Origin of the sequence: Pseudoxanthomonas suwonensis J47 (assembly GCF_000513955.1) — a bacterium.
Lineage (GTDB): Bacteria > Pseudomonadota > Gammaproteobacteria > Xanthomonadales > Xanthomonadaceae > Pseudoxanthomonas > Pseudoxanthomonas suwonensis_C.
The window spans coordinates 112,834-168,430 of sequence record NZ_KI911328.1 but is presented as its reverse complement, the minus strand read 5'-3'; the positions used below and the strand labels follow the sequence as shown (position 1 = coordinate 168,430).

The window sequence follows — 55,597 nt, the reverse complement described above, 5'->3', positions numbered from 1 at the left end:
CAGACGTCGCCAGCGCCGCGAGCGGAACCAACCGTGCCACCGCGCGAAACAGCGCCTTGCACCCGTAGCGGTATGCTCGCGGCGATTCCTCCACGCCGGAGACGGCCATGAGTCCATCCCCCGCACGATCCCGCGCCAAGGCGCCTTCCAGCCGGCCCCGCGCCGTTGCCGCGAACAGCCAGCGCACCCGTACCGAGCACGACAGCATGGGCGAGCTGCAGGTCCCCGCCGACGCCCTGTGGGGCGCGCAGACCCAGCGCGCCGTGCAGAACTTCCCGGTGTCCGGCCGGCCGATGCCGCGCGGCTTCATCCGCGCCCTGGGCCTGGTCAAGGCCGCCGCCGCCGAGGTCAACGCCGGGCTGGGCCTGCTGCCGAAGAACGTCGCCGGCGCCGTGCGCGCCGCCGCGCTGGAGGTGGCCGAGGGCCTGCACGATGCCCACTTCCCGGTGGACATCTACCAGACCGGTTCGGGCACCTCGTCGAACATGAATGCCAACGAGGTGATCGCCGCGCTGGCCAACGCCTCGGGCAAGGCCGGCAAGGGCCGCGTGCATCCGAACGACCACGTCAACCTCGGCCAGAGCTCCAACGACGTCGTCCCCACCGCGATCCGCGTGTCCGCGCAGCTGGCGGTAGTCGAGGACCTGCTGCCGGCGCTCAGGCACCTGCGCCGCACCATCAAACAGCGCGCCCGTGGCCTGCGCCGGGTGGTCAAGACCGGCCGCACCCACCTGATGGACGCGATGCCGCTGACCTTCGAACAGGAGTTCGGGGCGTGGGCCTCGCAACTGAAGTCGGCCGAAGGGCGCATCGAGGACAGCCTCAAGCGCCTGCGCCGGCTGCCGCTGGGCGGCACCGCGATCGGCAGCGGGATCAACGCCGACCCGCGCTTCGGCGCGCGCGCGGCGAAGGTGCTTTCCGCGCTGGCCGGGACGAGGTTCGAAAGCGCCGAGGACAAGTTCGAGGGCCTGGCCGCGCAGGACGACGCGGTGGAGCTGTCCGGCCAGCTCAACGCGCTGGCGGTGGCGCTGATCAAGATCGCCAACGACCTGCGCTGGATGAATTCCGGCCCGCTGGCCGGCCTGGGTGAGATCGAACTGCCGGCGCTGCAGCCGGGCAGCTCGATCATGCCGGGCAAGGTCAACCCCGTGATCCCGGAAGCGACGGTGATGGCCGCCGCGCAGGTGATCGGCCACCACACCGCGATCACCGTCGCCGGGCAGACCGGCAACTTCCAGCTCAACGTCACCCTGCCGCTGATCGCGGCCAACCTGCTCGACTCGATCCAGCTGCTTTCGAACGTGTCGCGGCTGCTGGCCGATTCGGCCATCGCCGGGCTGAAGGTGCGTCCGGAACGCGTGCGCCAGGCGCTGGACCGCAACCCGATCCTGGTCACCGCGCTCAACCCGGTGATCGGCTACGAGAAGGCCGCGGCGATCGCCAAGCAGGCCTACAAGGAAGGCCGGCCGGTGCTGGAGGTGGCGATGGAGGTCACCGGGCTGCCGGCGGCGACCCTGCGCCCGCTGCTTGATCCGGCGGTGCTGGCCCGCGGCGGCATCCACGGCAAGCCGGGCGGTGGCGGCGGCTGAGCGCCGCTGCAAACGCACGGCGCCGGCATGTGCCGGCGCCGCGTGGATCGGATCGGCGTCGACTCCCGTCGACGTGCCGGTTATTCCGCGGACAGCTTCGCCGCCGCCGCATCCGCCTCGGCCGCCGCGTCCATCTGCCCCGGTTCGTCCGTCGGCTTGCCCGGGTCGACCGCGTCGAAGTCGAGGTCCACGTCGTACTTGCCGTCCTTGCCGCAGTCCTCGATGTCGCCCTGTTCCAGCGTCGCGTACGGCTTGAAGGCGGGCAGGGCGGCGGCCAGTGCTTCCTGCGAGGCCAGCAGGTCCGGCAGGTGCTTGCAGATGCGGGTGGCGTCGGCCTTGATGCGCTCGCCGCGGGCCTTCATCTCGCGCTTGAACTCCTCGCTGCTGCCGTCCAGCAGGCTCTTGAGCGCGCCGGCGGCGGCCTCGATGCCGAGGTCGGCGCCACGCATGCCCACCTCGATGCCGGCCCGCGCCACCTTGATCATGTCCTCGCGGTAGGCCAGCAGCAGCCTGCGCTGCGCCTCGTCCACCGCGACCGCCCTGCCGCCGATCAGCAGGTCGCCCTGCGGGGTGATCTCGGCACGGGTCAGGCCGCTGTTCTTGCCGATCTGGATGTTCTCCCGGTCCAGCTTCTCGCTGGCTTCGGCCATGGCCTGCTGGATCTTGCGGCCCAGCGCGGTATTGGCCGGCGGAGTCGATCCCTTGCCGGCGGCGGGCTCGTCGCGTCCGCTGCACGCGGCCAGCGGCAGCAGTGCGAGCAGGGCGAGGGCGTGGAGGCTGCGCATGTGTTTTTTCCCCCTTAGTTCGAAGCGAATTCGCGGCGGACCTCTTCCTCGCATTCCTCGGCGTCGTCGGCCTCGAGGGGGGCGTAGGGTCGGAACTCCGGCAGGCTGGCGGCCAGCTTCTGCTGGGCCTCCATCAGCCCGGGCAGGCTGCGGCAGATCTGCCGTACCCCCGGCTCGATGCTGGCCTTGATGGTCTTCTCCAGGCGGCGTTCCAGGCTGCCGGTCATGGCCGCGAACATCAGGCTGAACAGCCCGCGGTCGACTTCGGCCAGGGCCAGGTGCGCGCTGCGCTCGCCGATGTCGATGCCGGCCAGGGCGATGTCGATGACCTGGGCGCGGTAGGCCAGCAGCTCGCGGCGCTGGCGCTCGTCGATCGCCACCGCCTTGCCGTCGATGAGGAAGTCGCCGGTCGGGGTGATCTCGGCCTTCGGCAGCGAAGCTTCGCCCTTGCCCTTGCCCTTGTGCTTCGGCCCCTTGCCGAAGTCCAGGCTGTCGCCCAGCGAAAGGTTGCCGGTCTTCAGTTCGGTGCGGGCGGCCGCCATCTCGGCGGCGACCTCGCGGCGGGCCCCGGCAAGCTCGCGGCTGATCTCGCCCTGGATGCCGTCGTCGAGGTTGGCGGCCTGCGCGCCCAGCGGGAGCAGGGCGGCCAGCAGCAGCGGCAGCAGCGTGGTGCGGATGCGCTTGGTGTCCATGGTGGTCTTGGTTGCCAGGAAGGAAGTAGTGGTCAGTCGCGACGGGGTACGTCGACGGTGCCGCGCACCTCGCGGTGGTTGACGCCGCCACTGCCGATCGAGCCGACCGACAGGCTGGCCGCGCCGCGCACCGAGGCGTCGCCGGAGCCGATGGAATCGATGCGCACGGCGCCGGCCACGTCCTGCAGCCCGGCGTCGCCGGAGCCGATCGAGCCGATCCGCACGTCGCCGCGCGCGCCTGCCAGGGTGAAGTCGCCGGAGCCGATGCTGCCGACCTCGACGTTCCCGCCGATGTTGCGGGCGTCCACGTCGCCGGAGCCGACCGAAAGCACCTTCAGCGAAGCGGCGCCGTCGACCTCGATCTCGCCGGCCCCGACCTTGGCGGTCACCGGGCCGCGGATGCGGACCAGCTTGGCCTCGCCGGAGCCGACGTCGGCGCTGGCCGTCGCGGCGCCCTCCAGCGAGGCTTCGCCGGAGCCGACCACCAGCTGCACCAGCACGTTGTCGGGCACGGTGCCGTCCAGGTCCAGCGAAGCGTGGTTGTTGCCGAACAGGCTGGACATCCCGGCCTTCGATTCGCGCCGCAGGCGCACCACCAGGGTGTCGCCCTTGCGTTCCTGGGTCAGGGTCAGGTCGGGCAGCCACTCCGGCTTGCCGGCGCAGGCCCGGCCGCGGAAGGCGTGGCTGCCGCCGGCAGTGGCGCGCAGGTCGACCTCGAACTGGTTGGTCTCGACGCGGATCGTCCTGATCCCGGCCAGGTCCAGCACCAGCTCCCGCGGCGAGGAGTGGGGGCAGTTGAGGGCGTCGGCCATGGCCACGACGGGAACCAGGAGGAGCAGGCCGAACAGGGGGATGCGCATGGGTCTTCTCCGGTGGAGGCCTGGAATCAGGCCTCGTCGCGCCAGCGGCGCAGGCGGATGGCGGCGGCGATCAGGGCTACGCCGGCCAGGGCACCGATCCAGATGTCGAAGGTGGCAAAGATGTGCCAGCTGCGGGTCAGGTCGATGGCGCTGGCCAGGTCGTCCGGGCTGTGGATCGCCGTCGAGTCGTCGACGATGCCGTGGACCAGCGGGTACCAGGTGCCCGGGACCGCGCTGAGCAGGCCGCGGTAGACCACCGTGTACCAGACCTGGTCGTGGGCGATGTCCACGCCGGGCAGGATGGTCATCATGCTGATCACCACGCAGACCAGCACCGGCACCAGCACCGCCCACAGGAACGGCTTGGAGCGGGCCCAGGCCGAGCAGAACATCAGCCAGCCGATGGTCGGCAGCGCCCAGACCATGTACACGGGCAGCGAAGCCAGTACCCCCCAGACGATCCGCACCGGGTGCGACTGGGTGAACACCCCGTGCGCGGCCGGCACGCCGTTGACGGTGATGGTCAGCGCCGAAATCACCCACAGCGCCAGGCCGATCAGCACGCCCACGCCGATGGCGAACAGCGGGGCCAGGACCAGCGCCCACACGGCCTTGGACAGCACCATCTGCGAGTCGGAGACCGGCAGCGACTTCCAGAACAGCACGCTGCGGTCGCGGCGGTCGTCGTACAGCGAGCCGAGGGCGTAGAAGAACACCACGAAGGCCAGCACCACGCAGGCCAGCAGGACGCCGCCGAGCAGCATGCCGTCGCCCATCGCGCCCAGGGCCTGGGCGACGCGGGTGGCATCGGTGTCGTCGTCGAAGACGAAACCACTGCTGCCCATGTTGCGGCGGGCGGCGATGCTGCCGATCACGGCCAGGATCAGGTTCAGGCCGACGATGATGCCGCCGGCGATCAGCGGCGCCCAGAAGAAGCCGCCGCGGTTCTCCCAGTATTCGCGCCGGAGCAGCCACTTGAACTTGGCGGTGCCGTGCGGGACGGCGGAAGCGGTGGGGGTATTCATGCGTAGGTCCCCTTCATGGTGGCGACGAACAGGTCGGCGAGGCCGGGGTTGCGGGTTTCGCCCAGGGCGGCCAGCTGCGCGCGCGGCGCGCCGTCGAACAGCAGCACGGTCTTGCCGAAGGGCAGGGCGCGCTCGTCGATCGGCTGGAGGGCGCGGGCGGCCTCGAGGCCGTCGGCGCCGACCAGCACCTCGGTGTAGCGCTCGGCGACCTCGTCCATCGGCGAGGACAGCACGATCCGGCCGTCGCGGATGAACAGCACGTCGGTGAGGATGTGCTCGATCTCCTCGACCTGGTGGGTGGTGACCAGGATGGTCTTGTCCTCGTCGAAGTAGTCCTCCAGCAGGCGCTGGTAGAACTGCTTGCGGTAGAGGATGTCCAGGCCCAGGGTCGGCTCGTCCAGGACCAGCAGGCGGGCGTCGATCGCCATCACCAGCGCCAGGTGCAGCTGCACGATCATGCCCTTGGACATCTCCCGCACCCGCAGCTTCGGGTTGAGCTGGGTATTGGCCAGGAAGCGCTCGCACTTGGCGCGGTCGAAGCGCGGGTGGACGCCGGCGACGAAGTCGATCGCCTCGCGCACCCGCATCCAGCGCGGCAGCACGGCCACGTCGGCGATGAAGCAGACCTCGTTCATCAGCTCGTCGCGCTGGGTGCGCGGGTCCTTGCCTAGCACCCGCAGCTCGCCCTCGAACGGGGTCAGGCCGAGGATCGCCTTCAGCGCGGTGGTCTTGCCGGCGCCGTTGGGGCCGATCAGGCCGACGATGCGGCCGGCGGCGATCTCGAAGTCGGCGCCGGCCACGGCGACCTTGTTCCTGTAGGCCTTGCGCAGGCCGCGTGCGGAGACGACGGCGCCGCCGGCGCTGTGGGTCGTGTTCATGAGTGGTTCCCCGTGGAAGCGAGCAGTTCTTCTACCGACAGGCCCAGGCGCTGGATGCGCTCGACCACCGCCGGCCATTCCTCCTTGAGGAAGCGGTCGCGCTCGCTGGTGCGCAGCTGGCGGGACGCTTCCTCGGTGACGAACATCCCCAGGCCGCGGCGCTTCTCGACCAGGCCTTCGTCGGCCAGTTCCTGGTAGGCGCGGGACACCGTGATGGGATTGAGCTGGTATTCGGCGGCGACCTGCCGCACGGAGGGCAGGGCTTCGCCCGGCTTCAGGATTCCGTCGAGCATCATGGCGATCACGCGGTCCTTCAGTTGGCGGTAGATCGGAGCGCCGTCGCTCCACTGGATGTCACTCATGGTCAACCCCGTGAGCGCAGCGACTGCGCAAAGGAGAAATAGGGCATGGCCGACGAGGCGCGGGCCTTGGCGCCGGATCGTTCCTCGACCGCTCCAAGGTCCGTGGCGCCGCATTCCGCGACGGCCCCGGCAAGTCCATAATCACCACGGCGTCCAGCGTGGTCGGGCAGCCACCGGGTCGCGCCCAGGACCGCCACGGCCAGGCCCAGGGCCATCAACCATGTGCGGTAGTTCGACAGGGTGCTTTTCATTGCGGTGTCCTGCGTTGGGTGACTGGTGTTGTATTCAACTATAACACCTAAACACAGGGTGTCAACACCGGCCGTACCCAACCGATGGCCTATGCCGTTCCCCCATCCCCCCAGGAGGCGCAGATGTCGGTCAAGCCCTTGATTGCAATGGTTCTCATGGCGGCCGCGGCACCGTCCCTGCTGGACGTGGAGTACCGCCCGCTGGCCGGGAAAACCCCGGTCAACCTGAACCAGCAGCAGGGCGGCAAGGTCCTGCTGATCGTGAACACGGCCAGCAAATGCGGCTTCACCCCGCAGTACGAGGGCCTGGAAGCGTTGCAGCAGCGCTATGCGGAGCGCGGTTTCGCGGTGCTCGGCTTCCCGTCCAACGACTTCCGCGGCCAGGAGCCGGGAAGCGAGGAGGAGATCCAGGAATTCTGCACGCTCACCTACGGGGTGAAGTTCCCGATGTACGAGAAGGTGCAGGTGGTGGGAAAGGATGCGACGCCGCTGTACCAGCGCCTGCGCGAGGCCACCGGCGTCGAGCCGGGCTGGAATTTCCACAAGTACCTTGTTTCGCGGGACGGACGCGTGGTTGGCAACTGGCCGAGCAAGGTCAAGCCGGACGATCCGGAACTGGTGGCGGCGATCGAGCGCGAACTGCAGGCGCCCGCGCCCTCGCGCTGAATCCGTCTTCCCGCATGCGGTACCGCGCAGGCCGGCGCATGCGACAATGCCGCCGCGCCGGCCCCTGCCGGCGAATGATCCAACCCTCCAGGGAACAACCTTAATGAACAACCGCATGCGCGGCGCTCTGGCGTCGCTGGTTATGGGAGCAGGCATGATGGCAGGTGCGGCCGTGGCACAGGACAAGGCCGCGCTGGCCACCGACAAGGACAAGGTCAGCTACGCGATCGGCCTCGATGTGGCCCGCTCGTTCGAGGCGATCGGCCAGGACATCGATTTCGCCTCGATGCAGAAGGCGATCGACCACGTCTTCGCCGGCGGCGAGCCGACCCAGTCCGAGCAGGACGCGCAGGCCACCGACGGTGCGCTGCGCATGGCCGTGGCCGCGCGCAACGGCCAGAACATCCCCGGCCTGGCGCCGGGCGCGCAGCCGCCGGCGCCGTCGAAGCAGCAGGTCGGCCTGCTGCTGGGCGAGCGCATCGTCGGCCCGTCGCTGGCGCCGATGAAGGACCAGATCGACACCGCGGTGCTGATGCAGGCCGTGCGCACCAGCCTGGGCAAGACCGGCACCCCGCTGATGAACGAGCAGGAGGCGATGGCCACCCTGCAGGCCTTCATGGCCAGCAAGCAGCAGGCCGTGGCGGAGAAGAACCGCAGCGAAGGCGCCGCCTTCCTGGCCCAGAACCGCACCCAGAAGGGCGTGCTGACCACCCCGTCGGGCCTGCAGTACATGGTCCTGCGCGAGGGCAGCGGCCCGCGTCCGCTGCCGACCGACACCGTGACCGTGAACTACGAGGGCAAGCTGCTCGACGGCACCGTGTTCGACAGCTCCTACGCGCGCGGCGAGCCGGCGCAGTTCCCGCTGAACCGCGTGATCGCCGGCTGGACCGAAGGCGTGGCGCTGATGCCGGTGGGCGCGAAGTACCGCTTCTGGATCCCGTCCGACCTGGCCTACGGTGCCAACGGCGCCCCGGGCGGCGTCATCGGCCCGGACGCGACCCTGACCTTCGACGTGGAGCTGCTGGGCATCGCCCAGTAAGCCGGTAACACGGCAGCGGCATGCGCGTCGCGATCTTCGGCACCGGATACGTCGGCCTGGTCACCGGCACCTGCCTGGCCGAGGTCGGCCACGAGGTGGTGTGCGTGGACGTCGACGCGGCGCGGGTGCAGGGCCTGCAGGACGGGAACGTCCCGATCTACGAGCCCGGCCTGGCACCGATGGTCAAGGTCAACCATGCCGCCGGCCGGCTGCGCTTCACCACCGACGCGGCCGCCGCGGTCGCCCACGGCGAGATCATCGTGATCGCCGTGGGCACGCCGCCGGACGAGGATGGCGCGGCCGACCTCAGCCACGTGCTGGAGGTGGCGCGCACGATCGGCCGCCATCTCGAGCTCCCGGCGGTGGTGGTGGACAAGTCGACCGTGCCGGTGGGCACGGCCGACCGCGTGCGCGGGACGATCGGCGCGGAGCTGCAGGCGCGTGGGGTGGACGTGCCTTTCGACGTGGTCTCCAACCCGGAGTTCCTGAAGGAGGGCGACGCGGTCGCCGACTGCATGCGTCCGGACCGGATCGTGGTCGGCGCCGACAGCGCTGCCGCGGTGGCGCGCATGCGCCGCCTGTATGCGCCGTTCAACCGCAACCACGACCGTTTCGTGGTGATGGACGTGCGTTCGGCCGAGCTGACCAAGTACGCGGCCAACGCGATGCTGGCGACCAAGATCAGTTTCATGAACGAGATCGCCAACATCGCCGAGCGGGTCGGCGCGGACGTGGAGGCGGTGCGCAAGGGCATCGGCTCCGATCCGCGCATCGGCTGGCACTTCATCTATCCCGGCGCCGGCTATGGCGGCTCGTGCTTCCCCAAGGACGTGCAGGCGCTGTCGCGCACCGCGCGCCAGCATGGCTACCAGGCGCAGCTGCTGGAAGCGGTGGAAGCGGTGAACCAGCGGCAGAAGGCGCATGTTTTCGAACTGGTCCAGCACCATTACGACCGTGGCGAGGACGAAGGCGTGCGCGGCAAGGTGTTCGCGGTGTGGGGACTGGCGTTCAAGCCCAACACCGACGACATGCGCGAGGCGCCGAGCCGGCGCCTGCTGGAACAGTTGTGGGAGGGCGGGGCGACGGTGCGCGCCTACGACCCGGAAGCGATGACGGCGGCGCGGCGCCTGTACGGCACACGCGACGGCCTGGTCCTGTGCGATTCGGCGCCGGCGGCAGTTGAAGGAGCGGATGCGCTGGTGGTGATGACCGAATGGAAGGAGTTCCGCAGCCCGGATTTCGCGCAGCTGCAAACCGCCCTGGGCGACGCGGTGGTGTTCGACGGGCGCAACCTCTACGACCCCGAAGAGGTCGAGGCCGCCGGCCTGGCCTACTACGGCATCGGTCGCGGCCGATCGGTGCGCGTGCCATGAGCCCGGCGCCGATCGAACCGGGCGCGGACGACGCCCTGGAGAAGCGCCTGGTCGAGCTGGAAACGCGACTGGCCTTCCAGGAGCACGCCATCGCCGAGCTGAGCGAGGAACTCGCCCAGGCGCGGCTGGAACGGGCGCGCAGCGAGGAGCTGCTGCAGGCCGTGCTCGCCGACCTGCGCGGCCTGCGCGGCGCGCTGTACGCCGACCCGGCCAGCGAACCGCCGCCGCCGCACTACTGATGCAATCCGCCCGGCTGCGCCGGGCGTCCCCCGGCACTACACGAACGACATGACCGATACCCTCCGCGACCAGCTGCTCAGTCTCGGCTTCAAGGCCGCTCCCGCCCCCGAACGCAAGCCGGGCAAGCCCGGGCAGGGCAAGGGTGGCCCGCGTGGCGGCGCCCACGGCAAGGGCAGGCCCCCGCACAAGGGTGGCCAGGCGCAGGGCAAACCCGCGCGCACCCAGGAGGAGATCGACCTGGGCAAGGCCTGGGCGCTGCGCGCGCAGAAGGAAAAGCAGGAACGCATCGAGGCCGAGCAGCGCAAGCAGGAAGAGGCGCGGCAGCGCCGCGAGGCGCGGGCGAAGCTCGAGGCGCTGCTGCAGGGCAAGGTGCTCAACGCCGAGGAGGCGGACATCGCCCGCCACTTCGAGTACGGCGGCAAGATCAAGCGCATCTACGTCACCGCCGACCAGCTCAAGGCGCTCAACGCCGGCGAGCTGGGCGTGGTCCAGCTCAACGGCCGCTACCTGCTGGTGGACGCGGCGGTGCTGGAAGAGGCGGGGACCATCTTCCCGCAGGCGGTGGCGCTGAAGGTCGACCCCAACGCCACGGCCGAGGAAGACCCGTACGCCGATCCGCGCTACCAGGTGCCCGACGACCTGGTCTGGTAAGGACAGCGCATCGCGGGCTTGCCCGCGGGTCCCGCTGGCGGCTAGCCTGCCGGTCCTATGAACACGCCCCTGCGGGTCCTCATCCACGGCGCCTCCGGGCGCATGGGCCAGGCGCTGCTGCGCCTGGCCGCCGACGCGCCGCAGAGCTGGCAGGTGGTCGCCGCGGTCACCGGCCGCGCACCCACGCAGCGCGTGGTCGACGGCGTGCCGTTCTTCGCCGCCGCCGAGCTGGGCGGGGTGCCGGCCTTCGACGTGGCGGTCGACTTCAGCCTGCCGGAGGGCGTGGAGCCGCTGCTGCAGCTGTGCGTGGCGCGGCGTGCGGCGCTGGTGTCCGGCACCACCGGCCTGGCCCCGGCGCAGCGCGAGTCGCTCGAGGCGGCCGCGGCTTCGATCCCGCTGCTGTGGGCGTCCAACTTCAGCGTCGGCGTGGCGGTACTGGACGAACTGGTCGAGCGCGCCGCCCGCGCGCTGCCGGGCTGGGACTGCGACATCGTCGAGTCCCACCACGTGCACAAGAAGGACGCGCCCTCCGGCACCGCCCTGACCCTGGGCGAGTCGGCCGCCCGCGGCGGCGCGACCCCGCGCTACGCCAGCCTGCGCGCCGGCGACATCGTCGGCGAGCACCTGGTCCAGCTGGCCGGGCAGGGCGAGCGCATCGAACTGGTGCACCGGGCCAGCAACCGCGACATCTTCGCCCGCGGCGCGCTGCAGGCCGCCAGCCGCCTCCATGGCCGCCCGGCGGGCCTGTACAGCATGCGCGGGCTGCTGTTCGGGGACAGCTGAACAGGGGCCGCAGGGCCCTCGTCGCCGTTCCCTTTTGCGGCCTTCGCCGGTACAATTCCCGCTCGCCTGTTACCCCACGCCCGGACCGGAAGAAACGCCAGTCCGCGGTTTTTTGCAGCCCGGCATCCAGAACTGCCGGCGGCGACAGGGCTCCCCCACACCTAGGGCGAACGACGTGACCCAACCCGCAATCCTCGTCCTCGAAGACGGCACCGTGTTCGAGGGCGAATCCGTAGGCGCCAGCGGCCTGTCGGTCGGCGAAGTGGTGTTCAACACCGCCATGACCGGCTACCAGGAGATCGTGACCGATCCCTCCTATGCCCGACAGCTGGTCACCCTGACCTATCCCCACATCGGCAACACCGGCTGCACCGACCAGGACGACGAGGCCCGCCAGGTCTGGTCGGCCGGCCTGATCGTGCGCGACGTGCCGCGCCGCCCGAGCAACTGGCGCAGCCAGGCCTCGCTGCAGGACTGGCTGGTCCGCCGCGGCGTGGTCGCCATCGCCGGCATCGACACCCGCAAGCTGACCCGCATCCTGCGCGAGCGCGGCGCCCAGAACGGCGCGCTGATGGCCGGCGAGGTCGACGTCGAGCAGGCGCTGGAAGCCGCGCGCAAGTTCCCCGGCCTGAAGGGCATGGACCTTGCCAAGGTGGTCAGCACCACCGCGGCCTACACGTGGAACGAGGGCCAGCTCGATCTCGACCGCAACGCCTTCGTCACCGCCGAGAAGAAGTTCAAGGTCGTCGCCTACGATTTCGGCGTGAAGACCAACATCCTGCGCATGCTCGCCGAACGCGGCTGCGACGTGACCGTGGTCCCGGCGCAGACCCCGGCGGCCGAGGTGCTGGCGAGGCAGCCGCACGGCGTGTTCATGTCCAACGGCCCGGGCGACCCGGAGCCGTGCGACTACGCAATCGCCGCGATCCGCGAGTTCGTGGCGAAGAAGGTGCCGCTGTTCGGCATCTGCCTGGGCCACCAGCTGCTGGCGCTGGCCGCCGGCGCGCGCACCACGAAGATGGCCAACGGCCACCATGGCGCCAACCACCCGGTGCAGGACCTGGACACCGGCCGCGTGCTGATCACCTCGCAGAACCACGGCTTCGCGGTCGACGAGACCACGCTGCCGGCCAACGTGCGCGTCACCCACCGCTCGCTGTTCGATGGCACCAACCAGGGCATCGAGCTGACCGACGCGCCGGCGTTCTCGTTCCAGGGCCACCCGGAGGCCTCGCCGGGTCCGCACGACGCGGCCCCGCTGTTCGACCGTTTCGTGGCTTCGATGGTGGCCTGAGCGCCGCCTGGCCGACAGGATGGATGCAACCACTAATGGGAGGTAAGGGAATGCGCTTTCTGAATGGATTTGTGCTGCTGGTCCTGCTGGCGTGCGCCTCGGCCGCATCCGCGCGCGAGGTGCCGATCCGCGATTTCTTCAAGGATCCGGAGTTCACCTCGGTCAGCATCTCCCCGGACGGCAAGCACATGGCCATCACCGTGCCGCAGGAAGACCGCACGGTGCTGGCGGTGCTGCGCGTGTCCGACAAGGGCGTGGTCGGCAAGTGGGACTACGGCCCGAACCGGCACTTCAGCCAGGTGCTGTGGGCCAACAACGAGCGCCTGCTGTTCTACGTGAACTTCAAGACCGGCCGCTTCGACTTCCAGACCTCGAAGGGCGACCTGTACGCGTCGAACATCGATGGCACCCAGCGCATCGACATCCCCAACGGCGCCTACTACAACATCGTCAGCCTGACCCCGGAGGATCCGCGCACGATCCTGGTCGAGCGCTCGATCGAGGCGTCCTACCTGTCCAAGCTGGACGTCTACAACGGCCGCCTGGTCACCGTCGCCACCGCGCCGGTGGAGATGGGCAGCTTCCTGGTCGACCATGACCGGAACGTGCGCTTCGTCTCCGGCGCGATGAACGACGGCCGCAACGTCACCTACCGCCGCGACGGCGACAAGTGGACCCTGGTCCACGAGAGCGAGCGCAACGGCGCCACCTACTTCCCGCTGGGCTTCGCCGCCGACAACCGCCGCGTGTACATGGCCAAGGGCGAGGAGGGCAAGCCGGAATCGATCGTGCTGCTCGACACCGAGACCCGCGAGGAGACCCCGCTGTCGAACAACGGCACGGTCAGCCCGTCGGGCTACCTGTGGAGCGCCGACCGCAAAACCCTGCTGGGCGTGTGGTACGAGGACGGCATCCCGTACTGGGACTGGATCGCGCCCGAGCATCCGGAGACCAAGGTCTACGCCGGCCTGGTCAAGGCCTTCCCGGGCAAGGCGGTGCGCTTCCTGCGTCCCTCCGACGACGGTCGCTACCTGGCGATGCGCGTGTACGCCGACACCATGCCGTCGGAGGCGTTCCTGTTCGACCGCGAGAGCGGCAAGGCCACCTTCCTGGCCGGCAGCATGGAATGGATCAAGCCGGCGGAGATGTCGCCGATGAAGCCGGTCGCCTTCAAGGCGCGCGACGGCCTGCAGCTGCACGGCTACATCACCATCCCCTCCGGCAGCGATGGCCGCAAGCTGCCGCTGATCGTCAACCCGCACGGCGGCCCGCACGGCCCGCGCGACGAGTGGGGCTTCAACCCCGAGGTGCAGCTGTTCGCCAACCGCGGCTACGCGGTGCTGCAGATCAACTACCGCGGCTCGGGTGGCTACGGCAACGCCTTCGAGGGCCTGGGCTACCGCAAGTGGGGCACGGCCATGCAGGACGACCTCACCGACGGCGTGCGCTGGGCCATCGCCCAGGGCATCGCCGACCCGGACCGCGTCTGCATCTACGGCGCCTCCTACGGCGGCTACGCGGCGCTGATGAGCGCGGTGCGCGAGCCGGACCTGTACCGCTGCACGGTCGGCTACGTCGGCGTGTACGACCTGGACGCGCAGCGCGACGCCGACTTCGCCGACCACGAGTACGGGCGCAACTACCTCAAGGACGTCTATCCGCCGACCAAGGCCGAGCGCACGGCGCAGTCCCCCGCGTACGGCGTGGACCGGCTCAAGGCCGCGGTGATGCTGGTCCACGGCGCCAAGGACGTGCGCGTGCCGATCAAGAACATGAACTTCCTGGTCTCGCAGATGGACAAGGTCGGCAAGAAGCCCGAGCTGGTGGTGGTCGAGCCCAAGGAAGGGCACGGCTTCCGCGACGTCGAGAACAACGTGAACCTCTACACGAAGATGCTTGCCTTCTTCGACAAGTACATCGGCCCGGGCGCGAAGGCGTCCACGGCCGGCACCCCCTGAGCCCCTGATCAGGGACCGAGCAAGAGAGCGAAATGCCCAAGCGCAGCGACATCCAGACCATCCTCATCATCGGCGCCGGCCCGATCGTCATCGGCCAGGCCTGCGAGTTCGACTACTCGGGCGCGCAGGCGTGCAAGGCGTTGCGCGAGGAGGGCTATCGCGTGGTGCTGGTCAACAGCAACCCCGCGACGATCATGACCGACCCGGACACCGCCGACGCGGTGTACATCGAGCCGATCAACTGGCAGACGGTCGAGAAGATCATCGCCAAGGAGCGCCCGGACGCGCTGCTGCCGACGATGGGCGGCCAGACCGCGCTGAACTGCGCGCTGGACCTGGCCGACCACGGCGTGCTGGAGAAGTACGGCGTCGAGCTGATCGGCGCCTCGCGCGAGGCCATCCGCATGGCCGAGGACCGCGAGCTGTTCCGCGTGGCGATGCAGGAGATCGGCCTGGAATGCCCGAAGGCCGAGGTGGCGCGCAGCTTCGAGCAGGCCGTGGAGATCCAGGTCAAGGTCGGCTATCCGACCATCATCCGCCCGTCCTTCACCCTGGGCGGCAGCGGCGGCGGCATCGCCTACAACCGGGAGGAGTTCGAGGACATCGTCAAGCGCGGCCTCGAGCTGTCGCCGGTGCACGAGGTCCTGATCGAGGAATCGGTGCTGGGCTGGAAGGAGTTCGAGATGGAGGTGGTCCGCGACAAGGCGGACAACTGCATCATCGTCTGCTCGATCGAGAACCTGGACCCGATGGGCGTGCACACCGGCGACTCGATCACCGTCGCCCCGGCGCAGACCCTGACCGACAAGGAGTACCAGCGCCTGCGCGATGCCTCGATCGCGGTGCTGCGCAAGATCGGCGTGGACACCGGCGGTTCGAACGTGCAGTTCGGCATCAACGCCCAGACCGGCCGCGTCGTGGTCATCGAGATGAACCCGCGCGTGTCGCGTTCCTCGGCGCTGGCCTCCAAGGCTACCGGCTTCCCGATCGCGAAGGTCGCGGCCAAGCTGGCCGTGGGCTACACCCTGGACGAGCTGAAGAACGAGATCACCGGCGGCAAGACCCCGGCCTCGTTCGAGCCGGCGATCGACTACGTGGTCACCAAGATCCCGCGCTTCGCCTTCGAGAAGTTCCCGCAGGCCGACGCGCGCCTGACCACCCAGATGAAGTCGGTGGGCGAGGTGATGGCCATGGGTCGCACCTTCCGCGAGTCGGTGCAGAAGGCCCTGCGCGGCCTGGAGACCGGCAAGGTCGGTTTCGATCCCACCGGCCTGGACCTGGCGGACGAGGACGACCTGGCCACCCTGCGCCGGGAGCTGAAGGCGCCGGGCCCGGAGCGGCTGTTCTACGTCGCCGACGCCTTCCGCGCCGGCATGAGCGTGGAGGACATCCACGCGCTGTCGTTCATCGACCCGTGGTTCCTGGACCAGATCGAGGAGATCATCCAGGAGGAGAAGCGCGTGGCCGCCGAAGGCCTGGACACGCTGGACGCGAAGCGCCTGCGCAAGCTCAAGCGCGACGGCTTCTCCGACGCGCGCCTGGCCCAGCTGACCGGCACCAACGAGGCCGCGATCCGCGCCCTGCGCCGCGCGCACAAGGTGCGTCCGGTGTACAAGCGCGTGGACTCCTGCGCCGCCGAGTTCGCCACCAGCACCGCCTACCTGTACTCGACCTACGAGGACGAGTGCGAGGCCGATCCGTCCGACCGCGAGAAGATCATGATCCTCGGCGGCGGTCCCAACCGCATCGGCCAGGGCATCGAGTTCGACTACTGCTGCGTCCACGCCGCACTCGCCCTGCGCGAGGACGGCTACGAGACCATCATGGTCAACTGCAACCCGGAGACGGTCTCCACCGACTACGACACCTCCGACCGCCTGTACTTCGAGCCGCTGACGCTCGAGGACGTGCTGGAGATCGTCGAGCTTGAGCAGCCGAAGGGCGTGATCGTGCAGTACGGCGGCCAGACCCCGCTGAAGCTGGCGCGCGCGCTGGAAGCCAACGGCGTGCCGGTGATCGGCACCAGCCCGGACTCCATCGACCTGGCCGAGGACCGCGAGCGCTTCCAGCAGCTGGTCGAGAAGCTGGGCCTGAAGCAGCCGCCGAACCGCACAGCGCGCACCGCCGACGAGGCGCTGGCCCTGGCCCGCGAGATCGGCTACCCGCTGGTCGTGCGCCCGAGCTACGTGCTCGGCGGCCGCGCCATGGAGATCGTCTACGGCGAGGCCGACCTGGCCCGCTACGTGCGCGACGCGGTGAAGGTCTCCAACGACTCGCCGGTGCTGCTGGACCGCTTCCTCGACAACGCCGTGGAAGTGGACGTCGACCTGATCGCCGACGCCACCGGCGCCACCCTGGTCGGCGGCGTGATGGAGCACATCGAGGAAGCCGGCGTGCATTCGGGCGACTCCTCGTGCTCGCTGCCGCCGTACTCGCTGTCGGCCGCCACCCAGGATGAGCTGCGCCGCCAGGTCGTCGAGCTGGCCAAGGCGCTCAACGTCGTCGGCCTGATGAACACCCAGTTCGCGATCCAGACCAACGAGGACGGCGACGACACCGTCTACCTGCTGGAAGTGAACCCGCGCGCCTCGCGCACCGTGCCGTTCGTGTCCAAGGCCACCGGCGTGGCCCTGGCCAAGATCGCGGCGCGCTGCATGGCCGGCCGCACCCTGGCCGAACAGGGCGCGACCAGGGAAGTCGTGCCGGACTACTACTCGGTCAAGGAAGCGATCTTCCCGTTCGCCAAGTTCCAGGGCGTGGACCCGATCCTCGGCCCGGAGATGCGCTCCACCGGCGAGGTGATGGGCGTGGGCCGCAGCTTCGGCGCGGCGATGGCGCGCGCGCAGGAAGCCGGCGGCATCAAGGCGCCGCAGCCGGGCAAGGCCTTCGTCTCGGTCCGCGACCCGGACAAGAAGCGCGTGCTGCCGGTCGCCCGCGCGCTGCTGGAGCGCGGCTTCAGCCTGGTCGCCACCCGCGGCACCGCCGCGTGGCTGCAGGAGCACGGCATCGAGTGCGCGGTGGTGAACAAGGTGGCCGAAGGCCGCCCGCACATCGTCGACTCGATCAAGAACGGCGAGATCGCCTACATCGTCAACACCACCGAAGGCCGCGCGGCGATCGCCGACTCGTTCTCGATCCGGCGCGAGGCGCTGCAGCAGCGCGTGACCTATTCGACCACCATCGCCGGCGCCAGGGCGCTGGTGCATTCGCTTGAGTTCCGCGGCACCGGCCCGGTCTGGTCGCTGCAGGAGCTGCACAAGGAGCTGCAATCGTGAGAGCCCCGATGACCCTCAAGGGCGCCCAGCGCCTGCGCGAGGAACTCGAGTACCTGAAGACGGTGAAGCGCCCCGAGGTGATCGCCGCGATCGCCGAGGCGCGCGGCCACGGCGACCTCAAGGAGAACGCCGAGTACCACGCCGCGCGCGAGCAGCAGGGCTTCATCGAAGGCCGGATCAAGCAGCTGGAAAGCGAGCTGTCGCACGCCGACCTGATCGACGTGACCAAGCTCAACGCCGGCAGCAAGGTCGTGTTCGGCGCCACCGTGACCCTCGCCGACGTCGAGACCGACGAGGAAGTGCGCTACCAGATCGTTGGCGACCTGGAAGCCGACATCAAGCAGGGCCTGATCGCGATCTCCTCGCCGGTGGCGCGCGCGCTGATCGGCAAGGAAGAGGGCGACGCGATCGTGATCGACGCGCCCGGCGGCAAGCGCGAGTACGAAATCGCCGGCGTGGCCTACCTCGGCTGATGGCGACCATCACCCTGCTGCTGCCGGAACGGACCCGCCTGCCGGGCCCGTTGCCGGCGCCCGTCGGCAGGGTGCTGGCGCGCGCCGACCATGAATCCGGCGAAGCGGGGACGCGCGCGCAGCTGGCGCGTCATTTCCGCCTGCTCCCGGACCACTGGCCAGTCGCCGCGCTGACCCGCCTGGTCGATGCCGGCGACGGCCCGGCCGCGGCCGCCGACGAGATCTGGCTGCGCGCCGATCCGGCCTACGTGGCCCCGGACCTCACCGGCGCGCGCCTGCTCGGCTGGGGCGAGAACCTGGCCCTGGACGGAGACGACCTGCAGGCCTTCCTGCCGGCGCTGCGCCCGCTGTTCGGCGACGCCGGCTTCGCCCTCGACGCGCCGCATCCGGCGCGCTGGTACCTGCGCCTGCCCGCGGGCACGCGGTTGCCGCCGCTGCCGGGCCCCGACGAGGCGCTGGGCGAGGACCTGTTCGCGGCGCTGCCGCAGGGCGATGAGGCCGCGGCGCGACGCTGGCGCGCGCTGATCACCGAAGTGCAGGTGGCGCTGCACCAGCATCCGCGCAACCGCGAACGCGCCGCGCTGGGCAAGCCGGCAGTGAATGCCCTGTGGTTCTGGGGAGCCGGGCAGCTGCCCGACGCGGTGCAGTCGCGCTACCTGCACGTGCGCAGCCAGGATCCGCTGCTGCAGGGCCTGGCGCAGATGGCCGGCGCCGCGATCGCCACGCCGGCCTCGCCGGGCGATGGTCCGGCCGGCGACAGCCTGGTCGACATGCGCCGCCTGCGCAGCCTCGAGCTGCTGGTCGGGCAGGTGCTGCCGCCGCTGCTGCAGTCGATGGAGCGCGGCGAGTACGACGTGCTGCAGCTGGATTTCGAGGACGGCGCCAGCCTGCGCCTGCGCCACGGCCAGCGCCGCTGGCAGTTCTGGCGGCGGCCGCTGGCGACCCTGGCCGCGGACGCCGGCTGAGATGGCCACGCCGCGGATCGTCAGGCGCCCCGGCGTGGAGCCGGGTGGCGCCTGGCCCGATGCGATTCCCCCCCTGCTGCGCCGGATCTACGCCGCGCGCGGCGCGCACAGTCCCGACCTCGCGCGCCCGCGCCTGTCCGGGCTGCTGCCGCCCGACGCGCTGCACGGGCTCGACGCGGCCACCGCGCTGCTGCACGAGGCGATCAGCGCCGACCGCCACATCCTGGTCGTCGGCGATTTCGACTGCGACGGCGCGACCGCCTGCGCCACCGGCGTGCGCGGCCTGCGCATGCTCGGCGCGCGCCGCGTCTCGCACGCGGTGCCCAACCGCATGGTCCACGGCTACGGCCTGTCGCCGGCGCTGGTCGCCGAACTCGCGGCGCTGCAGCCGGACCTGCTGCTGACCGTCGACCACGGCATCGCCTGCCACGCCGGCATCGAGGCGGCGCGCGCGCGCGGCTGGCAGGTCGTGGTCACCGACCACCACCTGCCCGGGCCGCGCCTGCCGGCGGCCGATGCCATCGTCAATCCGAACCTGCCCGGCGACGCGTTCCCGAGCAAGGCGCTGGCCGGCGTGGGCGTGGTCTTCTACCTGCTGCTGGCGCTGCGCCGGCGCATGCGCGAGGCCGGCGCGTTCGCCGCGGGCGAGCCGGACCTGACCACGCTGCTCGATCTGGTCGCGGTGGGCACGGTCGCCGACCTGGTGCCGCTGGACGCGAACAACCGGGCGCTGGTCGCCGCCGGCCTGCGCCGCCTGCGCTTGGGCCAGGGCTGCGCCGGCCTGCGCGCGCTGGTCCAGGCCTGCGGCCGCGACGCCAGCCGCCTGACCGCTTCCGACATCGGCTTCGCCATCGGCCCGCGGCTGAACGCCGCAGGTCGCCTCGAGGACATGGCGCTGGGCATCGAATGCCTGCTCACCGACGAACCGCAGCGGGCGATGGAACTGGCCGGCATCCTCGAGCAGATCAACGCCGAGCGTCGCGCCGTGCAGCAGGACATGACCGACGCCGCCGAAGCGGCGCTGTCGCGCGCGCGGCTGGAAGAGGGCGAGGCGCCGCTGGCGCCGTGCCTGTTCGATCCGGAGTGGCATCCGGGCGTGGTCGGCCTGGTGGCCTCGAAGATCAAGGAACGCCTGCACCGCCCGGTGCTCGCCTTCGCCCCGGCCGAGCCCGGCAGCGCGACGCTGCGCGGTTCGGCGCGCTCGATCCCGGGCTTCCACATCCGCGATGCGCTGGCCGCGGTCGACAGCGCGCATCCGGGCCTGGTCGAGCGCTTCGGCGGCCATGCGATGGCCGCCGGGCTGACGCTTGCCCTGGACCGGCTGCCCGCCTTCGAACAGGCGTGGCTGGCGCATGCGCGCGCCGTGCTCGACGACACGCTGCTGCAGGCCGAACTGCTCAGCGACGGCGAACTGCTGCCGCAGGAATTCGACCGCTTCCATGCCGAGGCGCTGCGCGACGGCGGGCCGTGGGGGCAGGGCTTCCCGGAACCGCTGTTCGACGGCCACTTCGAGGTGCTGGACTGGCGCCCGGTCGGCGAGCGCCACCTCAGGCTGGGCCTGCGCCATCCGTCGCGACGCGAACCGCTGGCGGCGATCCACTTCGGCGGCTGGCGCGGCAACCCGCCGGCGCCGTACCTGCACCTGGCCTACCGCCTGCAGCCGGACGACTACCGAGGCGGTGCCGCGGTGCAGCTGGTGGTGGAGCACGCCGCGCCGGCCTGAGCCGTGGCATCCGCAGCCGCGCGTTCGCGGTAGGGCAGTCCGAACAGCGGCCGCAGCGGCGGCACCCGGCGGATGAACTCGTAGGCGCCGAAGCAGGCGGCGAAGGTGAGCACCACCAGCAGCGGTCCCTCCAGCGCCGGCGCCAGGCCGAGCGGCTGCAGGTTGTGCGCGGCCACCACGATGACGGTCTGGTGGAGGATGTAGACCGGGAACACCGCCGGCACCAGGTAGCGCAGCGCCCAGCTGTCGCCCGGCGCCCAGTGGCGGGCGAAGCCGAGCACCGCCACGATCGCGGCCCACTGGTCCAGGCCCCACACCATGCGCATCGCCAGGCGCAAGGCCTGCGGCGGATCGCTGTCCGCGTACGCGGACATGTAAGCGGCCTGCGCGGCCCAGGTGGCCAGCCACAGCGCCAGCGCCGCCCAGCGCAGGCGCACCGCCGCATTCCAGATGCCGTCGCGGCGCGCGACCAGGAAACCGAGCAGGAACACCCCGAAGTACTGGGCGTGGTTGTACCAGTCGTCGACCAGCGCGTGGGTCGAACCGAAGCGGCCGATCAGCAGCAGCCGCGCCAGGCCCAGCGCGAGCGCCGGCCACAGCAGCAGGCCCCAGCCCGACAGCCGCCGCTCCAGCGCCGGCGCGGCGCGTTCCAGCAGCGGCCGGGCGAAGCGCCACAGCAGCCACAGTGCGACGGTGTAGACCCACAGGTAGGCGACGAACCACAGGTGGTTCCAGGTCGGCAGGATCAGGCAGCCCTCCGGGCCGCAGAAGCCCTGGTCGCCACGCAGGTAGCGGCCCCAGAACGCGAGGAAGCCGTCGTGGTAGCCGCCGGGCAGCTTCTCCACCACCTCGTAGTAGGACTGCGGCACCACGACCACGGCCATGCCGAACAGCAGCGGCACCAGCAGGCGCCAGGAACGCGCGCCGAGGAAGCGGACGCGACCGCCGCCGGCCTGGGCCTGGCGCTGCGCGCGGGCGAGCAGGAAGGCGGTGGCCGCGCCGGAAACCAGGAACAGCAGCGACAGCCGCCACGGCGCGGTGAGCATCATCGCCGGCTCCAGGGCGTGGCTGGCGAAGGGGCTGTTCACGTGCCAGTCCCAGGTCACGTAATACATGCCGACGTGGTACAGGACCAGCAGGCCGAAGGCGCACACGCGCACCCAGTCGAGGTCGTGGCGGCGGCTGATGGAAGGGGCAGGGCTGGAGGTTGGCTGGTCCATGGCGGTTCCCGTGTCGAGGCCGCGGAATCTCGCACCGCCGCGGCCCGCGCGGGGCGGCGTGGTGACGAGTGGAACCGGCGCAGGGACGGATCGCGGGCCCGCAGGGACGAAACGGGGCTGGTCGCAGGGCCGGCTGGCTAGAATGCGCCGATGCCGACCGAGCCCCTGTCCTACCAGCGTTACCTCCCGTGGAAACCCTGGGTCGAAGCAGGGCTGTGGACCGCGCTGATCCTGGCCAACTTCCTCGGCAACAGCCTGACCACCCTGATCGACCTGCGCCGCTTCGGCGCCGGGTCGGCGGCATGGGAGCCGGTGGTATGGGAGGGCACCAGCGCCCTGGTCTGGCTGCTCGTGCTGATCCCGGGGCTGGCCTGGTTCACCGGCCGCTTCCCGCTGTACTGGCACCTGTGGCGGCAGCGGCTGGCGCTGTACCTGGCGGCCAGCATGGTCATGTGCCTGGTCCACGTGCTGGCCATGGTCGGCCTGCGCGAGCTGGCCTACCGGGCCATGGGCGGCAACTACGACTTCGGCTCGTGGCCGCGCGGGCTGGGCTACGAGTACCTGAAGGACGCGCGCGACTTCGCCGGGGCCGTGGTGCTGATGGAGGGCTACCGCTTCCTGATGCGGCGCTGGCAGGGCGAGGCCAGCCTGCCGGGGAGCGGCGTGGAGGAGGACGGCCCGGCGGCCGGACCGGCACCGCGGCCGGAGCGCTTCCTGGTGCGCAAGCTGGGCCGCGAGTTCCTGGTGGCGATCGACGAGGTCGAATGGCTGCAGGCCTCGGGCAACTACGTGAACCTGCACGTGCGCGGCCGCGACTACCCGCTGCGCAGCACCCTGGCGCGGGTCGAGGAGCAGCTGGACCCGCGCCGGTTCGCGCGGATCCACCGCAGCCACGTGGTCGCCCTGGCCCAGGTCGTTTCGATCGAGCCGCTGGACAGCGGCGACGCCCGCGTGCACCTGAAGGACGGCAGCGTGCTGCCGTGCAGCCGGCGCTACCGCCAGGCCCTGCGCGAACGCTTCGACGCGCAGGGCTGAGCGGCGCCGCTTACGGCAGCTCGGGCTGCAGGCCCACGCCGAGCCGGTTCCAGGCATTGATCAGCGCCACGGCCATGGTCAGCGTGGCGATGCCGGCCTCGTCGAAGTGCGCCTCCAGCGCCTCGTAGGTGGCGTCGGCCGGCGCGCCCGAGGGCAGGGTGGCGAGCGCCTCGGCCCAGGCCAGGGCGGCGCGCTCGCGCGGATCGAAGAAGCGGCTGTCGCGCCAGCCGGCCAGGGTGTCGAGCTTGCGCGGATCGACGCCGGCCTTGCGCAGCGCGGTCGCGTGCATGTCCAGGCAGTAGGCGCAGCCGTTGAGCTGCGATACGCGCAGGAACACCAGCTCGACCAGGGCGGGTTCGAGGACGCCCTCGTGGACGGCAGTGCTGGCGGCATACAGCGCCTTGAAGGCGGCGGGGACGTGCCTGGGGTATTCGACGCGGTGGAAGTTCATGCAGGTGGGCTCCGGTGGCCACCATGGCCACCTTCACCACCAGGACGCGCCGGCCGATGCGTTTGTGACAGCGAGCTTGTCCGGGTTGGCGACGGTGTAGAGGGCGGTGATGCGGCCGCCTTCGCTGGCGGCCACGGTGAGGCCGACCAGCCTGCCTTCGCGGTAGCGCAGGATCGCCGGTTCGCCATTGGCGAGGCCGAGCTGCCAGCGCACCGCCGGGTCGCGCCGGCGTGCCACCGCCCAGAACAGCCGGGCGATGCGCTCGGCGCCGTGCAGCGGCCGGATCGCCGCCAGTACCTTGCCGCCGCCGTCGGAGAGCAGCTGCGCGTCGGCGTGGAGCAGGGCCTGCACCGCCTCGCGGTCGCCATCGCGCGCGGCGTGCATGAACTTCTCGAGCAGGACGCGATGGTGGCGCGGATCGACGCCGAAGCGCGGTCGCGCCTCCGCCACCCGTGCGCGGGCCCGGTGCACCATCTGCCGGCACGCGGCCTCGCTGCGTTCGAGCAGGGCGGCGATCGCGGCGTAGTCGTGCTCGAACACCTCGCGCAGCAGGAACGCCGCGCGCTCCTCCGGGCCCAGCCGTTCCAGCACGGCCAGGAAGGCGAGCGAGACCTCCTCGGCCCGTTCCAGCGCCCGCGCCGGGCCAGGCGCCTCGTCGGCGGCCTCGTTCGCGGCCGGGGCCTCGGCGGCGATCGAGGCCGGTTCCGGCAGCCAGGGGCCCGGATAGGCCTCGCGCCGGCGGCGGGCGGCGCGCAGGCGGTCGATCCCCAGCCGGGTGGCGGTGGTCACCAGCCAGGCTTCCGGGTCGGCGATCGCGGCGCGGTCGGCCTGGTGCCAGCGCAGCCACACGTCCTGCACCACGTCCTCGGCGTCGGCCCGGGTCCCGAGCAGGCGGTAGGCCAGCGCCAGCAGGCGTGGCTGATGTCGATGGAAAGGATCAACAGGTTCCATGGATACCAGGACGGAACAGCGTGTGCCGGTGTGACAGGCCCCGGCCGGGGACCCACTTTGGCCTAAAATGGGCGGGTTTTCCGCCCGCCAAGAGCCAGCCGTGACCGCTTCCCCCGTTTCCGTGTCCTCCACCCCGGTTTCGATCAGGCAGGAAGACCTGATCCAGTCCGTCGCCGACGCGCTGCAGTACATCAGCTACTACCACCCGGTCGACTACATCCGGAACCTCGCTGCCGCGTACGAGCGCGAGGAATCGCCGGCGGCCAAGGACGCGATGGCGCAGATCCTGATCAACTCGCGCATGTGCGCCGAGGGCCACCGCCCGATCTGCCAGGACACCGGCATCGTCACCGTGTTCCTCGAGATCGGCATGAACGTGCGCTGGGATGACGCGACCATGGGCGTGGAGGACATGGTCAACGAGGGCGTGCGCCGCGCCTACAACCACCCGGACAACAAGCTGCGCGCCTCGGTGCTGGCCGATCCGGCCGGCAAGCGCCAGAACACCCGCGACAACACCCCGGCCGTGGTCAACGTGAAGGTCGTCCCCGGCAACAGGGTCGACGTGATCGTCGCGGCCAAGGGCGGCGGCTCGGAGGCCAAGAGCAAGTTCGCCATGCTCAACCCGTCCGACTCGATCGTCGACTGGGTGATGAAGACCGTGCCGACCATGGGCGCCGGCTGGTGCCCGCCGGGCATGCTCGGCATCGGCATCGGCGGCACCGCCGAGAAGGCGATGCTGCTGGCCAAGGAAGCGCTGATGGAGCCGATCGACATCCAGGACCTCATCGCCCGCGGTCCGTCCAACCGGGTCGAGGAGCTGCGCCTGGAGCTGTACGAGAAGGTCAACGCGCTGGGCATCGGCGCCCAGGGCCTGGGCGGCCTGACCACGGTGCTGGACATCAAGATCAAGGATTACCCGACCCACGCGGCCAACCTGCCGGTGGCGATGATCCCGAACTGCGCGGCCACCCGCCACGCCCACTTCACCCTCGACGGCAGCGGCCCGGTCGCGCTGGATCCGCCGTCGCTGGAGGACTGGCCGAAGCTGACCTACAACCCGACCAACGCCCGCCGCGTGGACCTGGACAGCATCACCCGCGAGGAAGTGGCCAGCTTCAAGCCGGGCGAGGTCCTGCTGCTCAACGGCAAGCTGCTGACCGGCCGCGACGCCGCGCACAAGCGCATGGTCGACATGCTCAACCGGGGCGAGAAGCTGCCGGTGGACTTCACCAACCGCTTCATCTACTACGTCGGCCCGGTCGATCCGGTGCGCGACGAGGTCGTCGGCCCGGCCGGCCCGACCACCGCCACCCGCATGGACAAGTTCACCCGGCAGATGCTGGAGCAGACCGGCCTGCTGGGCATGGTCGGCAAGGCCGAGCGTGGCGAGGCGGCGATCGACGCCATCCGCGACAACAAGGCCGTGTACCTGATGGCGGTCGGCGGCTCGGCCTACCTGGTGTCCAAGGCGATCAAGGCCAGCCGCGTGGTCGCGTTCGAGGACCTGGGCATGGAGGCGATCTACGAGTTCGAGGTCAAGGACATGCCGGTGACCGTCGCCGTGGATTCGACCGGCGAATCGGTCCACAGGACCGGCCCGAAGCAGTGGCAGGCCCGGATCGGCAAGATCCCGGTGGTCGTGGCCTGAGCCAGGCTCCATCGCTTCGCACGGACGGGCCGGCAGCAATGCCGGCCCGTTCTCGTTGGGGCGTGGCAGGTGATAATCGGCCGGTCCCTGCCAGGAGCTGCGCGATGTCCGTCGTCCTCTACGGTTCCCAAAGCACCGCCTCGCTGGTGGTGCACTGGCTGCTGGTCGAACTGGGCATCGGACACGAGCTGCGCCAGCTGGACTTCGACAGGCGCGAGCAGAAGTCGCCGGAATACCTGGCGCTCAATCCCGCCGGCCGCGTACCCACCCTGGTGATCGACGGCCAGGTGCTCACCGAGTCGGCGGCCATCGCCATGCACCTGGCCGACCTGTATCCGCAGGCCGGGCTGGCGCCGGCGCCGGGCACGCCGGCGCGCGGCGACTACTACCGCTGGATGTGCTTCTGCGTGTACACGCTGATGCCGCATTACCGCGCCTGGTTCTATCCCACCGAGCCGGCCGGCGCGGCGCACCAGGAGGCGGCGAAGGCGCAGGCGCGCGCGGCGCTGGAGGCGGCGTGGCAGCAGGTGGCCGACCACCTCGAACGCGAGGGCGGCCCGTACATGCTCGGCGGGCAGCGCACGGCGGTGGACTTCGTCCTGACCATGCTGATGCGCTGGTCGCGCAACATGCCGAAGCCGACCGACACTTGGCCGGTGCTGCGCGACTACGCGAGGCGGATGAAGTCGCTGCCCAGCTTCGCCGAGGTCTACCGCCGCGAGGGCCTCAGCGACTGGACCTGAGCCGGCGCTGCGTCAGCGCACGTGGTCCTCGTAGCGGCGCCGGCGCTGGAACGGCATCAGGTGCTGGCGCAGGATCCCGCGTGGCACGCTCTCCAGTTCCATGACCCCGTACTCCGGCGGCCAGCTGCCGTCGCGCGGCAGGCGGAAGGTGCCCATCAGCATGTCCACCAGCGGCAGGTGGATGGCGTAGTTGGCGTCCACCCATTCGCCGTGGCGGGCGTGGTGCCAGTGGTGGTAGCGCGGCAGCACCAGCACGTATTCCAGCCAGCCGAAGCGGATGCCGAGGTTGGCGTGGGCCAGCACCGCCTGCAGTCCGACCAGGATCACGTAGGCGTTCACCACCGGCTGCGCGAAGCCGAGCATCAGGAGCGGCAGCAGGACCAGGCTGCGGGTCAGGACGATCTCGACCAGGTGCATGCGCGAGCCGGCCAGCCAGTCCAGCTCGCGGCAGGAGTGGTGCACGGCATGGAAGCGCCACAGCCAGGGGACGTTGTGGTAGGCGCGGTGCAGCAGCGCCTGGCTGAGGTCGGCGACGAACACCGCGACCAGGAACTGCAGCCAGCCCGGCAGCGACTGGATCGCCGCCTTCAGTGCCGGGAACGCGGCCAGCGCGGCCACCGTCGAGGTCGAGGCGGTGACCAGGATCAGCACGAACTGGACCAGCACGTGGCCCATGAAGAAATACGCCAGGTCGGTACGCCAGCCGTTGCGCAGCGGCGACAGCCGGCGCTGGCCGAGGTAGCGCTCCAGCGGCACGAACACCAGCGCCGAGAAGAACAGCGACAGCACGAACCAGTCCATGCCCAGCGAGTACGGCGTCTGCCCGATCGCGTCGAACTGCACGTTGGTCCCGCCCAGCAGCACGGCCAGGGTGGCGCTGCCCACGCCGATCAGCGCGATGCGGCGGCCACGGCCGCGCAGCACCGACACGGTGCCGAGCACGAAGGCGGCGACCAGGCCGACCAGCAGCAGCTGGCGCGCGAACTGCTCGCTGTAGGCCGCGCGGAACTCGCGGCTGGTCAGCAGCTCGGGGAAGTGGAAGCACAGCACCGCCAGCAGGCTCAGCACGCCGAGCAGGGCCGACGCGCCGGCGGCGAACGGAGGATGGCGATGCGCTTGCATGGCGGCGCTCCCCAGGGGCCGGTGGCGCCACGATCATAGCGGGACCGGCACGCTCCGAAGGAATCGCCCCGGCTGCGGCGTCCAGGTGGACGCCGCGTCCCGAAGGCGCTGCCGCGCCGTCAGTCCAGCAGTTCCAGCACCTTCTCCGGCGGCCGGCACAGGCGGGTGCCGCGGGCGGTGATGACCACCGGCCGGTTGATCAGGATCGGGTGGGCGAGCATGGCGTCCAGCAGGGTGTCGTCGTCGGCATCGGCCAGTCCCAGCCCGGCGAACACCGCTTCCTTCTCGCGGACCAGGCCGCGCAGGCCGACGCTGCTGTCGGTGGCGACCTCCAGCAAGGTCGCGCGGTCCGGCGGGTTGGCCAGGTAGTCGACGACCACCGGCTCGATGCCGCGTTCGCGCAGCAGCTGCAGCGCGCCGCGCGAATTGCCGCAGCGCGGGTTGTGCCAGATCGTCACCGTGTCCTTGTTGCCGCCCATCCTCAGAACCACTCCAGCAGTGCGAAACCGACGCCAATGTACGTGGCGCGGTGGTTGTAGTCGATCAGGCTCTCGCCATAGCCGTCGAACACCTGGACGTGGCCGCGCAGCAGGTTGGTGATCGGGAAACCCCAGTCCAGCTGCAGCGAGCCGTTCGAACGGTCGCCGCCGCGCAGCGAATGGCGGCCGGTCAGGCTCAGCTCGTGGCCGTTGCGGTTGTACACCAGCATCGCGTCGCCGCGGCCGATGTAGTCCTCGATGTCCGGGTTGTTGTCCTCGCGCGCGCCCTCGCTGATCCGGTACCAGGGGCGGACCACGAAGGCCCAGTTCTCGCGGTCCAGTCCGGCGGTGAAGATGACACGGTTCCAGCTGCGCGACAGCGGGTCGCTGCGGCCGTTGGACTGGTGGTTGATGCCGACGCCCATCATCCGCCCCTTCCAGCCGAACAGGCTGTAGTTGTTGCGGAACACCAGCATCACTTCCGGTTCGTAGTTGGTCTCGCGGAACGGACGCGAGATCCCGGAGTTGTAGGCCTGCCAGCGCGAGCTCTGGGTGTAACCGGCCCAGACGTCGCCGTTGTCGCCGAACACGTCCTCGGCCAGCTTGGTCTTGAAGCTGATCTGGAACTTGGCCTCCACGGCATCCAGCGCTTCCGGCGTGGTGGCGGTGTTGTTCGGGTTGGGCGAGTGCGGCAGCGTGTTCGGCTTGCTGGTCCAGAACGCCGGCAGCGCGTACACCGGCTTGTAGGCGCGCAGCTGGAAGATGCCGAGCTTGGAGTCCTTGGCCAGCTCCCAGCGGCTGTCCAGCAGCGAGCCGCGGCCGGCGTTGGCCACGGCGCGGACATTGGCCGGATCGCCTTCGAGGTCCTCGTTGCGGAACAGCTCCAGCGGACGCCGCCTGATCCCCGCGGCTTCCGCCGCGGCCTCGGCCTGCTCCTGCGCGCGCTGGATGCTGGCCGCCGCGTCCTCCGCGGCGCGGTCGGCTTCGGCCGGGCCGGGCGACTGGTAGCCCAGGGCGGCGTCGTAGCAGGCCAGGCGCTGGGCGCCGGAGGCGATGGCCAGGCAGGCTTCGGCCGTGGCCGGGCGGGCGGTGATTTCCTGCGCCGTGGCGGCCGTTGCCACACCGCCGGCCAGGACACAGGCCAGCGGGGCGAGGGGCGATATCCGTTTCAAAAGCATCTCCTGTACAGATGAATAGGGGAATCAGAGAAACCAGGCCAGCACAAACAGGCCGAGCATGGCGAAGGCCAGCGCCAGCTTGAGCACCGTGCCCAGCAGCAGGCCGACCCAGGTGGCCAGGCCGACGCGGGTGGCGCGGCGCAGGGCCCGGGTATGCCACAGCTCGCCGAGCAGGGCGCCGATGAACGGGCCGGCGATCAGGCCGAGCGGGCCGAAGAACAGGCCGGCCAGGGTGCCCAGCGCCGCGCCCCAGACCGCCATCGGCCCGGCCCCGACGCGCTTTGCACCGGCGGCGGTGGCGAGGAAGTCGGCCACGATCGACAGCACGGTCAGCAGGCCGAGCAGGACCAGGGCCAGCGGCCCGATCCGCTCGAAATCCCCGGCCCAGGCCGCCAGCAGCATGCCGAGGAAGACCAGCGGCAGGCCGGGCAGGGCGGGGAGTACGACGCCGGCCAGCCCGACCAGGACGAGGATCGCGGCGATGACGTACCAGAAGACGGTGGGATCCATGGGAGAGGGGTCTCGATTCCGGCCGGCCCGGCCTCCCCGGGCCGGGTCCCGGGGCATGATTGCATTTCCCCTGAACGAGGGGTAAGTTTGGGCCCGCTGCGCTTGGCAAGGTCACGTGAACCGTGGCCTGATGCGGTAGGTCCAGATGTGATGGTGATGGTCCGCTACATCGTTACACCTCGCGTACTCCTTGCAACCAGCCGCCGCGGCAACGGCGTAACCACCACCCAGCAAAGTTCGAGGAGTCACCCGTAATGGCAGAGCGCGAGACCGGCACCGTCAAGTGGTTCAACGATGCCAAGGGATTCGGATTCATCAGTCGTGAGAACGGCGAGGACGTGTTCGTGCACTTCCGCGCCATCCAGATGCAGGGCTTCAAGAGCCTGAAGGAAGGCCAGAAGGTCACCTTCACCGTCGTCCAGGGCCAGAAGGGCCTGCAGGCCGACGCGGTCCAGGCCGCCTGAGGCACTGCGAAAACCCGGAACCGGAACGGCCCGCCATTGGCGGGCCGTTCTTTTTCGCGGGCGCCGTTCCGCCCGGGACCGGCGCGTGCCTTGCCAGGCGGATGCCTCAGCGCAGGATCACCTTGCCGTTGACCACGCGCACGTAGGTGTTCTCGCGGATGCCGCCGAGGTCGCGCTGGTTGATCACCACGGTGCGGCCGTCGTCCATGCGCACGTGGATGTCGTAGCTGTCGCCGGTGACGCGCTTCTGGATGGCGTTGCCGGCCATGGCGCCCGCGGCGGCGCCGGCGACGGCAGCCACGTTCTGGTTGCCCTTGCTGCCGCCGGTCTTGTCCGAGATCTCGTGGCCGGCAACCGCGCCGACGATGCCGCCCAGCACCGCCCCGGTGGCCGAAGGCGCGCTGCGGCCCGAGCCGATCGCGTCGATGCGCGTCACCAGGCCGCAGTCGGCGCAACGGGTCTGCGAGGGATAGGCCGGGGCGGAGCTGCCGTAGTAGCCGCCGGAACCGTAGTTCGGCGAAGTGGTGCAGCCGGCGAGTACCAGCACGCCGGTGGCGGCGAGTCCGATCAGGTGGCTCTGCTTCATCGCATGTCTCTCCTTGGTGACGAATCGCGGACGAGGGTGGGCGGCACTGTGCGTTTCATCGCGCCGGGGCCATCGTGTTTCGGCCCGCGTGAACGGGGCGCCAACCGGAGCCATGCGACGCCGGCGGCGCCCGCGTCGTATCAGCCGCGGTTCAGCGGAAATCGCGATGGCAGTCCTTGCAACCCTGGCCGACGCGCTCATTGACCGCGGCCAGCTGCGCGCAGTCCGCAGGCGGCGCGGCCAGCGCCTCGTCCAGCGCCGCGCGCAGGTTGCTGGCCGCTTCGTTGAAGCGCGCGTCGTCACGCAGGCCGGGGAAGGCGGCTTCGACGTCGTTGGACAGCGCGCGCAGCGACTGCAGGCGCGGCAGCGCGTCGCTGGCGGTGCAGCGGTTGGCCTTGGCTGCGTCGCGCAGCTGCCCGGACTGGTGCGCCATGACGTTCATCAGCGCCTCCGGGAAGGGATCGGTGCGCGCCTGCAGCGCGCGCAGCAGCATCACCGCGGCGACGGCGCCGACCACCAGGCCGAGCAGGAACAGGAACAGGTAGCGTCCGGCGTTGCCCTTGGCCCGGGTTTCCTGGGGGGTCATGCAGCATCTCCTTGCGGGTTGTAATGGCGGGGCATGATAGGGCCGGCCCCCGCGCGCCCGCTAGAATGCGCGGATGGATGCATCCCTCCTCGAACGCTTCGCCGGCGTGGACCGGCTGTACGGCCGTGGCGCCGTGGAACACCTTTCGCGCATGCGCGTGGCCGTGGTCGGCCTCGGCGGCGTCGGCTCGTGGCTGGTGGAGGCGCTGGCGCGTTCGGCGGTCGGCACGATCGAGCTGATCGATGCCGACGACCTGTGCGTGTCCAACACCAACCGCCAGCTGCCGGCGCTGGCCGGCCAGTACGGACGCAGCAAGGCCGAGGCCATGGCCGAGCGCTGCCGCGCGATCAACCCGGCGATCGACGCCCGGCCGGTGCAATCGTTCCTCACCGGTTCCAACCTGGAGGAACTGCTGGGCAGCCGCCCGGACCTGGTGGTCGACGCCTGCGACAGCTTCCGCACCAAGGTCGAGGCCATCGCCTGGTGCCGCCGGCGCAAGCAGCCGGTGATCACCGTCGGTTCGGCCGGCGGCCGCACCGACCCGACCCTGGTGCGCGTGCGCGACCTCTCGCGCACCGAGCACGACGCGATGCTGGCGCTGGTGCGCAAGAAGCTGCGCGGCGAGTTCGCCTTCCCGAAGAACCCGCAGCGCTACTTCGGCGTGCCGGCGGTGTATTCGCTGGAAAACGTGAAGTACCCGCAGCCCGACGGCACGGTCTGCGGCGTGCGCCCGCAGCTGGGCGCGGACGCGGCGTTGAAGCTGGACTGCGGCGCCGGCCTCGGCGCGGCCACCCACATCACCGGCACCTTCGCCTTCGCCGCGGCGGGCAAGGCGCTGGAGATGCTGCTGAAGACGCGCGCGGCCTGACCGCGCTCAGGCGGCGGCCGGAAGGCCGAACAGGCGTTCGGCATTGGCGCTGGTCGCCGCGGCGATGTCCTCGGGCGCCTGCCCGCGCAGCCCGGCCACGGTTTCGAGCACGCGCAGCAGGCGCGCCGGTTCGTTGCGCTGGCCGCGGATGCCGGCATCGGGCTGGTCGGGCGCGTCGGTTTCCAGCAGCAGGAATTCCAGCGGCATCGACGCCACCAGCCGGCGCAGGCGCTGCGCGCGCTCGTAGGTGAGCGGACCACCGAGGCCGAGCATGAAGCCGAGCTTCCACAGCTGCCGCGCCTGTTCGGGACTGCCGGAGAAGCTGTGCACCACGCCGCGCAGTCCGCGTTCGCCGCCGATGCGACGGATCGATGCGGTCACCGCGTCGACCGCGCGCCGTGCATGCACGATCACCGGCAGGCCGGTATCGCGCGCCAGCTTCAGCTGGCCGTCGAAATAGCGCGCCTGCTCCTGCGGATCGAGGCCTTCGACGAAGTAGTCCAGGCCGCATTCGCCGATCGCCAGCGGCCGCTCGCGCTCGATCCATTCGCCCAGCGCATCGAGGTCGGCCGGACGGTGTTCGGCGAGGAAAGTCGGGTGCAGGCCGTACGCGGGGAACAGCCCGGGGCTGGCGCGGCACACCTCGCGCAGCTTCGGCCAGCTGGCCGCGGTCACCGCCGGCACCAACTGCCGGCGCACGCCGGCCGCGCGCGCGCGCTCGATCACGGAAGTGCGATCGCCGTCAAATTCCGCCGCATCGAGGTGGCAGTGGCTGTCGACCAGGTCCATGCGGTTGTCTTGCCGGCGCGGTGCTCAGCGCCGGCGCGCGGTGTCGTGGACGACCTGCGGATCCTTGCGCCGCTTCCAGTTGGCCAGCAGCAGCGTGGCCAGGCCGAAGGCCAGCTCGTCGACGAAGGGCAGGGGATCGGGCAGCACGAGGTTTACCAGGAACGCCGCCGCGGTGAACGCGAACAGCGTCGGGAAACGCAGGCCGCGGGCCCATTGCAGGAGGGGCAGCAGCAGGGGACTGGGCATGGCGTCTGGCTCGCGCGGGAGTACGCGCGGAAAGCTAGCACGAGCGCGGTGTACGATCGGAAAGCGGCGGCGCGCCGGGTTCGGTCCGCCATTCAGGTTCGCCGTGCTGCAATCTGCCCCATCGTTGCCGCGGGGAGTGCCCGCGAGGAGAGCCCGGACCATGAAGCAAGCCACTACCGTACTGATCGCTGCCGGTGCCCTGCTGGTCGGAGGCATCGCCACGGCGGCATTCATGAACAGTCGCGATCGCCAGCCCGAAGCAGCGATCGAAGCACCCGTGCAGGATCCGTCGCTGGTCCAGGACGACGTCGCGCCTGGCGCCGGCGACGAGCTGGAAACCGCGCCCGCCCTGCAGTACGCCGACATCATCAAGGTCGAGCCGGTGAAGCAGAAGGAACAGCGCTACGCCACCGTGATCGGCACCGAGCCGGTGCGAGAGACCCAGCAGACCACCGTGCCGCGCGAGGTGTGCGAGGACGTGGTGGTCGAGGAGCGCCTGCCGGAGAAGGACGGCAACGTCGGCGGCACCGTCGCCGGTGCGGTCATCGGCGGCCTGCTCGGCAACCAGGTCGGCGGCGGCAAGGGCAAGAAGGTCGCCACCGCGGCCGGCGCGGTCGCCGGCGGCGTGATCGGCAACCAGGTCGACAAGCGCCATGTCGGCGGCAAGGTCGTCACCCGCACCGAGCGCCAGTGCCGCACCGAACAGGCCGTGTCCGAGACCAGCAAGGTCACCGGCTACAACGTCACCTACCGCAATGCCGACGGCACCACCGGTACCATGCGCATGGCCAGCAAGCCGGGTAACCGCGTGGCGATGGGCAGCACCGACAAGGTGGTCGGCTACGACGTGACCTACCGCTACAACGACAAGGAGGGCACCCTGCGCCTGGACGAGAAGCCGGACAGCGACCGCCTGCCGGTGGTCGACGGCAAGATCGTGACCTCCACCGCGGTGGTCGAACTGGACGACGCCGGCGCCACGCGCCAGTAAGCCCCGGCGTTCCGACGCCCGTTGCAGGAAAGGCCGGCCAGGTGCCGGCCTTTTCTTTGCGTTTCGCCGGCGCATCGCCGAAGCGCCGGCGGGGGGCTCCCGGAGGCGCCGTTCGCGTCGATACAATCGAGGCAATTCCACCACCGATGAAGACGACCATGGCCCTGCCTGCCTATGACCTGTTCGACGTGCGTTCCCTGCTCAGCGAAGAGGAGCGCGCCGTCCAGGAGGCGGTGGCCCGGTTCACCGACGAGCGCGTCCTCCCGGTCATCGGCGAGTGCTTCGACCAGGCGCGGTTCCCGAAGGAGCTGGTGCCGGAAATCGCCTCGCTCGGCCTGCTCGGTTCCTCGCTGCCGGAGGAGTACGGCTGCGCCGGCCTCAACGCGGTCAGCTACGGCCTGATCTGCCAGGAGCTGGAGCGCGGCGACAGCGGCCTGCGCAGCTTCGTCAGCGTGCAGTCCTCGCTGTGCATGTACCCGATCTATGCCTACGGCTCGGAGGAGCAGCGCCGGCAGTGGCTGCCGCGCATGGCGGCCGGCGAGGTGATCGGCTGCTTCGGCCTGACCGAGCCGCACGGCGGTTCCGACCCGGCCAACATGAAGACCCACGCGAAGAAGGACGGCGGCGACTGGGTCATCAACGGCTCCAAGATGTGGATCACCAACGGCAACCTGGCCGACATCGCCATCGTCTGGGCGCAGACCGACGAGGGCATCCAGGGCTTCATCGTGGAGAAGGGCACGCCCGGCTTCACCGCCCAGGAGATCAAGCACAAGATGTCGCTGCGCGCCTCGGTGACCTCCTCGCTGTTCTTCGACAACGTGCGCGTGCCCGATTCCTCGCGCCTGCCCAATGTCAAGGGCCTCAAGGGCCCGCTGGGCTGCCTGACCCAGGCCCGCTACGGCATCACCTGGGGCCCGGTCGGCGCGGCCATCGCCTGCCTGGACGAGGCGCTGAACTACTCGAAGGAGCGCATCCTGTTCGGCCGCCCGGTGGCGGCGACGCAGAGCGCGCAGATCAAGCTGGCCGACATGGCCCGCCGCATCACCCTGGCGCAGCTGCTGGTGCTGCAGCTGGGCCGGCTCAAGGACGCGGGCACCATGCAGCCGCAGCAGGTCTCGCTGGCCAAGTGGAACAACTGCCGCATGGCCATCGACATCGCGCGCGAATGCCGCGACCTGCTCGGCGGCGCCGGCATCACCACCGAACACGCCGCGATCCGCCACGCGCTGAACCTGGAATCGGTGATCACCTACGAGGGCACCGAGACCGTGCACCAGCTGGTGATCGGGCGCGAGCTGACCGGCATCAACGCCTTCTGACGAAGATACCGGTCCGGACGGATCGCTGGGGGAAAAATGGGGCGCTATCGGGGATGGGCGGTAGCCTGCGTTCTGGCGCTCCTTGCTCCGGAAGGACGGGCCGCGGACTACCGGTTCGCCGATGACGTCGCGCCGGCGCCGCTGGAAGCAGTGGTGGAAGGGCCCGCCGAGACCGCGTCCGACGGGCTGCGCTACCTGGTGGTCGCCGACGGCCTGGACCTGACCGCGGAGCGCCCGGCCGCCTGGCGCCGCGTCGCCTACGACGTGGTCCGCGAAAGCGCCCTGGCCGAGGCGGGGCGTTTCAACATCCACTACCAGCCGGCGTACCAGGACGTGGTCCTGCACGCGGTCGACGTGTGGCGGGACGGCCGCCGCATCGACCGCCGCGCCGATTCGCGGATCGAGGTGCTGCGCCGCGAATCCGGGCTGGAGTCGGGCCTGCTCGACGGCCGGCGCACGCTGACCGTCACCATCCCCGACATCCGCGTCGGCGACCGCGTCGAGTACCGCTTCACCGTCCACGGCTACAACCCGGTCTTCGGCGAGGGCCGCCACGACTACTGGATCGCGCGCTACGGCGTGCCGGTGGCCCTGCGCGAGGTGCGCATCGTCCATCCGCGCGCGATGCCGTTGCGGGTCTACGCCGATGTACCCGGCTTCGAACGCAGCGAGCGCGACGAAGGCGCGGTGCGCAGCGTGGTGCTGCGCGGCCGCGGCCTGCCGGCGGCCGAGGACGAGGATTCCACCCCGGCCGGGTACGAGCCGGGTGGTTACATCGAAGCCAGCACCGCGGCCGGCTGGGGCGACGTGGTGCGCTGGGCGCTGCCGCTGTACCCGGGACGCTTCCAGGATCGCGCCGTGGCCGCCGCGCTGGCGACGCAGCTGCAGCTGGACCCCGCCGACCCGGAAGGTTCACTGCTGCGGGCGGTGGCCTTCGTCCAGGGCGAGGTCCGCTACACCGGGCTGGACATGGGCCTGAATTCGCATGCGCCCAATCCGCCGGAACTGGTGGCGCAGCGGCGCTTTGGCGACTGCAAGGACAAGACCCAGCTGCTGGTCGCGCTGCTGCGCGAGGCCGGCATCCGCGCCGAACCGGTGCTGGTCCATACCGGGCAGCGCGCGCGCCTGGCCGAGGCCGCGCCGACGCCGATCGCTTTCGACCACGTCATCGCGCGTGCGTACCTGCCGCAGGGCGAGGTCTGGATCGACGCGACCCGCGACCGCGAGCAGGGCCCGCTGGCCGCACGCGCGCCGCTGGGCCTGCGCCTGGGCCTGCCGGTCACGGCAGGGTCCGCGGGGCTGGTGGAGATCCCGTATCCGTTCCCGCAACGGCCGGAGGTCGAGGTCGAGCAGAGCCTGCGTTTCTCCGGCTCCCACCAGCAAGGCGCGGCGGATTTCGAGGTGGTCACGCGGTACGCGCCGGGGCAGGCCGAGGACATCCGCGAGCGCTTCGAATCCAGGGGCGCCGGCAAGGTCGGCGAGGACTACCTGACCTACATGCGCGGCTTCTACGAAGGCCTGGACGGGCAGGGCGAACCGCGGATCGAGGCCGAGGGCAACGGCGCCCGGGTCAGCGAGCGCTACCGCCTGGAGTGGACCGGCGAGGACGGATTCGACGGCTTCGGTATCATCCCGTTCCAGCTTTTCGACTGGGTGCCGCGCCTGCCCGACAGGACCCGGCGCACGCCGCTGGCGCTCGCCGGCCCGCGGTTCGCGCGGCACACGGTGCGCAGCGAGCACCCGCATGGCTGGGAGATCGAGGCCGACCACCAGCGCGTGGAGAACCCCTGGTTCCGCTTCGATCGCGACATCTCGGTGGACGGCCGCGAGCTGGTGGTCGTCGCCGAATGGCGGCGGCTTGCCGACGAGGTGCCGGCCGAAGGTTACGCGCAGGCGCGCACCGACCTGCTCAAGGTGCGCGAACTGCTGCGCTACGGCGTGGTGCTGGAATCGGAGGATGAACCTTCCGCCATCCGCGCGGCGGACTTCGCCTGGCCGGCCGCGTCGCTGGGCCTGGCCGTGGTGCTGCTGCCGCTGCTGTGGTGGCGGCGCCGCGAATGGGCCTGGGCGGGGATGATGTACCGCCCGCACCGCACCGCGGCCCTGCGCGTGGCCAGCGGCGGCCTCGGCGTCGGCATCGGGATCGGCGTCGCGGTGCTGGGGCTGGAACTGGTGTTCGACACGGTGGACATGTTCTCGAGCAAGCCGCCTGTGCTGGCGCTCGGCGGCGTGCTGGGCCGGGCGGTCATCCTCGCCGTGCGGTGGCTGTTCCTGGCCTGGCTGCTGCGCGTGGTGCTGGCTGCGCTCGGCCACGACGGCGAGCCGGCGGCGATGCGCCGCGCCTTCGGCCTGTCGCTGGCGCCGATGGGCGTGTGCCTGCTGCTGGCGATGGTTGCCCTGGGCTTCCGGTTCGACCTGCTCGATGGCAGGGACTTCGCGCCGGGCCAGATGCCCTCGTTGCTCGTCTTCCTGCTGATGATGCTGGCCGGCCTGGTCTGGTGGCTGCTGTCGCTGGCCGGTGCCGGCGCCGCCGTCGCCCGCGCACCGTACCGGCGCGGCCTGCTGGCCGTGACTCTTGGCGTGTTGCCGCTGGTCGTCGTGGCGTTAGTGTTGGTCTACGCCCTGTTGCCTGGATGACGCCGATGGACACCGCATCGCCCCGCATCGAAACCCCGCGCCTGCTGCTGCGCGTGCCGCGCCAGGAGGATTTCGAGGCGTGGGCCGCGTTCACCGCCGACGAGGAGGCCACCCGCCACATCGGCGGACTGCAGCCGCGGCCGGTCGCGTGGCGCGGACTGGCGGCGATGGTGGGCTCCTGGCAGCTGAAGGGCTATGCCATGTTCTCGGTGATCGAGAAGGCCAGCGGCGAATGGGTCGGCCGCGTCGGCCCCTGGCAACCGGAAGGCTGGCCAGGTCCGGAAGTGGGCTGGAGCATCGTGCGCAGCCGCTGGGGCCTGGGCTATGCGCCCGAAGCCGCGGCGGCGTGCATGGACTGGGCGTTCGACGTGCTCGGCTGGGACGAGGTGATCCACACCATCGCCCCGGAGAACACGAAGTCGAAGGCGGTGGCGGCCAAGCTGGGTTCGGGTTACCTGCACATGGGCCGCCTGCCCGAGCCGATGCACGAACTGCCGGTCGAGATCTGGGGGCAATCCCGCGCGCAGTGGCGCGCCCGCAAGGAGCAGTCGTGATGATCACCGTGCATGGCATGTCGATGTCGGGCAACTGCTACAAGGTGCGCCTGGCCCTGGAGCAGCTGGGCCGTCCGTACCGCTGGAACGAGGTCGACGCCCCGCGCGGCGCGACCCGCACGCAGGAATTCCTCGCGCTCAATCCCAACGGCCGGGTACCGCTGCTGGAACTGGACGACGGCCGCGTCCTGCCCGAATCCGACGCGATCCTGTGCTGGCTGGCCGAAGGCACGCCGCTGCTGCCCGATGATGCCTGGCACCGGGCGCGGGCGCTGTCGTGGCTGTTCTTCGAGCAGTACAGCCACGAGCCGTACATCGCCGTGGCCCGCTTCATCCGCGGCTGGACCCCGGCCGATTCGCCGCGCCGCGCCGACCTGCCGCGCCTGCACGAACGCGGCCACGAGGCGCTGGCGGTGATGGAACGCCACCTGCAGGACGCCGGGTGGTTCACCGGCCCGCAATACGGCGTGGCCGACATCGCCCTGTTCGCCTACACCCATTGCGCCGCCGACGGCGGCTTCGACCTTTCCCCGTATCCGGCGATCGACGCCTGGCTGGCGCGCGTGCGTGCCACGCCGGGCTTCGTGCCGATGCACATCAACGACGCCGAGGCGGTCGCCCGCTTCGCGCTTGCCGACCAACCCAGAAAGAGCGAATGAACGCACCCGTGATCCCCGCCTGGAAGAAGGGCATCAACCGCGCCGAAATCTGCGACCGCAACTTCAGCGAGGCGGTCCGCGCCTGGCCCGGCACGCCCGCGCCGCGCCCGCGCGACGACGCGCCGATCCTGCCCGGCAGCGCGCTGGACGCACGCGGCTTCCGCGAGCTGTTCGAGTCGCAGCTGATCAGCCGCCACCTGGACCTGATGGCGCGCGTGCTGCGCGTCCAGAACAAGGTCTTCTACACCATCGGCAGCAGCGGCCACGAAGGCAACGCGATGGTGGCGCGGCTGACCCGCCATACCGATCCGGCCTTCCTGCACTACCGCAGCGGCGGCTTCATGGCCGAGCGTTTCCGCAAGCTGCCGGGCATGGACCCGGTGATGGATTCGGCGCTGAGCTTCGCCGCCAGCGCCGAGGACCCGGCCTCCGGCGGCCGCCACAAGGTGTGGGGCAGCAAGCCGTTGTGGGTGCTGCCGCAGACCTCGACGATCGCCTCCCACCTGCCCAAGGCGCTGGGCACCGCGGTGGCGATCGAGCAGGCGCGGCGCATCGGCCACGAACTGCCGGTGCCGGCCGACAGCATCGCCATCTGCTCCTTCGGCGACGCTTCGGCCAACCACGCCACCGCGCAGACCGCGTTCAACGCCGCGGCCTGGACCGCCTACCAGAAGCTGCCGGCGCCGGTGCTGTTCGTCTGCGAGGACAACGGCATCGGCATCTCGGTGAAGACGCCGGACGGCTGGATCGGCAACCGCTTCCGCAACATGCCGGGCCTGGACTATTTCCACGCCGACGGCCTCGACCTGGCCAACGGCTACGGCCAGGTGCAGGCGGCGGTGGAGCACTGCCGCCGCACCCGGCGTCCGACCTTCCTGCACCTGCGCACCACCCGGATCATGGGTCACGCCGGCACCGACTTCGAGATCGAGTGGCGCAGCATCGAGGAGCTGTGCGCGGTCGAAGCCACCGATCCGCTGCTGCGCAGTGCGGCGATCGCGCTGGAGTCGGGCCTGTACTCGAAGGACGAACTGCTGGAGCTGTACGAGGCCACCCGTCGCCGCTGCTTCGCCGCCGCGGAGGAAGCCGACCGCCGGCCGAAGCTGTCCAGCCTGGCCGAGGTCATCGCGCCGCTGGCGCCGTACACGCCCGACGCGGTCGCCGCCGAGGCCGCGCGCCCGGCGCCGGAGGCGGCGCGCATCGTCGCCTACGGCGGCGAGGACAAGCTGCCGGAGAAGCTGGCGCCGCGCCACCTGGCGATCCAGATCAACCAGGCCCTGCACGAGCTGATGGCCAAGTACCCGGAGACCCTGCTGTTCGGCGAGGACGTGGCGCAGAAGGGCGGCGTCTACACCGTGACCAAGGGCCTGCAGAAGGCGTTCAAGGGCGCGCGCGTGTTCAACACGCTGCTGGACGAGACCATGATCCTCGGCCTGGCCCAGGGCTACGCCAACATGGGCATGCTGCCGCTGCCGGAGATCCAGTACCTGGCGTACTTCCACAACGCCTGCGACCAGATCCGCGGCGAGGCCTGCTCGCTGCAGTTCTTCAGCAACAACCAGTATTCCAACCCGATGCTGGTGCGCATCGCCGGCCTCGGCTACCAGCGCGGCTTCGGCGGCCACTTCCACAACGACAACTCGATCACCGCGCTGCGCGACATCCCCGGCCTGGTGGTCGGCTGCCCGTCGCGCGGCGACGATGCGGCGACCATGCTGCGCACGCTGGCGGCGCTGGCCAGGGTCGACGGTCGCGTGGCGGTGTTCCTGGAGCCGATCGCGCTGTACATGACCAAGGACCTGTACGAGGCCGGCGACGGCCAGTGGCTGTTCCCGTATCCGGAACAGGGCGAGGCGATGCCGCTGGGCGAGGGCCGCGTCTACGGCGAGGGCAACGACGACCTGGTGATCATCACCTACGGCAACGGCGTGCCGATGAGCCTGCGCGCCGCGCGCCGGATCGAGGCCGAGCATGGCTGGAAGGTGCGCGTGGTAGACCTGCGCTGGCTGGTGCCGCTCAACGAGGCCTTCATCGCCGACCAGGCGCGCAGCGCGAAGCGCCTGCTGATCGTCGACGAGGGCCGGCGCAGCGCCGGCGTGGGCGAGGGCGTGATCACCGCGATCATCGAGGGCGGCTTCGGCGGCCGTCCGTTCCGCCGCGTGGTCGGCGCCGACACCTACACGCCGCTGGCCGGTGCCGCGTTCATGGTGATCCCGGGCGAGGACGACATCGTCGCTGCGGCGAACGACCTGGCCGGCTGAGCCGGAAGCGCGGCGGCGGCCGGGGCTGTCGCCGCGCGCCCGCCAGGACAGGGGCGCGCAGGCGACTCCGCGCGGCCAGGCGCCACATCGGCGCCTTCACCTGGCGCCATCGCCCGCGCGCCTAGCATCCCGGGACACCCCCCGGGAGCATGGCCATGGACAAGCCAAGAGTCGCGGTATTCGTCGGCAGCCTGCGCAGCGGATCGTTCAACCGCCTGCTGGCGAAGGCCGTGGAACGGCTGGGCGAGGACCGCCTGGACTTCGACCACGTCGATATCGGCCGGCTGCCGCTCTACAACCAGGATTTCGATGGCGACTACCCGGAAGAGGGGCGTGCGCTGAAGGAGCAGGTGCGCAGCGCCGACGCGGTGCTGTTCGTCACCCCCGAGTACAACCGCTCGATCCCCGGCGTGCTCAAGAACGCCATCGACCTGGCGTCGCGCCCCTATGGCGACAGCGCCTTCGCCGGCCTGCCGGCGGCGGTGCTGGGCGCCTCGCCCGGCGCGATCGGCACGGCGATGGCGCAGCAGCACCTGCGCAACGTGCTTGCCTACCTGGACATGGCGGTGCTGCCGCAGCCGGAGATGTTCATCCAGTTCAAGGACGGGCTGGTCGACGCCGACGGCAAGGTCACCGTGCAGGACACCCGCGAATTCCTCGAGGATTTCGTCGACCGCTTCGTGGAGTGGATCGTCCGCCAGCGCGGCTGAGCGCCGCGCCGGTCAACCCGGACGCAGCGCGGCCAGGCCCGCGCGCAGGCGTTGCAGCGGGGTGGGGTCGACCGGGCCGGCATCGGTCAGCCCGGCTGCGAGCAGGCGCCGGAACGGCGGCACCGCCGCGCTGGCGCGCAGCGCAGCCGTGCGCAGCCAGCGCGCCGGCGGCCGCGCGTCGGTGTACAGCCCGACGATCGCACGGGTCGCCTGGAACAGCGGCCAGCTGCCGCGGCGGTGGCGGCGCTCGTAGCGGGCCAGCAGAAACGGATCGCCGAGGTCGCGGCCCTGGCGCAGCGCGGTCGCGGCCAGGTCGGACAGGCGCTCGACGCTGGCCAGGCCGAGGTTGAAGCCGTGCGCGGTGACCGGGTGCATGCCCACCGCCGCGTCGCCGGCCAGGGCCAGGCGCGGGCCGACGAAACGCCGCGCCCAGGTCGCCACCAGCGGGTAGAGGTGGCGGCTGCCGGCCAGTTCCATCCGCCCCAGGCGGCCGCCGTAGCGGCGTTCCATTTCGCGGGCGAAGGCCTCCGGCCCGGCCTGCGAAAGCGCGCGGGCCTGTTCGCCGGGCAGGGTCAGCACCGCGCCGGCCAGGTGTTCCTCCAGCGGCAGCAGGGCCAGGGTCTGGTCCAGGCCGAACCATTCCCAGGCCGCGTGGTGGTGCGGCTGCTCGTGGCGCATCCGGCACACCAGCATGCTCTTGCCGAAGTCGTGCAGGTCGGCATCGATGCCCAGCGCCCGGCGGGTCTCGGAGAAACGGCTGTCGGCGGCGACCAGCAGGCGCGCCTGCACGGTGCTGCCGTCCTCCAGGCCGAGGCGGGCCTCGTCGGCGCCGGCGTACACAGTCTGGATGCGGGCGCCGGTGTAGAGGTCCACGCCCGCGGTCTCGCGCATCGCCAGCCAGGCCGCGCGGCGGATCAGGTGGTTGGCGACCAGGTTGCCCAGCCGGTCCTCGCCGCCCTGCGGGGTAACGGTCAGTTCCTGGGCCAGGTCGCGGTCCATCACCCGCGCGCTGCGCAGCGGGAACACCTCGCTGGCGGGGATGTGCTGCCAGGCGCCAAGCTCGCGCAGCAGGCGCATCGAGGCGTGGGTCAGGGCGATCTCGCGGCCGTCGAAGGCCGGCTCCTCGAGCGCGGCCTGCGGCTGCCGTTCGACCAGGGCCACGCGCAGTCCCTGCAGGCCGAAGGCACGGGCCAGGCACAGCCCGACCGGGCCGGCGCCGACGATGGCGACGTCGTATTGCATGTCATCCTCCTGTGGTCGGCGCAGCTTAGGCCGGGGGCGGTGGAGGCTCCCTGATCCCGATCAAGCGGCCGGCAGGCCGGGGGGCCCGGCCGGCCGGCTATACTGCACGGTCCGAACCCGAAATCCGGGTGGCGCTGCCTTTGTGAATCAATCACTTGCGGCGCATTCCCGATAAAACACCTTATTCCGGTGGCGCTCCTGCGCCGCGACACCCCGGGGAATCGACCGCCGCATGCGCCTGTCCACGATCAAGCTGTCCGGTTTCAAGTCCTTCGTCGACCCCACCACGCTGCACCTGCCGACCAACATGACCGGCGTGGTCGGCCCGAACGGCTGCGGCAAGTCCAACATCATCGACGCGGTGCGCTGGGTGATGGGCGAAAGCTCCGCCAGCCGCCTGCGCGGCGACTCTCTGACCGACGTGATCTTCTCCGGCTCGGCCGCACGCAAGCCGGTCAGCCAGGCCACGGTCGAGCTGATCTTCGACAACTCCGACCACACCATCTCCGGCGAGTACGCGGCCTACAACGAGATCTCGGTCAAGCGCACGGTCAGCCGCGACGGCCAGAGCCAGTACTACCTAAACGGCACCAAGTGCCGGCGCAAGGACATCACCGACCTGTTCCTCGGCACCGGCCTGGGCCCGCGCAGCTACTCGATCATCGAGCAGGGCATGATCAGCCAGATCATCGAGGCCCGGCCCGAGGACCTGCGCGTCTACCTGGAAGAGGCCGCCGGCATCTCCAAGTACAAGGAGCGGCGCAAGGAGACCGAGACCCGCATCCGCCACACCCGCGAGAACCTGGACCGCCTCAACGACCTGCGCGAGGAGGTCGACAAGCAGCTGGACCACCTGCGCCGCCAGGCCCGCCAGGCCGAGCAGTACCAGGCGCTGGCCGCCGAGCGCAAGGTCAAGGACGCCGAGTGGAAGGCGCTGCAGTTCCGTGCGCTGGACCAGCAGCTGCAGGCCCTGCGCGAGAAGCTGATGCAGGAAGAGACGAAGCTGGAGCAGATCATCGCCGGCCAGCGCGAGGCCGAGCGCGAGATCGAGACCGGCCGCGTCCGTCGCGAGGAGGCCGCCGAGGCGCTCAATGCCGCCCAGGCCGAGGTCTACAAGGTCGGCGGCGTGCTCGCCCGCATCGAGCAGCAGATCCAGCACCAGCGCGAACTGACCAGCCGCCTGCACCAGGCGCGCGACGAGGCCGCCAGCGCCCTGGAGGAACTGGACCGGCACATCGGCGACGACCGCCAGAAGCTGGAGGCGCTGCAGGCCTCGGTCGAGGAATCCGAACCGCGCCTGGAGCAGCTGCGCGAGGACGACGTTTTCAAGCAGGAGGCGCTGCGCGAGGCCGAGGCCGCGCTTTCGGACTGGCAGCAGCGCTGGGAAGCCTATGGCCGCGAGGCCGCCGAGGCGTCGCGCGCCGGCGAGGTCGAACGCACCCGCGTCGACTACCTGGACCGCCAGGCGCTGGAAGCCGACCGCCGCCGTGAGGCGCTGACCGCCGAGCGCGCCGGCCTGGACCTGGACGCGCTGGCCGAGGCCTTCGAACAGGCGCAGATCCAGCACGAAACGCAGAAGGCGGCGCTGGACACGCTCAACGAACAGCTGGACGCGCGCAAGCAGGCGGTGTCCGCGCTGCAGGAACAGCAGCGCACCGCCCAGGCCGAGCTGGCCGAGGTGCGCAAGCAGGCCCAGGCCGCGCGTGGCCGGCTGTCTTCGCTGGAAACCCTGCAGCAGGCCGCGCTCGGCCAGGAGCAGGGCGCCGCGGTGGCCTGGCTCAAGGCCCGCGGGCTGGATTCGGGCGCGCGCGTCGGCGAGCGCCTGAGCGTCGAGGACGGCTGGGAAAACGCGGTCGAAAGCGCGCTGGGCCAGCTGATCGAGGGCGTGCTGGTCGAGGCGCCGGAAACGCTGGTCGAGGCGCTGGCCGACCTGGGCGAAGGCCGCATCGCGCTGGTCTCCGCCGAGGAAGGCGCGGCCGACTTCGCGCCGACCTCGCTGGCCGCCAGGGTCCGCGGTCCGCTGGCGATCCGCCGCCTGCTCGCGCGCCTGCACGCGGCCGAGGACCTGGCCGAGGCCCGCCGCCTGCTGCCGCAGCTGGGCGAGGGCGATTCGATCATCACCCGCGCCGGCGAGCGCCTGGGCGAGGGCTGGGTGCGCGTGTCGCGCCAGGGCGCCGCCAGGCAGGGTGCGCTGCTGCGCGAGCGCGAGATCCAGGCGCTGCGCGCCAGCATCGAGGAACTGCAGCAGCGCGAGGCTGTGCTGGAAGAGCGCCTGGCCCAGCAGCGCGACCAGCTGCTGGCCGCCGAGCAGCAGCGCGAGGACGCGCAGCGCCAGCTCTACCTGGCCCACCGCAGCGTCTCGGAACTGGCCGGCCAGCTGCAGAGCCAGCAGGGCCGCATGGACACCGCGCGCCAGCGCATCGAGCGCATCGAGAACGAACTGGCGCAGCTGGCCGAGACCCTCGACAACAGCCGCGAGCAGGCGCGCGAAGCGCGTTCGCGCCTGGAGGACGCGGTCGTCCGCATGGGCGACCTCGAAGCCACCCGACAGTCGCTGGAAGCCGAGCGCCGCCGCCTGACCGAAGCCCGCGACCTGGCCCGCGACGCGGCCCGTGCCAGCCGCGAGGCCACCCATGCCCTGGCCCTGGCGCTTGAATCGCAGCGCACCCAGGTCGCCTCGCTGGTCCAGTCGCTGCAGCGCATGGACGCCCAGCGCGGGCAGCTGGACAGCCGCCTGGGCGAGCTGGCCGCGCAGCTGGCCACCGGCGATTCGCCGGTGCAGGCGCTGGAAGCCGAGCACCAGGCCGCGCTGGCCGAGCGCGTGCGCGCCGACCGCGCGCTGGGCGAGGCGCGTTCGGTGCTGGAAGGCATCGACAACGAGCTGCGCGCCTTCGAGCAGACCCGCCACCAGCGCGACGAGCAGTCGCTGGCGCAGCGCGAGCGCATCTCGCAGCGCCGCCTGGAGCAGCAGGCGCTGCAGATGAAGGCCGAACAGATCGTCCAGGCCATCACCGAGGAGGGGCTGGTGCTGGAGGACGTGGTCAACACGCTGCCGGACGTCGCCGACCCGCGCGAGTGGGAACAGGCGGTGGGCCAGATCGAGGCGCGCATGCGCCGCCTGGAGCCGGTCAACCTGGCCGCGATCCACGAATGCGGCGAGGCCGAGCAGCGCAAGCAGTACCTGGATTCGCAGAACGCCGACCTTACCGCGGCGCTGGAAACGCTGGAAGAGGCGATCCGCAAGATCGACCGCGAGACCCGCGGCCGCTTCAAGGACACCTTCGACCGGGTCAACTCCGGCCTGCAGGCGCTGTACCCGCGCCTGTTCGGCGGTGGCCACGCCTACCTGGAGCTGACCGGCGAGGACCTGCTCGACACCGGCGTGGCGATCATGGCGCGCCCGCCGGGCAAGCGCGTGTCCAACATCTCGCTGCTGTCCGGCGGCGAGAAGGCAATGACCGCGGTGGCGCTGGTGTTCGCGATCTTCCAGCTCAACCCGGCGCCGTTCTGCCTGCTGGACGAGGTCGACGCGCCGCTGGACGAGGCCAACGTGGGCCGCTTCACCAACATGGTGAAGGAGATGAGCGAGAAGGTGCAGTTCCTGTTCGTCAGCCACAACAAGGCGACGATGGAGGCGGCGCACCAGCTTTCGGGCGTGACCATGCGCGAGCCGGGCGTGTCGCGCCTGGTCAGCGTGGACCTGGAGGAGGCCGCGCGCCTGGCTGGCGCGGCCTGACCCGGGGACAAACGGCGGGCCGCGGCCGGGGTTTTTCCACGGCCGCCGCTCGTGACATGCTTGCAGCTTCTGGATCCCGGGGGAGAGGCGTTACATGTCGGACAAGGACCTGCTGCGGATCGGCATCCTCGTCGTCGGCCTGCTGTTGCTGGCGGCGATGTGGTTCTTCGGTCGCAATCCCCGCAAGGAACAGCAGGGCCGTCGCCGCGAGTCGCGCGAATCCCCGGCGATGACGCCCGAATACGGCCGCGTGCGCCGCGAGCCTTCGCTGGACGAGGGCGGCGCCGCGGAAGGCGAGCCCGACTACAGCGGCGAGGGCGTGACCCAGCCGGAGCTGGGCCTGCCGGCGGAACCGGCGCGCAACAGCGACCTGGGCCGCCGCGAGAGCCAGGACTTCGACAAGATCGTGTCGCTGTACGTGGCGGCGCGCGCGGGCAGCGTGCTGCGCGGCGAGGACATCGTGGTGGCGGCGGAGAAGACGGGCATGGTCTTCGGCCACATGAACGTGTTCCACCGGCTGCTGGAGGGGCATCCGGAGCGGGGCCCGGTGTTCAGCATGGCCAGCATCATGAAGCCGGGCAGCTTCGACATGGCGACGATCCGCGAGCTGGAGACGCCGGCGATCGCGTTCTTCCTGACGTTGCCGGCGCCGGTGCCGGCGCTGGATGCGTGGGAGAAGATGCTGCCGACGGTGCAGCGCATGGCCGAGCTGCTCGACGGCGTGGTCCTGGACGACAGCCGCAACGCGCTGGGCCGCCAGCGCATCGCCCACATCCGCGACGAGCTGCGCGCCTATGACCGCCAGCACGAGGCCCCGCCGCTGACCAAGGCGCCGCGGTGGTGATGGCGGTGCCGTGCTGGTGAGGCTGCGTCGGGCGGACACGTTCGGGACAGCACAGCAACCGCAACAGCGTTAAAGGCATCGGCTCCGGACGGAGCCGCGGCAGCGCGGGGGTATGGCGCATCGCGCGGTTCCGCGTCCTGCTCCAACGCGCGACCGCGGCACATCCATGTGCCGCTTGCTCCATACCCCCGCGCTACCGCGTCTTCGGGCGCCTCTGGGTCGTGGCTTCGTTCGCTGTTGAACCCCTCTCCCTCCGGGAGAGGGGCAGGGGGTGAGGGTCGGGGAACCTGGCGGCGTCGGAAGACCTGCCCTCTCCCCCAACCGCCGCTCCGCGCCCCGGCCCGCGGCCACAGGACGCGGGCGTTCGACGGCATGCGCGCCGGTGGCGCGCAAACATGCCGTCTCACTCCGATGGGAGAGGGGTTATTTCTCTCGTAGCCCGGATAAGCGAAGCGCATCCGGGACCCGGGTCCGGACTACGGCTACCCGGCCATCACCTGCTCGAACGCCTCGCGGAACCGCGCCATCTCTTCCGCGGTTCCCACGGTCACGCGCACATGCCGCGGCATCGAGGGCCAGCTGCGCCCCACGAACACGCCGTGCTTCGCCATCGCGGCGCCGAAGGCGCGGCCGTCGCCGTGGATGTCGACCATGAAGCAGTTGGCCTGGCTGGGCAGGCAGGCGTGGCCGCGGGCGGCGAGCCAGTCGACGGTTTCCTGGCGGAGACGGGTGTTGTCGGCCTTGCGCGTGGCCAGGTGTCCGGGGTGCTGGAGGCTGGCCATGCCGGCGGCTACGGCGGGCACAGGCAGGCTGTTGACGCCCTGCAGCACCAGTTTCTGCAGCAGCGACGGGTGGGCCACGGCGGCGCCCAGGCGCAGGCCGGCCATGCCGTAGATCTTGGAGAAGGTGCGCAGCACCACCAGGTCTTCGCGGCCGTCGCGGACGAGGTCGAGCAGGTCCACTTCGTCGCTGTAGTGGATGTAGGCCTCGTCGACCAGGACGATGCTGGTCGCCGGCTTGTTCGCGAACAGCCATTCGAGCCCGGCGCGCGGGGTGATCGAACCGGTGGGGTTGTTGGGGTTGCAGACGTAGACCAGGCCGGCGCCGTTGTTGGCCGCGGCGGCGGCCATGGCTTCGACGTCGTGGGCGCCGTCGTTGCGCAGGGGCACGCGGACGACCCTGGCGCCGTGGGCGCTGGCCATCTGCGCCAGCGTTTCGAAAGTGGGATCGGCGGTGACCAGGGCGGCCTGTGGGCCGGTGAACGCCAGCGCCGCCGCGTCAAGGGCGACGCCGGAGCCGCAGTAGGCCGCCACGTGTCGGGGGTCCACGCCGTGCTTTTCGGCGAACAGCGCGGTGAACTCGTGCTGCAGGCCGAACAGGTAGCGGTGCGCGTGGTCCATCGCCTGCACGGCGGCTTCGCGTGCCTCGGGGAAGGGACCGAGCGGGTTCTCGTTGTAGTTGAGCAGCACCGCGCCGGGAGCGTCCATGCCGGGGACCGGTGGCGGCAGTTGCGCCGGTGCCGTACCGGTGACGCCGAGCAGCGGGGCCAGTCCGGCGGTGGCGAGGCTGCAGGCCGAGAGGCCGAGGAAGTGGCGACGGCTGAGCGGCTGGACCATGGGCGCGGGGCGGCGGACGGGTGGGCTGCAGGCATGCTGGACCTCACGGGCGATCGCGGCAAGCGCCGGTAGAATCACGGCCATGAACGACACCCCCGCCAGCCGCGCCGCCGAGCTCCGGCGCCGCATCGAAGACGCCAACCACCGCTACCACCAGCTCGACGCGCCGGACATCACCGACGCCGAGTACGACAAGCTGGTGCGCGAACTGGAGGCACTGGAAGCCACGCATCCGGAACTGGTCGCGCCGGATTCGCCAACGCGCCGCGTTGGCGCGGCGCCGTCTGGCCGTTTCGCGCAGGTGGTCCACGCCGTGCCGATGCTGTCGCTGGGCAACGCCTTCAGCGACGAGGAGGTGTCCGACTTCGTGCGCCGCATCCGCGAGCGCCTCGGCCGCGAGGAGCTGGTGTTCTCGGCCGAGCCGAAGCTCGACGGGCTGGCGATCAGCCTGCGCTACGAGGACGGGGTGTTCGTGCAGGGCGCGACCCGCGGCGACGGCGCCACCGGCGAGGACGTCACCGCCAACCTGCGCACGATCGCGGTGATCCCGAAGCGCTTGAAGGGCAGCGGCTGGCCGAAGGTGCTGGAGGTGCGCGGCGAGGTCTACATGGCCCGCGCCGACTTCGAGCGCTGGAACGAACACGCGCGCCTGCACGGCGGCAAGGTGCTGGCCAACCCGCGCAACGGCGCCGCCGGTTCGCTGCGCCAGTTGGATCCGAAGCTGACCGCGCAGCGCCCGCTGAGCTTCTATGCCTACGGCATCGGCCTGGTCGAAGGCGGTTCGCTGCCGGATACGCACTCGGCGACGCTGGCCCGGTTGCGCGAATGGGGTTTCCCGGTCAGCGACCTGGTCAAGGTGGTGACCGGCGTCGACGGGCTGCTCGACTACTACCGCCACATCGGCGAGGCCCGCGACGGCCTGGCCTTCGACATCGACGGCGTGGTCTACAAGCTGGACGACTACGCCGGCCAGCGCGAGATGGGCTTCGTCTCGCGCGCGCCGCGCTGGGCGATCGCCCACAAGTTCCCGGCGCAGGAACAGACCACGGTGGTCGAGTCGATCGAGATCAACGTGGGCCGCACCGGCGCGGTCACGCCCTGGGCACTGATGCAGCCGGTGCAGGTCGGCGGGGTCACCGTCACCCGCGCCACCCTGCACAACGCCGACCACGTGGCGCGGCTGGACGTGCGCAACGGCGACACGGTGATCGTGCGCCGTGCCGGCGACGTGATCCCGGAGGTCGTCCAGGTCGTCATCGACCGCCGGCCGCCGGATGCGCAGCCATGGGCGATGCCGGCCAACTGCCCGGTCTGCGGTTCGGAGCTGGTGCGCGAGGAGGGCGCGGCGGTATGGCGCTGCTCGGGCGAACTGAGCTGCCCGGCGCAGCGCGTGCAGACCGTGTTCCACTTCGCCTCGCGCCGCGCCATGGACATCGATGGCCTTGGCGAGCGCTACATCGAATCGCTGTCGGACTTCGGCTACCTGCAGGACGTGTCGGACCTGTACCGGCTCAGCCTGGACGACCTGCTGGAGATGAAGCGCCGCGCCGACGAGCGCGACGGCACCACCCCGGAGACGGTCAAGGCCGGCAAGGTCGCCACCAGGTGGGCCGACAACCTGATCGAGGCGATCGATCGCAGCCGCGAGACCACCCTGGCGCGTTTCCTCTACGCGCTGGGCATCGAGCACGTCGGCGAGAGCACGGCCAAGGCACTGGCGCAGTGGTTCGGCGACCTCGAACTGATCCGCCGCCTGCCGTGGCCGCTGTTCAAGCGCGTGCCGGACATCGGCGGCGAAGTGGCGCGCGCGATCGGCCACTTCCTCGACCAGCCCGGCAACCAGCAGGTGATCGACCGCCTGCTCGAACGCGGCGTGCGCATCGGCGACAGCCATCCGCCCAGCCCGAAGCTGGGCGATGGCCTGGACCTGGCCACGCTGCTGGTCGACCTGGAGATCCCGCGGATCACCCCGCTGCGCGCCGGGCAGCTGGCCAGCGCCTTCGCCGACGCGCAGGCGCTGCTGGACGCGCCGGTGCACAACCTGGTCACCGCCGGCCTGCCGTCCGAAGCAGCCAATGCGCTGGTTGCGTGGCTGGAGGAGGGCGGGAACGCGAAGCTGCTGCTGGATTCGGCACAGGCGCAGGCGCGCGTGCGCAACCTGCTGCCGGCGGTCGAGGCGGCCCGCGGCGGCCCGCTGGAGGGCAAGACCGTGGTCCTCACCGGCACGCTGTCGTCGATGAGCCGCGACGAGGCCAAGGACAGGCTCGAGGCGCTGGGCGCCAAGGCCGCCGGCAGCGTCTCGAAGAAGACCAGCTTCGTGGTGGCCGGCGAGGCCGCCGGTTCCAAGCTCACCAAAGCCGAGGAGCTGGGCATCGAGGTCTGGGACGAGGCGCGTCTGCTGGTCTTCCTGGAGCAGCATTCGTGAGTGCGACCGACGGCGCCGCCGAGTGGCGGCCCAATGCGGACCTGGAGGCGCTGCGCCTGCGCGCGCGCCTGTATGCACGGGTGCGCGACTTCTTCGCCGAACGTGGCGTGCTGGAAGTGGAGACGCCGGTGCTGTCCGAGGCCGGCAACACCGAGCCGAACATCGAAAGCTTCACCACCACCTTCACCGGCCACCGCGACGCCGGCTCGCCGCAACGCTGGCTGCGCACCTCGCCCGAATACCCGCTCAAGCGCCTGCTCGCCGCCGGCATCGGCGACTGCTACGAGCTGGGCCGGGTGTTCCGCAACGGCGAGGCCGGCGGCCGCCACAACCCCGAGTTCACGATGCTCGAGTGGTACCGGGTCGGCTGGGACCACCTGCGCCTGGCCGACGAAACCGTGGAGCTGGTGCAGGCCGCGCTGGCCCTGGCGGGCCGCCGCGCGGAGGTGGTGTCGACCACCTACCGCGAGCTGTTCCTGCACGGCGCCGGCGTGGATCCGTTCGCCACCGACGATGACCGGCTGCGCGAGGCGCTGGGCGACGTCGGCATCGACGGGGAAGGGCTGTCGCGCGACGACTGGCTCGACCTGCTGATGACCCACCGCATCCAGCCGGCGTTCCCGGCAGACCGGATCACCGTGGTCCACGACTGGCCGGCATCGCAGTGCGCGCTGGCCAGGATCCGCCCCGGCGATCCGCCGGTGGCCGAGCGTTTCGAGCTGTACCTGGGCCGCTTCGAGCTCGCCAACGGCTACCACGAGCTCACCGATGCGGCCGAACAGGAAGCGCGCTTCGGCCGCGACCTGGAGCGTCGCGCGGAGCGCGGCGCGGTACGCCCGCCGGTCGACGCGCGCCTGCTCGCCGCGCTGCGCGCGGGCATGCCCGACTGCGCCGGTGTCGCCCTCGGCATCGAGCGCCTGCTGATGGCCCTGTCCGGGACCGACCGGATCGCGCCGGTCCTCGCGTTCGAATTCGCCAGGGCCTGAACCCGTGCCGCCGGTTCCACCGTTCACCGTGGCTTCCACGGTGCCGGCGACAATGACGCCAGGCTCCGCAACTGGAGGGGGGATGCAGGCAGGGCACGGCAACCGGTATCGCAAGGCATGGCCGCTCACGCTGGCCCTGGTCTGCGCGCCCGCCTGGGCTGGAACCGACGAGCCGCCGGCCGCGCAGGCCGCGCCACCGGTCGCGCCTTCGGGCATCGTGCGCTGCGAAGCCGACGGCATGCACCGCGTGCATTGCCCGATGGATACCAGTGCCGGCGTGCACCTGGTCCGGCAGCTGTCGGAGGCCTCCTGCATCCGCAATACCGACTGGGGCGTCGACGTGGCCGGCGTCTGGGTGGCGCGCGGCTGCCGCGCCGAGTTCGCCGCGCCGCTCCAGGGCGGGGCAGTGGTCCGCACGGTCGTGCGCTGCGAGTCCCGCGGCACCCCCGAGTCCTGCGCGGTGGCCCTGCGTGGCGCGCCGGTGCGGCTGCTGCGGCAGACCTCGGCGTTGCCGTGCCGCTTCGGCGAAAGCTGGGGCGCCGGGCGCAACGAGGTGTGGGTGTCGCGCGGCTGCAAGGGCGAGTTCGAGGTCGGCGACCGCGACATCGGCTTCCCGCCGGGCGAGCGCCTGCTGGTCTGCGAGTCCAAGAGCAACCGCAAACGCTTCTGCGGCACCACCATCGAACGCGGCGCGCGCCTGCTGCGCCAGATCTCGGGCAAGGCCTGCGAGGAAGGGCGCAGCTGGGGCTGGGAGCGCGAGGGCGTCTGGGTCGACGACGGCTGCCGCGCGCAGTTCGCGGTGGAATGACGCACGCGCCGGCACGGTAGCGCCGGCGGGTAGAATGGCAGCATGGAAACCGGCTTCGACTTCGACCGCTACGACCACGTCCGTCCGATCCTGTGGACCGGCGATGCCCTGGAACTGCTGGACCAGCGCAAGCTGCCGTTCCTGATCGAACACGTCGCCTGCCACGACAGCGACGCGGTCGCCACCGCGATCCGCGACCTGGTCGTGCGCGGCGCCCCGGCGATCGGCATCGCCGCGGCCTGGGGCGTGGTGCTGGCGTCGCGCGGCGTCGAGGCGGCCGACGGCGCCGAAGCGGCGGCGAAGCTGGAACCGGCGCTGCAGCGGCTCAACGCCGCGCGCCCGACCGCGGTGAACCTCGCCTGGGCGCTGGCGCGGATGCGTCGTGCCGTGGCTGGCGCCGGCGCCGACTGGCGCGAAGTGGTCGAGCGCGAGGCCAGGGCCATCGCCGACGAGGATCTGGCCGCCAACCGCCACATGGGCGCGCTGGGCGCGGCCCTGATCGAACCGGGCAGCGGCGTGCTGACCCACTGCAATACCGGCTCGCTGGCCACCGCCGGCTTCGGCACCGCGCTGGGCGTGATCCGCGCGGGCATGGCGTCCGGGCGCATCGCCCGCGTCTTCGCCGGCGAGACCCGGCCGTGGCTGCAGGGCGCACGCCTGACCGTATGGGAGCTGCAGCAGGACGGCATCGACGCCACCCTGATCGCCGATTCGGCCGCCTCGCACCTGATGAAGACCGGCGCGGTGCAGTGGGTGGTGGTCGGCGCCGACCGGATCTGCGCCAACGGCGATACCGCCAACAAGATCGGTACCTACCAGCTGGCCATCGCCGCCCGCCACCACGGGGTCAAGTTCATGGTCGTGGCGCCGTCCTCGACCGTGGACCTGGACACGCCGGACGGCGACGCCATCGAGATCGAACAGCGCGACCCGGGCGAGCTGCATGGCGTGGGCGGCGTGCGTACGGTGGCCGAGGGCGTGGCTGCCTGGAACCCGGTGTTCGACGTCACCCCGGCCTCGCTGATCGACGCCATCGTTACCGAGA

At 71.0% G+C, this 55,597-nt stretch carries 51 protein-coding genes (1 of these 51 cut by a window edge); 31 read left to right on the top strand and 20 right to left on the bottom strand.

Annotated elements, in window-relative coordinates:
* Positions 1-206 precede the first annotated feature (206 nt).
* Positions 207-1,589: a class II fumarate hydratase gene (locus M503_RS0112140; protein ID WP_028917622.1), complete on the top strand. Its 1,383-nt coding sequence runs from the start codon at positions 207-209 to the stop codon at positions 1,587-1,589.
* A gap of 80 nt (positions 1,590-1,669) precedes the next feature.
* Here M503_RS0112140 and M503_RS16445 read toward each other — a convergent pair whose 3' ends face one another.
* The 7 genes from M503_RS16445 to M503_RS16435 are packed head-to-tail and all read right to left on the bottom strand — an operon-like array spanning position 1,670 to position 6,442.
* Entirely contained in the window at positions 1,670-2,374 is a 705-nt protein-coding gene (locus tag M503_RS16445; protein WP_037061341.1) for a hypothetical protein, read from the bottom strand.
* Between the two features lie 14 nt (positions 2,375-2,388).
* A complete protein-coding gene (locus tag M503_RS16900) occupies positions 2,389-3,066 on the bottom strand; it encodes a hypothetical protein (RefSeq protein ID WP_051414584.1) in 678 nt (225 codons plus the stop codon).
* 32 nt (positions 3,067-3,098) lie between these two features.
* Positions 3,099-3,926, bottom strand: a complete 828-nt coding sequence (locus M503_RS0112125) for a hypothetical protein (protein WP_028918895.1) — start codon at positions 3,924-3,926, stop codon at positions 3,099-3,101.
* Positions 3,927-3,952: 26 nt separating this feature from the next.
* The gene (locus tag M503_RS0112120; RefSeq protein WP_028918894.1) at positions 3,953-4,951 is read right to left on the bottom strand and encodes an ABC transporter permease; all 999 of its coding nucleotides are present in this window, start codon (positions 4,949-4,951) and stop codon (positions 3,953-3,955) included.
* Positions 4,948-5,829, bottom strand: coding sequence for an ABC transporter ATP-binding protein (locus tag M503_RS0112115; RefSeq protein WP_028917626.1), 882 nt, complete (start codon positions 5,827-5,829; stop codon positions 4,948-4,950). The genes M503_RS0112120 and M503_RS0112115 overlap by 4 nt, the downstream gene beginning before the upstream one ends.
* Positions 5,826-6,191, bottom strand: coding sequence for a GntR family transcriptional regulator (locus M503_RS0112110; RefSeq protein WP_024868762.1), 366 nt, complete (start codon positions 6,189-6,191; stop codon positions 5,826-5,828). The genes M503_RS0112115 and M503_RS0112110 overlap by 4 nt, the downstream gene beginning before the upstream one ends.
* 2 nt (positions 6,192-6,193) lie before the next feature.
* Positions 6,194-6,442 (bottom strand): hypothetical protein, encoded by a 249-nt coding sequence (locus M503_RS16435; RefSeq protein WP_037061339.1) that lies wholly within the window; start codon positions 6,440-6,442, stop codon positions 6,194-6,196.
* 123 nt (positions 6,443-6,565) lie between these two features.
* Here M503_RS16435 and M503_RS0112105 point away from each other — a divergent pair, with 123 nt between their 5' ends.
* From M503_RS0112105 to recJ, 12 genes are all read left to right on the top strand, one after another.
* Positions 6,566-7,108 carry a glutathione peroxidase gene (locus M503_RS0112105; protein ID WP_028918893.1) on the top strand — a complete coding sequence of 181 codons (543 nt, stop codon included), beginning with the start codon at positions 6,566-6,568 and terminating at the stop codon, positions 7,106-7,108.
* Between the two features lie 103 nt (positions 7,109-7,211).
* A complete protein-coding gene (locus tag M503_RS0112100; RefSeq protein WP_028918892.1) occupies positions 7,212-8,147 on the top strand; it encodes an FKBP-type peptidyl-prolyl cis-trans isomerase in 936 nt (311 codons plus the stop codon).
* A 20-nt stretch (positions 8,148-8,167) separates the two neighbouring features.
* Complete coding sequence (locus tag M503_RS0112095) at positions 8,168-9,520, top strand: UDP-glucose dehydrogenase family protein (protein WP_028918891.1); 1,353 nt, start codon at positions 8,168-8,170, stop codon at positions 9,518-9,520.
* Complete coding sequence (locus tag M503_RS0112090) at positions 9,517-9,759, top strand: SlyX family protein (RefSeq protein ID WP_051414583.1); 243 nt, start codon at positions 9,517-9,519, stop codon at positions 9,757-9,759. Before M503_RS0112095 ends, M503_RS0112090 begins: the two co-directional genes overlap by 4 nt.
* Before the next feature lie 49 nt (positions 9,760-9,808).
* Positions 9,809-10,411 carry a DUF2058 domain-containing protein gene (locus M503_RS0112085; protein WP_028918889.1) on the top strand — a complete coding sequence of 201 codons (603 nt, stop codon included), beginning with the start codon at positions 9,809-9,811 and terminating at the stop codon, positions 10,409-10,411.
* Between the two features lie 57 nt (positions 10,412-10,468).
* Positions 10,469-11,194, top strand: a complete 726-nt coding sequence (gene dapB / locus M503_RS0112080) for a 4-hydroxy-tetrahydrodipicolinate reductase (RefSeq protein WP_081721037.1) — start codon at positions 10,469-10,471, stop codon at positions 11,192-11,194.
* Positions 11,195-11,369: 175 nt separating this feature from the next.
* Positions 11,370-12,488, top strand: coding sequence for a glutamine-hydrolyzing carbamoyl-phosphate synthase small subunit (gene carA, locus M503_RS0112075; RefSeq protein WP_028918887.1), 1,119 nt, complete (start codon positions 11,370-11,372; stop codon positions 12,486-12,488).
* Between the two features lie 50 nt (positions 12,489-12,538).
* Positions 12,539-14,446: a S9 family peptidase gene (locus M503_RS0112070; RefSeq protein WP_197017227.1), complete on the top strand. Its 1,908-nt coding sequence runs from the start codon at positions 12,539-12,541 to the stop codon at positions 14,444-14,446.
* 32 nt (positions 14,447-14,478) lie between these two features.
* On the top strand, positions 14,479-17,721 hold the full coding sequence (carB, locus tag M503_RS0112065) for a carbamoyl-phosphate synthase large subunit (RefSeq protein ID WP_028918885.1): 3,243 nt from the start codon (positions 14,479-14,481) through the stop codon (positions 17,719-17,721).
* A complete protein-coding gene (gene greA / locus M503_RS0112060; RefSeq protein WP_024868772.1) occupies positions 17,718-18,194 on the top strand; it encodes a transcription elongation factor GreA in 477 nt (158 codons plus the stop codon). Before carB ends, greA begins: the two co-directional genes overlap by 4 nt.
* Positions 18,194-19,159: a phosphoglycerate mutase gene (locus tag M503_RS0112055; protein ID WP_028918884.1), complete on the top strand. Its 966-nt coding sequence runs from the start codon at positions 18,194-18,196 to the stop codon at positions 19,157-19,159. The genes greA and M503_RS0112055 overlap by 1 nt, the downstream gene beginning before the upstream one ends.
* Before the next feature lies 1 nt (position 19,160).
* Positions 19,161-20,882, top strand: coding sequence for a single-stranded-DNA-specific exonuclease RecJ (gene recJ, locus M503_RS0112050; protein WP_028918883.1), 1,722 nt, complete (start codon positions 19,161-19,163; stop codon positions 20,880-20,882).
* Here recJ and M503_RS0112045 read toward each other — a convergent pair.
* Positions 20,828-22,102, bottom strand: coding sequence for an acyltransferase family protein (locus M503_RS0112045; RefSeq protein ID WP_028918882.1), 1,275 nt, complete (start codon positions 22,100-22,102; stop codon positions 20,828-20,830). The genes recJ and M503_RS0112045 overlap by 55 nt on opposite strands.
* 150 nt (positions 22,103-22,252) lie before the next feature.
* Here M503_RS0112045 and M503_RS0112040 point away from each other — a divergent pair, with 150 nt between their 5' ends.
* Complete coding sequence (locus M503_RS0112040) at positions 22,253-23,137, top strand: LytTR family DNA-binding domain-containing protein (protein WP_028918881.1); 885 nt, start codon at positions 22,253-22,255, stop codon at positions 23,135-23,137.
* A 10-nt stretch (positions 23,138-23,147) separates the two neighbouring features.
* Here M503_RS0112040 and M503_RS0112035 read toward each other — a convergent pair whose 3' ends face one another.
* Together M503_RS0112035 and M503_RS0112030 are read right to left on the bottom strand one after the other, a co-directional pair.
* Positions 23,148-23,588 carry a carboxymuconolactone decarboxylase family protein gene (locus M503_RS0112035; protein ID WP_028918880.1) on the bottom strand — a complete coding sequence of 147 codons (441 nt, stop codon included), beginning with the start codon at positions 23,586-23,588 and terminating at the stop codon, positions 23,148-23,150.
* A gap of 33 nt (positions 23,589-23,621) precedes the next feature.
* Positions 23,622-24,539 (bottom strand): RNA polymerase sigma-70 factor, encoded by a 918-nt coding sequence (locus M503_RS0112030; protein ID WP_028918879.1) that lies wholly within the window; start codon positions 24,537-24,539, stop codon positions 23,622-23,624.
* Positions 24,540-24,660: 121 nt separating this feature from the next.
* On the opposite strand from M503_RS0112030, the gene M503_RS0112025 reads away from it, so the two are divergent.
* Entirely contained in the window at positions 24,661-26,190 is a 1,530-nt protein-coding gene (locus M503_RS0112025; RefSeq protein ID WP_028918878.1) for a fumarate hydratase, read from the top strand.
* A gap of 104 nt (positions 26,191-26,294) precedes the next feature.
* Positions 26,295-26,933: a glutathione S-transferase family protein gene (locus tag M503_RS0112020; protein WP_028918877.1), complete on the top strand. Its 639-nt coding sequence runs from the start codon at positions 26,295-26,297 to the stop codon at positions 26,931-26,933.
* Between the two features lie 12 nt (positions 26,934-26,945).
* Here the strand turns inward: M503_RS0112020 and M503_RS0112015 are convergent, their stop codons facing one another.
* The 4 genes from M503_RS0112015 to M503_RS0112000 form a co-directional block, all read right to left on the bottom strand.
* Entirely contained in the window at positions 26,946-28,055 is a 1,110-nt protein-coding gene (locus M503_RS0112015; protein ID WP_028918876.1) for a sterol desaturase family protein, read from the bottom strand.
* Positions 28,056-28,174: 119 nt separating this feature from the next.
* Positions 28,175-28,534 (bottom strand): arsenate reductase (glutaredoxin), encoded by a 360-nt coding sequence (gene arsC / locus M503_RS0112010; protein ID WP_037061336.1) that lies wholly within the window; start codon positions 28,532-28,534, stop codon positions 28,175-28,177.
* 2 nt (positions 28,535-28,536) lie between these two features.
* Complete coding sequence (locus M503_RS0112005; protein ID WP_037061332.1) at positions 28,537-29,712, bottom strand: phospholipase A; 1,176 nt, start codon at positions 29,710-29,712, stop codon at positions 28,537-28,539.
* A gap of 24 nt (positions 29,713-29,736) precedes the next feature.
* The gene (locus M503_RS0112000; RefSeq protein WP_028918873.1) at positions 29,737-30,222 is read right to left on the bottom strand and encodes a DUF456 domain-containing protein; all 486 of its coding nucleotides are present in this window, start codon (positions 30,220-30,222) and stop codon (positions 29,737-29,739) included.
* Between the two features lie 254 nt (positions 30,223-30,476).
* Between M503_RS0112000 and M503_RS0111995 the strand changes: the two genes are divergently transcribed.
* Positions 30,477-30,686, top strand: coding sequence for a cold-shock protein (locus tag M503_RS0111995; protein ID WP_013535422.1), 210 nt, complete (start codon positions 30,477-30,479; stop codon positions 30,684-30,686).
* A 106-nt stretch (positions 30,687-30,792) separates the two neighbouring features.
* Here M503_RS0111995 and M503_RS0111990 read toward each other — a convergent pair whose 3' ends face one another.
* On the bottom strand, positions 30,793-31,272 hold the full coding sequence (locus tag M503_RS0111990) for a glycine zipper 2TM domain-containing protein (RefSeq protein WP_024868785.1): 480 nt from the start codon (positions 31,270-31,272) through the stop codon (positions 30,793-30,795).
* Between the two features lie 151 nt (positions 31,273-31,423).
* Positions 31,424-31,858, bottom strand: a complete 435-nt coding sequence (locus M503_RS0111985; protein ID WP_028918872.1) for a cytochrome c — start codon at positions 31,856-31,858, stop codon at positions 31,424-31,426.
* Between the two features lie 73 nt (positions 31,859-31,931).
* Between M503_RS0111985 and M503_RS0111980 the strand changes: the two genes are divergently transcribed.
* Positions 31,932-32,726 (top strand): tRNA threonylcarbamoyladenosine dehydratase, encoded by a 795-nt coding sequence (locus M503_RS0111980; RefSeq protein ID WP_028918871.1) that lies wholly within the window; start codon positions 31,932-31,934, stop codon positions 32,724-32,726.
* A gap of 6 nt (positions 32,727-32,732) precedes the next feature.
* Here the strand turns inward: M503_RS0111980 and M503_RS0111975 are convergent, their stop codons facing one another.
* Positions 32,733-33,515 carry a TatD family hydrolase gene (locus M503_RS0111975; protein WP_028918870.1) on the bottom strand — a complete coding sequence of 261 codons (783 nt, stop codon included), beginning with the start codon at positions 33,513-33,515 and terminating at the stop codon, positions 32,733-32,735.
* Positions 33,516-33,539: 24 nt separating this feature from the next.
* On the bottom strand, positions 33,540-33,761 hold the full coding sequence (locus M503_RS0111970) for a DUF6116 family protein (RefSeq protein WP_024868788.1): 222 nt from the start codon (positions 33,759-33,761) through the stop codon (positions 33,540-33,542).
* Between the two features lie 160 nt (positions 33,762-33,921).
* Here M503_RS0111970 and M503_RS0111965 point away from each other — a divergent pair, with 160 nt between their 5' ends.
* The 7 genes from M503_RS0111965 to M503_RS0111935 all read left to right on the top strand — a co-directional run bounded on the left by M503_RS0111965 (position 33,922) and on the right by M503_RS0111935 (position 42,895).
* Positions 33,922-34,752 carry a glycine zipper 2TM domain-containing protein gene (locus M503_RS0111965; RefSeq protein ID WP_028918869.1) on the top strand — a complete coding sequence of 277 codons (831 nt, stop codon included), beginning with the start codon at positions 33,922-33,924 and terminating at the stop codon, positions 34,750-34,752.
* A 158-nt stretch (positions 34,753-34,910) separates the two neighbouring features.
* Positions 34,911-36,074, top strand: coding sequence for an acyl-CoA dehydrogenase family protein (locus M503_RS0111960; protein ID WP_024868874.1), 1,164 nt, complete (start codon positions 34,911-34,913; stop codon positions 36,072-36,074).
* Between the two features lie 153 nt (positions 36,075-36,227).
* Positions 36,228-38,711 (top strand): DUF3857 domain-containing protein, encoded by a 2,484-nt coding sequence (locus M503_RS0111955; protein WP_197017226.1) that lies wholly within the window; start codon positions 36,228-36,230, stop codon positions 38,709-38,711.
* A gap of 5 nt (positions 38,712-38,716) precedes the next feature.
* The gene (locus tag M503_RS0111950) at positions 38,717-39,265 is read left to right on the top strand and encodes a GNAT family N-acetyltransferase (RefSeq protein ID WP_028918867.1); all 549 of its coding nucleotides are present in this window, start codon (positions 38,717-38,719) and stop codon (positions 39,263-39,265) included.
* Positions 39,265-39,924 (top strand): glutathione S-transferase family protein, encoded by a 660-nt coding sequence (locus M503_RS0111945; RefSeq protein WP_037061328.1) that lies wholly within the window; start codon positions 39,265-39,267, stop codon positions 39,922-39,924. Before M503_RS0111950 ends, M503_RS0111945 begins: the two co-directional genes overlap by 1 nt.
* Positions 39,921-42,185: a thiamine pyrophosphate-dependent enzyme gene (locus M503_RS0111940; RefSeq protein ID WP_028918865.1), complete on the top strand. Its 2,265-nt coding sequence runs from the start codon at positions 39,921-39,923 to the stop codon at positions 42,183-42,185. Before M503_RS0111945 ends, M503_RS0111940 begins: the two co-directional genes overlap by 4 nt.
* Before the next feature lie 155 nt (positions 42,186-42,340).
* On the top strand, positions 42,341-42,895 hold the full coding sequence (locus M503_RS0111935) for an NADPH-dependent FMN reductase (protein ID WP_028918864.1): 555 nt from the start codon (positions 42,341-42,343) through the stop codon (positions 42,893-42,895).
* 12 nt (positions 42,896-42,907) lie between these two features.
* Here the strand turns inward: M503_RS0111935 and ubiM are convergent, their stop codons facing one another.
* Positions 42,908-44,137, bottom strand: a complete 1,230-nt coding sequence (gene ubiM / locus M503_RS0111930; RefSeq protein ID WP_028918863.1) for a 5-demethoxyubiquinol-8 5-hydroxylase UbiM — start codon at positions 44,135-44,137, stop codon at positions 42,908-42,910.
* A 232-nt stretch (positions 44,138-44,369) separates the two neighbouring features.
* Here ubiM and smc point away from each other — a divergent pair, with 232 nt between their 5' ends.
* A complete protein-coding gene (gene smc, locus M503_RS0111925) occupies positions 44,370-47,873 on the top strand; it encodes a chromosome segregation protein SMC (RefSeq protein ID WP_028918862.1) in 3,504 nt (1,167 codons plus the stop codon).
* 94 nt (positions 47,874-47,967) lie between these two features.
* Complete coding sequence (gene zipA, locus M503_RS0111920; protein ID WP_024868797.1) at positions 47,968-48,717, top strand: cell division protein ZipA; 750 nt, start codon at positions 47,968-47,970, stop codon at positions 48,715-48,717.
* Positions 48,718-49,199: 482 nt separating this feature from the next.
* Here the strand turns inward: zipA and M503_RS0111915 are convergent, their stop codons facing one another.
* Positions 49,200-50,333: a pyridoxal phosphate-dependent aminotransferase gene (locus M503_RS0111915; protein WP_028918861.1), complete on the bottom strand. Its 1,134-nt coding sequence runs from the start codon at positions 50,331-50,333 to the stop codon at positions 49,200-49,202.
* A gap of 73 nt (positions 50,334-50,406) precedes the next feature.
* Between M503_RS0111915 and ligA the strand changes: the two genes are divergently transcribed.
* The 4 genes from ligA to mtnA form a co-directional block, all read left to right on the top strand.
* Positions 50,407-52,758, top strand: coding sequence for an NAD-dependent DNA ligase LigA (ligA, locus tag M503_RS0111910; RefSeq protein ID WP_197017229.1), 2,352 nt, complete (start codon positions 50,407-50,409; stop codon positions 52,756-52,758).
* Complete coding sequence (gene epmA, locus M503_RS0111905; protein ID WP_051414580.1) at positions 52,755-53,744, top strand: EF-P lysine aminoacylase EpmA; 990 nt, start codon at positions 52,755-52,757, stop codon at positions 53,742-53,744. The genes ligA and epmA overlap by 4 nt, the downstream gene beginning before the upstream one ends.
* An 82-nt stretch (positions 53,745-53,826) precedes the next feature.
* Positions 53,827-54,552 carry a DUF3011 domain-containing protein gene (locus M503_RS0111900; protein WP_081721036.1) on the top strand — a complete coding sequence of 242 codons (726 nt, stop codon included), beginning with the start codon at positions 53,827-53,829 and terminating at the stop codon, positions 54,550-54,552.
* Between the two features lie 42 nt (positions 54,553-54,594).
* Positions 54,595-55,597: the 5' portion of an S-methyl-5-thioribose-1-phosphate isomerase gene (gene mtnA / locus M503_RS0111895; RefSeq protein WP_028918857.1), read on the top strand. The gene runs 56 nt beyond the window's last position; 1,003 of the gene's 1,059 nt are visible here — the first part of the coding sequence; it begins with the start codon at positions 54,595-54,597; its stop codon lies beyond the right edge, outside the window.

Excerpts from the sequence above, each read along its gene's own strand:
- recJ (WP_028918883.1), top strand. The coding sequence starts at position 19,161 with ATGGCCACGCCGCGGATCGTCAGGCGCCCCGGCGTGGAGCCGGGTGGC.
- smc (WP_028918862.1), top strand. The coding sequence starts at position 44,370 with ATGCGCCTGTCCACGATCAAGCTGTCCGGTTTCAAGTCCTTCGTCGAC.
- M503_RS0112045 (WP_028918882.1), bottom strand. The coding sequence starts at position 22,102 with ATGGACCAGCCAACCTCCAGCCCTGCCCCTTCCATCAGCCGCCGCCAC.
- ubiM (WP_028918863.1), bottom strand. The coding sequence starts at position 44,137 with ATGCAATACGACGTCGCCATCGTCGGCGCCGGCCCGGTCGGGCTGTGC.
- M503_RS0111965 (WP_028918869.1), top strand. The coding sequence starts at position 33,922 with ATGAAGCAAGCCACTACCGTACTGATCGCTGCCGGTGCCCTGCTGGTC.
- M503_RS0111985 (WP_028918872.1), bottom strand. The coding sequence starts at position 31,858 with ATGACCCCCCAGGAAACCCGGGCCAAGGGCAACGCCGGACGCTACCTG.
- M503_RS0111970 (WP_024868788.1), bottom strand. The coding sequence starts at position 33,761 with ATGCCCAGTCCCCTGCTGCTGCCCCTCCTGCAATGGGCCCGCGGCCTG.
- M503_RS0112105 (WP_028918893.1), top strand. The coding sequence starts at position 6,566 with ATGTCGGTCAAGCCCTTGATTGCAATGGTTCTCATGGCGGCCGCGGCA.
- M503_RS0112055 (WP_028918884.1), top strand. The coding sequence starts at position 18,194 with ATGGCGACCATCACCCTGCTGCTGCCGGAACGGACCCGCCTGCCGGGC.
- M503_RS0112005 (WP_037061332.1), bottom strand. The coding sequence starts at position 29,712 with ATGCTTTTGAAACGGATATCGCCCCTCGCCCCGCTGGCCTGTGTCCTG.
- M503_RS0112070 (WP_197017227.1), top strand. The coding sequence starts at position 12,539 with ATGCGCTTTCTGAATGGATTTGTGCTGCTGGTCCTGCTGGCGTGCGCC.
- M503_RS0112030 (WP_028918879.1), bottom strand. The coding sequence starts at position 24,539 with ATGGAACCTGTTGATCCTTTCCATCGACATCAGCCACGCCTGCTGGCG.
- M503_RS0112110 (WP_024868762.1), bottom strand. The coding sequence starts at position 6,191 with ATGAGTGACATCCAGTGGAGCGACGGCGCTCCGATCTACCGCCAACTG.
- M503_RS0112140 (WP_028917622.1), top strand. The coding sequence starts at position 207 with ATGGGCGAGCTGCAGGTCCCCGCCGACGCCCTGTGGGGCGCGCAGACC.
- M503_RS0111975 (WP_028918870.1), bottom strand. The coding sequence starts at position 33,515 with ATGGACCTGGTCGACAGCCACTGCCACCTCGATGCGGCGGAATTTGAC.
- M503_RS0111960 (WP_024868874.1), top strand. The coding sequence starts at position 34,911 with ATGGCCCTGCCTGCCTATGACCTGTTCGACGTGCGTTCCCTGCTCAGC.
- M503_RS0112125 (WP_028918895.1), bottom strand. The coding sequence starts at position 3,926 with ATGCGCATCCCCCTGTTCGGCCTGCTCCTCCTGGTTCCCGTCGTGGCC.
- M503_RS0112020 (WP_028918877.1), top strand. The coding sequence starts at position 26,295 with ATGTCCGTCGTCCTCTACGGTTCCCAAAGCACCGCCTCGCTGGTGGTG.
- M503_RS0111935 (WP_028918864.1), top strand. The coding sequence starts at position 42,341 with ATGGACAAGCCAAGAGTCGCGGTATTCGTCGGCAGCCTGCGCAGCGGA.
- M503_RS0111990 (WP_024868785.1), bottom strand. The coding sequence starts at position 31,272 with ATGAAGCAGAGCCACCTGATCGGACTCGCCGCCACCGGCGTGCTGGTA.
- M503_RS0112115 (WP_028917626.1), bottom strand. The coding sequence starts at position 5,829 with ATGAACACGACCCACAGCGCCGGCGGCGCCGTCGTCTCCGCACGCGGC.
- M503_RS0112085 (WP_028918889.1), top strand. The coding sequence starts at position 9,809 with ATGACCGATACCCTCCGCGACCAGCTGCTCAGTCTCGGCTTCAAGGCC.
- dapB (WP_081721037.1), top strand. The coding sequence starts at position 10,469 with ATGAACACGCCCCTGCGGGTCCTCATCCACGGCGCCTCCGGGCGCATG.
- M503_RS16900 (WP_051414584.1), bottom strand. The coding sequence starts at position 3,066 with ATGGACACCAAGCGCATCCGCACCACGCTGCTGCCGCTGCTGCTGGCC.
- zipA (WP_024868797.1), top strand. The coding sequence starts at position 47,968 with ATGTCGGACAAGGACCTGCTGCGGATCGGCATCCTCGTCGTCGGCCTG.
- M503_RS0111940 (WP_028918865.1), top strand. The coding sequence starts at position 39,921 with ATGAACGCACCCGTGATCCCCGCCTGGAAGAAGGGCATCAACCGCGCC.
- M503_RS0111900 (WP_081721036.1), top strand. The coding sequence starts at position 53,827 with ATGCAGGCAGGGCACGGCAACCGGTATCGCAAGGCATGGCCGCTCACG.
- M503_RS0112000 (WP_028918873.1), bottom strand. The coding sequence starts at position 30,222 with ATGGATCCCACCGTCTTCTGGTACGTCATCGCCGCGATCCTCGTCCTG.
- M503_RS0112100 (WP_028918892.1), top strand. The coding sequence starts at position 7,212 with ATGAACAACCGCATGCGCGGCGCTCTGGCGTCGCTGGTTATGGGAGCA.
- M503_RS16445 (WP_037061341.1), bottom strand. The coding sequence starts at position 2,374 with ATGCGCAGCCTCCACGCCCTCGCCCTGCTCGCACTGCTGCCGCTGGCC.
- M503_RS0111995 (WP_013535422.1), top strand. The coding sequence starts at position 30,477 with ATGGCAGAGCGCGAGACCGGCACCGTCAAGTGGTTCAACGATGCCAAG.
- M503_RS0111980 (WP_028918871.1), top strand. The coding sequence starts at position 31,932 with ATGGATGCATCCCTCCTCGAACGCTTCGCCGGCGTGGACCGGCTGTAC.
- M503_RS0112040 (WP_028918881.1), top strand. The coding sequence starts at position 22,253 with ATGCCGACCGAGCCCCTGTCCTACCAGCGTTACCTCCCGTGGAAACCC.
- carB (WP_028918885.1), top strand. The coding sequence starts at position 14,479 with ATGCCCAAGCGCAGCGACATCCAGACCATCCTCATCATCGGCGCCGGC.
- arsC (WP_037061336.1), bottom strand. The coding sequence starts at position 28,534 with ATGGGCGGCAACAAGGACACGGTGACGATCTGGCACAACCCGCGCTGC.
- M503_RS16435 (WP_037061339.1), bottom strand. The coding sequence starts at position 6,442 with ATGAAAAGCACCCTGTCGAACTACCGCACATGGTTGATGGCCCTGGGC.
- M503_RS0111950 (WP_028918867.1), top strand. The coding sequence starts at position 38,717 with ATGGACACCGCATCGCCCCGCATCGAAACCCCGCGCCTGCTGCTGCGC.
- M503_RS0112090 (WP_051414583.1), top strand. The coding sequence starts at position 9,517 with ATGAGCCCGGCGCCGATCGAACCGGGCGCGGACGACGCCCTGGAGAAG.
- M503_RS0112015 (WP_028918876.1), bottom strand. The coding sequence starts at position 28,055 with ATGCAAGCGCATCGCCATCCTCCGTTCGCCGCCGGCGCGTCGGCCCTG.
- M503_RS0112035 (WP_028918880.1), bottom strand. The coding sequence starts at position 23,588 with ATGAACTTCCACCGCGTCGAATACCCCAGGCACGTCCCCGCCGCCTTC.
- M503_RS0112120 (WP_028918894.1), bottom strand. The coding sequence starts at position 4,951 with ATGAATACCCCCACCGCTTCCGCCGTCCCGCACGGCACCGCCAAGTTC.
- M503_RS0111915 (WP_028918861.1), bottom strand. The coding sequence starts at position 50,333 with ATGGTCCAGCCGCTCAGCCGTCGCCACTTCCTCGGCCTCTCGGCCTGC.
- M503_RS0112095 (WP_028918891.1), top strand. The coding sequence starts at position 8,168 with ATGCGCGTCGCGATCTTCGGCACCGGATACGTCGGCCTGGTCACCGGC.
- M503_RS0111945 (WP_037061328.1), top strand. The coding sequence starts at position 39,265 with ATGATCACCGTGCATGGCATGTCGATGTCGGGCAACTGCTACAAGGTG.